Source organism: Streptomyces sp. NPDC054956, from assembly GCF_053609185.1.
In genome coordinates this window covers 1-55,863 of the sequence record NZ_JBSGXB010000006.1, presented here as the reverse complement: position 1 = coordinate 55,863, position 55,863 = coordinate 1, and the positions used below count along the sequence as shown (strand labels likewise).

Annotated in this window: 54 protein-coding genes (1 of these 54 only partly in view); 31 read left to right on the top strand and 23 right to left on the bottom strand. The window is 72.7% G+C overall.

Features of this window, described 5'->3' with window-relative positions:
* Positions 1–10, top strand: partial view of a J domain-containing protein gene (locus ACWGDE_RS02620; RefSeq protein WP_453387129.1) — the 3' end only. 836 nt of this gene lie to the left of the window's left edge; the window shows 10 of its 846 coding nt (coding positions 837–846); its start codon lies off the left edge, out of view; the stop codon is at positions 8–10.
* 57 nt (positions 11–67) lie between these two features.
* Positions 68–412, top strand: a complete 345-nt coding sequence (locus ACWGDE_RS02615) for a rhodanese-like domain-containing protein (protein WP_453387128.1) — start codon at positions 68–70, stop codon at positions 410–412.
* Positions 413–464: 52 nt separating this feature from the next.
* Here the strand turns inward: ACWGDE_RS02615 and ACWGDE_RS02610 are convergent, their stop codons facing one another.
* From ACWGDE_RS02610 to paaA, 6 genes are all read right to left on the bottom strand, one after another.
* Positions 465–1,607, bottom strand: a complete 1,143-nt coding sequence (locus ACWGDE_RS02610) for an acyl-CoA dehydrogenase family protein (RefSeq protein ID WP_453387127.1) — start codon at positions 1,605–1,607, stop codon at positions 465–467.
* Between the two features lie 132 nt (positions 1,608–1,739).
* The gene (locus tag ACWGDE_RS02605; RefSeq protein ID WP_453387152.1) at positions 1,740–2,852 is read right to left on the bottom strand and encodes a 2Fe-2S iron-sulfur cluster-binding protein; all 1,113 of its coding nucleotides are present in this window, start codon (positions 2,850–2,852) and stop codon (positions 1,740–1,742) included.
* An 81-nt stretch (positions 2,853–2,933) separates the two neighbouring features.
* Positions 2,934–3,485: a 1,2-phenylacetyl-CoA epoxidase subunit PaaD gene (gene paaD, locus ACWGDE_RS02600; protein ID WP_453387126.1), complete on the bottom strand. Its 552-nt coding sequence runs from the start codon at positions 3,483–3,485 to the stop codon at positions 2,934–2,936.
* Positions 3,479–4,225, bottom strand: coding sequence for a 1,2-phenylacetyl-CoA epoxidase subunit PaaC (paaC, locus tag ACWGDE_RS02595; RefSeq protein ID WP_453387125.1), 747 nt, complete (start codon positions 4,223–4,225; stop codon positions 3,479–3,481). Before paaC ends, paaD begins: the two co-directional genes overlap by 7 nt.
* Entirely contained in the window at positions 4,222–4,506 is a 285-nt protein-coding gene (gene paaB, locus ACWGDE_RS02590) for a 1,2-phenylacetyl-CoA epoxidase subunit PaaB (RefSeq protein ID WP_030292728.1), read from the bottom strand. The genes paaC and paaB overlap by 4 nt, the downstream gene beginning before the upstream one ends.
* Entirely contained in the window at positions 4,503–5,543 is a 1,041-nt protein-coding gene (paaA, locus tag ACWGDE_RS02585) for a 1,2-phenylacetyl-CoA epoxidase subunit PaaA (RefSeq protein ID WP_453387124.1), read from the bottom strand. Before paaA ends, paaB begins: the two co-directional genes overlap by 4 nt.
* Before the next feature lie 142 nt (positions 5,544–5,685).
* On the opposite strand from paaA, the gene ACWGDE_RS02580 reads away from it, so the two are divergent.
* The 3 genes from ACWGDE_RS02580 (at position 5,686) to ACWGDE_RS02570 (ending at position 8,510) form a co-directional block, all read left to right on the top strand.
* Positions 5,686–6,384, top strand: a complete 699-nt coding sequence (locus ACWGDE_RS02580) for a DUF5819 family protein (protein ID WP_453387123.1) — start codon at positions 5,686–5,688, stop codon at positions 6,382–6,384.
* The gene (locus ACWGDE_RS02575; protein WP_453387122.1) at positions 6,381–7,565 is read left to right on the top strand and encodes an HTTM domain-containing protein; all 1,185 of its coding nucleotides are present in this window, start codon (positions 6,381–6,383) and stop codon (positions 7,563–7,565) included. Before ACWGDE_RS02580 ends, ACWGDE_RS02575 begins: the two co-directional genes overlap by 4 nt.
* Before the next feature lie 177 nt (positions 7,566–7,742).
* The gene (locus ACWGDE_RS02570; RefSeq protein WP_453387121.1) at positions 7,743–8,510 is read left to right on the top strand and encodes a TrmH family RNA methyltransferase; all 768 of its coding nucleotides are present in this window, start codon (positions 7,743–7,745) and stop codon (positions 8,508–8,510) included.
* On the opposite strand, the gene paaN is transcribed toward ACWGDE_RS02570, so the two are convergent.
* Positions 8,507–10,189 carry a phenylacetic acid degradation protein PaaN gene (gene paaN, locus ACWGDE_RS02565; RefSeq protein ID WP_453387120.1) on the bottom strand — a complete coding sequence of 561 codons (1,683 nt, stop codon included), beginning with the start codon at positions 10,187–10,189 and terminating at the stop codon, positions 8,507–8,509. The two genes, ACWGDE_RS02570 and paaN, sit on opposite strands and share 4 nt — an antisense overlap.
* A 157-nt stretch (positions 10,190–10,346) precedes the next feature.
* Between paaN and ACWGDE_RS02560 the strand changes: the two genes are divergently transcribed.
* The 3 genes from ACWGDE_RS02560 to ACWGDE_RS02550 all read left to right on the top strand — a co-directional run bounded on the left by ACWGDE_RS02560 (position 10,347) and on the right by ACWGDE_RS02550 (position 13,135).
* Positions 10,347–11,906 (top strand): 3-hydroxyacyl-CoA dehydrogenase, encoded by a 1,560-nt coding sequence (locus ACWGDE_RS02560; protein ID WP_453387119.1) that lies wholly within the window; start codon positions 10,347–10,349, stop codon positions 11,904–11,906.
* Positions 11,903–12,490, top strand: coding sequence for a TetR/AcrR family transcriptional regulator (locus tag ACWGDE_RS02555; protein ID WP_453387118.1), 588 nt, complete (start codon positions 11,903–11,905; stop codon positions 12,488–12,490). Before ACWGDE_RS02560 ends, ACWGDE_RS02555 begins: the two co-directional genes overlap by 4 nt.
* A 114-nt stretch (positions 12,491–12,604) precedes the next feature.
* The gene (locus ACWGDE_RS02550) at positions 12,605–13,135 is read left to right on the top strand and encodes an SCO4225 family membrane protein (RefSeq protein ID WP_453387117.1); all 531 of its coding nucleotides are present in this window, start codon (positions 12,605–12,607) and stop codon (positions 13,133–13,135) included.
* Between the two features lie 8 nt (positions 13,136–13,143).
* On the opposite strand, the gene ACWGDE_RS02545 is transcribed toward ACWGDE_RS02550, so the two are convergent.
* Positions 13,144–13,728 carry an Lrp/AsnC family transcriptional regulator gene (locus ACWGDE_RS02545; protein WP_453387116.1) on the bottom strand — a complete coding sequence of 195 codons (585 nt, stop codon included), beginning with the start codon at positions 13,726–13,728 and terminating at the stop codon, positions 13,144–13,146.
* A gap of 178 nt (positions 13,729–13,906) precedes the next feature.
* Here ACWGDE_RS02545 and pdhA (ACWGDE_RS02540) point away from each other — a divergent pair, with 178 nt between their 5' ends.
* The 3 genes from pdhA (ACWGDE_RS02540) to ACWGDE_RS02530 are packed head-to-tail and all read left to right on the top strand — an operon-like array spanning position 13,907 to position 17,483.
* A complete protein-coding gene (pdhA, locus tag ACWGDE_RS02540; RefSeq protein WP_453387115.1) occupies positions 13,907–15,073 on the top strand; it encodes a pyruvate dehydrogenase (acetyl-transferring) E1 component subunit alpha in 1,167 nt (388 codons plus the stop codon).
* Entirely contained in the window at positions 15,070–16,083 is a 1,014-nt protein-coding gene (locus tag ACWGDE_RS02535) for an alpha-ketoacid dehydrogenase subunit beta (RefSeq protein ID WP_453387114.1), read from the top strand. The genes pdhA (ACWGDE_RS02540) and ACWGDE_RS02535 overlap by 4 nt, the downstream gene beginning before the upstream one ends.
* Positions 16,083–17,483, top strand: coding sequence for a dihydrolipoamide acetyltransferase family protein (locus tag ACWGDE_RS02530; RefSeq protein WP_453387113.1), 1,401 nt, complete (start codon positions 16,083–16,085; stop codon positions 17,481–17,483). Before ACWGDE_RS02535 ends, ACWGDE_RS02530 begins: the two co-directional genes overlap by 1 nt.
* Before the next feature lie 281 nt (positions 17,484–17,764).
* On the opposite strand, the gene ACWGDE_RS02525 is transcribed toward ACWGDE_RS02530, so the two are convergent.
* From ACWGDE_RS02525 to ACWGDE_RS02475, 11 genes are all read right to left on the bottom strand, one after another.
* Positions 17,765–18,742, bottom strand: a complete 978-nt coding sequence (locus ACWGDE_RS02525; RefSeq protein WP_453387112.1) for an NAD(P)H-quinone oxidoreductase — start codon at positions 18,740–18,742, stop codon at positions 17,765–17,767.
* Positions 18,743–18,782: 40 nt separating this feature from the next.
* Positions 18,783–19,883 carry a potassium channel family protein gene (locus ACWGDE_RS02520; protein ID WP_453387111.1) on the bottom strand — a complete coding sequence of 367 codons (1,101 nt, stop codon included), beginning with the start codon at positions 19,881–19,883 and terminating at the stop codon, positions 18,783–18,785.
* The gene (locus ACWGDE_RS02515) at positions 19,871–21,190 is read right to left on the bottom strand and encodes a molybdopterin molybdotransferase MoeA (RefSeq protein ID WP_453387110.1); all 1,320 of its coding nucleotides are present in this window, start codon (positions 21,188–21,190) and stop codon (positions 19,871–19,873) included. The genes ACWGDE_RS02520 and ACWGDE_RS02515 overlap by 13 nt, the downstream gene beginning before the upstream one ends.
* Positions 21,187–22,122 (bottom strand): NTP transferase domain-containing protein, encoded by a 936-nt coding sequence (locus ACWGDE_RS02510; protein ID WP_453387109.1) that lies wholly within the window; start codon positions 22,120–22,122, stop codon positions 21,187–21,189. The genes ACWGDE_RS02515 and ACWGDE_RS02510 overlap by 4 nt, the downstream gene beginning before the upstream one ends.
* 359 nt (positions 22,123–22,481) lie before the next feature.
* Entirely contained in the window at positions 22,482–23,021 is a 540-nt protein-coding gene (locus tag ACWGDE_RS02505) for a bacterial proteasome activator family protein (RefSeq protein ID WP_112446705.1), read from the bottom strand.
* A gap of 130 nt (positions 23,022–23,151) precedes the next feature.
* Complete coding sequence (locus ACWGDE_RS02500; protein ID WP_453387108.1) at positions 23,152–26,007, bottom strand: FtsX-like permease family protein; 2,856 nt, start codon at positions 26,005–26,007, stop codon at positions 23,152–23,154.
* Positions 26,004–26,735: an ABC transporter ATP-binding protein gene (locus tag ACWGDE_RS02495; protein WP_453387107.1), complete on the bottom strand. Its 732-nt coding sequence runs from the start codon at positions 26,733–26,735 to the stop codon at positions 26,004–26,006. The genes ACWGDE_RS02500 and ACWGDE_RS02495 overlap by 4 nt, the downstream gene beginning before the upstream one ends.
* Positions 26,736–26,767: 32 nt before the next feature.
* On the bottom strand, positions 26,768–27,451 hold the full coding sequence (locus ACWGDE_RS02490) for a PadR family transcriptional regulator (RefSeq protein WP_453387106.1): 684 nt from the start codon (positions 27,449–27,451) through the stop codon (positions 26,768–26,770).
* Positions 27,452–27,524: 73 nt separating this feature from the next.
* Entirely contained in the window at positions 27,525–27,941 is a 417-nt protein-coding gene (locus tag ACWGDE_RS02485) for a hypothetical protein (RefSeq protein ID WP_453387105.1), read from the bottom strand.
* A gap of 169 nt (positions 27,942–28,110) precedes the next feature.
* Entirely contained in the window at positions 28,111–28,533 is a 423-nt protein-coding gene (locus ACWGDE_RS02480; RefSeq protein WP_453387104.1) for a hypothetical protein, read from the bottom strand.
* Between the two features lie 168 nt (positions 28,534–28,701).
* Positions 28,702–30,348, bottom strand: coding sequence for a protein kinase domain-containing protein (locus tag ACWGDE_RS02475; RefSeq protein ID WP_453387103.1), 1,647 nt, complete (start codon positions 30,346–30,348; stop codon positions 28,702–28,704).
* Positions 30,349–30,575: 227 nt separating this feature from the next.
* On the opposite strand from ACWGDE_RS02475, the gene ACWGDE_RS02470 reads away from it, so the two are divergent.
* Positions 30,576–32,135 carry a protein kinase domain-containing protein gene (locus tag ACWGDE_RS02470; protein ID WP_453387102.1) on the top strand — a complete coding sequence of 520 codons (1,560 nt, stop codon included), beginning with the start codon at positions 30,576–30,578 and terminating at the stop codon, positions 32,133–32,135.
* Between the two features lie 97 nt (positions 32,136–32,232).
* On the opposite strand, the gene ACWGDE_RS02465 is transcribed toward ACWGDE_RS02470, so the two are convergent.
* Positions 32,233–32,649 (bottom strand): pyridoxamine 5'-phosphate oxidase family protein, encoded by a 417-nt coding sequence (locus ACWGDE_RS02465; RefSeq protein ID WP_453387101.1) that lies wholly within the window; start codon positions 32,647–32,649, stop codon positions 32,233–32,235.
* Positions 32,650–32,789: 140 nt separating this feature from the next.
* A complete protein-coding gene (locus ACWGDE_RS02460; protein ID WP_453387100.1) occupies positions 32,790–33,461 on the bottom strand; it encodes a response regulator in 672 nt (223 codons plus the stop codon).
* Between the two features lie 545 nt (positions 33,462–34,006).
* Here ACWGDE_RS02460 and pdhA (ACWGDE_RS02455) point away from each other — a divergent pair.
* The 5 genes from pdhA (ACWGDE_RS02455) (at position 34,007) to ACWGDE_RS02435 (ending at position 39,567) form a co-directional block, all read left to right on the top strand.
* Positions 34,007–35,215, top strand: coding sequence for a pyruvate dehydrogenase (acetyl-transferring) E1 component subunit alpha (gene pdhA, locus ACWGDE_RS02455; protein ID WP_453387099.1), 1,209 nt, complete (start codon positions 34,007–34,009; stop codon positions 35,213–35,215).
* A 5-nt stretch (positions 35,216–35,220) separates the two neighbouring features.
* Positions 35,221–36,201, top strand: coding sequence for an alpha-ketoacid dehydrogenase subunit beta (locus tag ACWGDE_RS02450; RefSeq protein WP_453387098.1), 981 nt, complete (start codon positions 35,221–35,223; stop codon positions 36,199–36,201).
* A 31-nt stretch (positions 36,202–36,232) separates the two neighbouring features.
* The gene (locus ACWGDE_RS02445; RefSeq protein WP_453387151.1) at positions 36,233–37,669 is read left to right on the top strand and encodes a dihydrolipoamide acetyltransferase family protein; all 1,437 of its coding nucleotides are present in this window, start codon (positions 36,233–36,235) and stop codon (positions 37,667–37,669) included.
* Between the two features lie 115 nt (positions 37,670–37,784).
* The gene (locus tag ACWGDE_RS02440; protein WP_453387097.1) at positions 37,785–38,726 is read left to right on the top strand and encodes a GNAT family N-acetyltransferase; all 942 of its coding nucleotides are present in this window, start codon (positions 37,785–37,787) and stop codon (positions 38,724–38,726) included.
* A gap of 91 nt (positions 38,727–38,817) precedes the next feature.
* A complete protein-coding gene (locus ACWGDE_RS02435; RefSeq protein WP_453387096.1) occupies positions 38,818–39,567 on the top strand; it encodes a hypothetical protein in 750 nt (249 codons plus the stop codon).
* Between the two features lie 42 nt (positions 39,568–39,609).
* On the opposite strand, the gene ACWGDE_RS02430 is transcribed toward ACWGDE_RS02435, so the two are convergent.
* Entirely contained in the window at positions 39,610–40,038 is a 429-nt protein-coding gene (locus tag ACWGDE_RS02430) for a PPOX class F420-dependent oxidoreductase (protein WP_453387095.1), read from the bottom strand.
* A 62-nt stretch (positions 40,039–40,100) separates the two neighbouring features.
* Positions 40,101–41,330 (bottom strand): DUF1266 domain-containing protein, encoded by a 1,230-nt coding sequence (locus ACWGDE_RS02425; RefSeq protein WP_453387094.1) that lies wholly within the window; start codon positions 41,328–41,330, stop codon positions 40,101–40,103.
* A 528-nt stretch (positions 41,331–41,858) separates the two neighbouring features.
* On the opposite strand from ACWGDE_RS02425, the gene ACWGDE_RS02420 reads away from it, so the two are divergent.
* The 14 genes from ACWGDE_RS02420 (at position 41,859) to ACWGDE_RS02355 (ending at position 55,537) form a co-directional block, all read left to right on the top strand.
* Positions 41,859–42,737 carry a helix-turn-helix transcriptional regulator gene (locus tag ACWGDE_RS02420; RefSeq protein ID WP_453387093.1) on the top strand — a complete coding sequence of 293 codons (879 nt, stop codon included), beginning with the start codon at positions 41,859–41,861 and terminating at the stop codon, positions 42,735–42,737.
* The gene (locus ACWGDE_RS02415; RefSeq protein WP_453387092.1) at positions 42,734–43,606 is read left to right on the top strand and encodes an MBL fold metallo-hydrolase; all 873 of its coding nucleotides are present in this window, start codon (positions 42,734–42,736) and stop codon (positions 43,604–43,606) included. Before ACWGDE_RS02420 ends, ACWGDE_RS02415 begins: the two co-directional genes overlap by 4 nt.
* Before the next feature lie 77 nt (positions 43,607–43,683).
* Positions 43,684–44,385 carry a flavin reductase family protein gene (locus ACWGDE_RS02410; protein ID WP_453387091.1) on the top strand — a complete coding sequence of 234 codons (702 nt, stop codon included), beginning with the start codon at positions 43,684–43,686 and terminating at the stop codon, positions 44,383–44,385.
* A 203-nt stretch (positions 44,386–44,588) separates the two neighbouring features.
* Complete coding sequence (locus tag ACWGDE_RS02405; RefSeq protein ID WP_453387090.1) at positions 44,589–45,704, top strand: Gfo/Idh/MocA family protein; 1,116 nt, start codon at positions 44,589–44,591, stop codon at positions 45,702–45,704.
* 67 nt (positions 45,705–45,771) lie between these two features.
* Complete coding sequence (locus ACWGDE_RS02400) at positions 45,772–46,902, top strand: LLM class flavin-dependent oxidoreductase (RefSeq protein WP_453387089.1); 1,131 nt, start codon at positions 45,772–45,774, stop codon at positions 46,900–46,902.
* Positions 46,902–47,564 (top strand): AAA family ATPase, encoded by a 663-nt coding sequence (locus ACWGDE_RS02395; RefSeq protein WP_453387088.1) that lies wholly within the window; start codon positions 46,902–46,904, stop codon positions 47,562–47,564. The genes ACWGDE_RS02400 and ACWGDE_RS02395 overlap by 1 nt, the downstream gene beginning before the upstream one ends.
* 16 nt (positions 47,565–47,580) lie before the next feature.
* The gene (locus ACWGDE_RS02390; RefSeq protein ID WP_453387087.1) at positions 47,581–48,378 is read left to right on the top strand and encodes an ATP/GTP-binding protein; all 798 of its coding nucleotides are present in this window, start codon (positions 47,581–47,583) and stop codon (positions 48,376–48,378) included.
* An 89-nt stretch (positions 48,379–48,467) separates the two neighbouring features.
* Positions 48,468–49,934 carry an MFS transporter gene (locus ACWGDE_RS02385; RefSeq protein WP_453387086.1) on the top strand — a complete coding sequence of 489 codons (1,467 nt, stop codon included), beginning with the start codon at positions 48,468–48,470 and terminating at the stop codon, positions 49,932–49,934.
* A 139-nt stretch (positions 49,935–50,073) separates the two neighbouring features.
* Positions 50,074–51,210, top strand: coding sequence for an AvrD family protein (locus ACWGDE_RS02380; protein ID WP_453387085.1), 1,137 nt, complete (start codon positions 50,074–50,076; stop codon positions 51,208–51,210).
* A gap of 26 nt (positions 51,211–51,236) precedes the next feature.
* The gene (locus ACWGDE_RS02375) at positions 51,237–52,250 is read left to right on the top strand and encodes a beta-ketoacyl-ACP synthase III (RefSeq protein WP_453387084.1); all 1,014 of its coding nucleotides are present in this window, start codon (positions 51,237–51,239) and stop codon (positions 52,248–52,250) included.
* A 98-nt stretch (positions 52,251–52,348) separates the two neighbouring features.
* A complete protein-coding gene (locus ACWGDE_RS02370; RefSeq protein WP_453387083.1) occupies positions 52,349–52,621 on the top strand; it encodes a phosphopantetheine-binding protein in 273 nt (90 codons plus the stop codon).
* A 79-nt stretch (positions 52,622–52,700) separates the two neighbouring features.
* Entirely contained in the window at positions 52,701–53,402 is a 702-nt protein-coding gene (locus tag ACWGDE_RS02365; protein ID WP_453387082.1) for an HAD family hydrolase, read from the top strand.
* A 118-nt stretch (positions 53,403–53,520) separates the two neighbouring features.
* Positions 53,521–54,486, top strand: coding sequence for an NADP-dependent oxidoreductase (locus ACWGDE_RS02360; RefSeq protein ID WP_453387081.1), 966 nt, complete (start codon positions 53,521–53,523; stop codon positions 54,484–54,486).
* Between the two features lie 232 nt (positions 54,487–54,718).
* Positions 54,719–55,537 carry a hypothetical protein gene (locus ACWGDE_RS02355; protein WP_453387080.1) on the top strand — a complete coding sequence of 273 codons (819 nt, stop codon included), beginning with the start codon at positions 54,719–54,721 and terminating at the stop codon, positions 55,535–55,537.
* Positions 55,538–55,863 lie beyond the last annotated feature (326 nt).

Here is a 55,863-nt window from a genome sequence, read left to right as displayed (position 1 = left end):
GGCCGAGTGAGGCGGGGCGGGTCGGATAGGTTGGCTCAGCTATCCGTGACGAGAGAAGGCGACAGACATGAACTCCGGACCGCTTCCCTCGGTGGCCGCTTCCGCACTGCCCTCCGAGGCCTTCGTCCTCGACGTTCGGGAGAACGACGAATGGGCGGCCGGCCATGCCGAGGGTGCGCTGCACATCCCGATGAGCGAGTTCGTCGCGCGCATCGGTGAGCTGACCGAGAAGATCGAGGACGACCGCCCGGTCTACGTGATGTGCCGGGTCGGCGGGCGCTCCGCCCAGGTCGCCCAGTACCTGCGCGGCCAGGACATCGACGCCGTGAACGTGGACGGCGGCATGCAGGACTGGGAGGCCGCGGGCCGCCCGGTCGTCACCGACGCGGGCACCCCGGGCTTCGTCGTCTAGGACGCGCCTTGCTCGGGCAGGGCGCGCCTGCCTCGGGTAGGGCGCGCCTGCCTCAGGCGAGGGGGTGGGCGGCCAGCAGGTCGCCCAGCGCCTCCTCGTGCACGGCGGCCGGGCCGAGCTGGAGCTCCAGCTGCTTGGCCCACGCGTGGTAGCGGTGGAGCGGGTAGTCGGTGTCGGCGCCGAAGCCGCCGTGCAGGTGCTGCGCGGTCTGCACGACGCGCCGTACGCCCTCGGAGGCCCAGATCTTGGCGACGGCGACATCGCCGGCGCTCGGCAGCGGGCCGCCCGCTCCGCCCGTGGAGGCGTCGAGCCGCCAGGCGGCCTGCCAGAGGGTGACCTCCATGGCGCGCAGGTCGATGTAGCGGTCCGCGGCCTGGACGGCGACCGCCTGGAAGGTGGCCACCGGGAAGCCGAACTGCTCGCGCTTGCTGGTGTACTGGCTGGTCATGGTGAGGACGCCCTCGCCGAGGCCGAGCGCGAGCGCGCAGGTCCCGGTGGCGAGCAGCTGGCGCAGGTGGTCCCAGGCGCCGGGGGCGTCGATCAGGTGCGCGGCCGGGACCCGTACGCCGTCCAGGGTGACCTCGGCGAGCCGCTCCCCGCTGGTGGAGTACTGCTCGGCGAGGGTCAGGCCCTCGGTGACGCGGGGGACGAGCGCGAGGACGGCCTCGCCCTCCCGGGTGTGGGCCGGGATCGCGATCCAGTCGGCGTTGTGCGCCCAGGCGACCGAGGTCTGCACCCCTTCCAGCACCCACTCCCCGCCGTCCCGCCGTGCGGTGACGGCCAGTTCGGCCGGGTCGTGGCCGGTGCGGCCGTGCGCGGCGACGGTGAGGACGAGGCTGCCGTGTCCGGCGTCGTGCAGCAGGGCGGAGGCCAGTTCGGGGCTGCCGTGGGCCTGGACGGCCATGGCGGTGGCGCAGTGCTCCAGCAGCGGGACCCGGGCCAGCACCCTGCCCGCCTCGCGCAGCACCAGGCACAGGGCGATGGCGTCGAGTCCGGGGCCGCCGTGCTCCTCGGAGAGGACCAGGCTCAGCAGGTCGGAGTCGGCGAGCTTGCCCCACAGGCCGCGGTCGAACTCCTCGGCCACGGCCCGCGGGGTGAGCGCGGGGCTGGGCACGCCGTCGGGGGCCACGTCCGCGAACACGGCCTTGGCCGCCTCGACGGCGGCCTGCTGCTCCTCGGTGAAGGTGAAGTCCACTGCCTGTCCTCCCGCGTGCCCCGGAACGTGCTCTCTCTGACGGTGCGTCAAGATAGAACACGTTCTCAAAAATGGACAGGGGGGCGGCGCGGGCGGGGCGGGCGGGGCAGCGCGGACGGTACGTGCCGTCCGTCAGCGGTCGAAGTCGATCTCCACTTCCTCCGACACCGGGTGCGACTGGCAGGCCAGCACGAACCCGGCCTCCGTCTCCTGCTCCTCCAGGGCGAAGTTGCGGTCCATCCGCACCTCGCCCGAGACCACGAACGCCCGGCAGGTGCCGCACACCCCGCCCTTGCAGGCGTACGGGGCGTCCGCGCGGGCCCGCAGCACCGCGTCGAGCAGGGACTCGCCGTCGCGCACCGGCCAGGTGCCCGAGCGGCCGTCGAGCCGGGCCGTGACCCGGCCGTGGGCGGCCGCCGTGGAGGGGGCCGGCGCCGGCGGGGCGGTGTCCTCGACGTGGAAGACCTCCTCGTGGACCCGGGTGCGCGGGACCCCGAGCGCGCTCAGCGCCCGCTCGGCGCCCGTCACCAGGCCGTACGGCCCGCACAGGAACCAGCCGGTCACCTCCGCGACCGGCAGCAGCGCGGGCAGCAGGGCCGTCAGCCGCTCCTCGCCGAGCCGGCCCGAGGGCAGCCCGGCCTCCTGCTCCTCCCGGGACAGGACGGTGACCAGCTGGAACCGGTCGGGATAGCGGTCCTTGAGGTCGGCGACCTCCTCCAGGAACATCGTCGAGGCCGCGCTGCGGTCACTGCGCACCAGGCAGAACCGGGCGTCGGACCGGGACGCCAGCAGCGTGGCGGCGATCGACAGGACCGGGGTGATCCCGCTGCCGCCGACGATCGCGGCGTAGTGCGCGGCGGGCGGGGCCGCCGCAGGGTCCAGTACGAACCGGCCGGCCGGGACCATCACGTCCAGGACGTCCCCGGCGGCGATCTCCTTGTGGGCGAACGAGGAGAACTCCCCGCCCTCCACCAGGCGCACCCCGACCCGCAGGACCGAGGGGCCCGGCCCGTCGGCGGCCGGGGCGGGGGAGCAGATCGAGTACGTACGGCGAACCTCCACCGGGCCCGCCGCGCCCGCCGGGCCGCCCTTGCCGGAGCCCTCGGGGGACTGCCGGCGCAGGGTGAGGTGCTGGCCGGGGTCGTGCCGGTACTCGGAGCGCAGCTCCGGCGGGACGGCCAGGGTCAGCGCCACGGAGTCCTCGGTGAGCCGGTCGACCGCCGCCACCGTCAAGGTGTGGAACACGCCGTGGCGCGCGGGGCGCGCCGGCGCGGCGGCCGCGGGGCCGGCGGGCGACGGCGTGGGAGACGGCGGTGACACGGCCATCTACAGCTCCTTGAAGTGGTCGAACGGTTCACGGCAGGCGATGCAGCGGCGCAGCGCCTTGCATGCGGTGGAGGAGAACCGGCTGAGCAGCTCGGTGTCGGTCGATCCGCAGTTCGGGCAGCGGACGGACAGGGTGAGCGGGACCGGTCCGCCGGCGGCGTGCGGCCGCGGCGGGGCGATACCGAACTCGGCCAGCTTGCGCCGGCCCTCGGCGCTGATGTCGTCGGTGGACCAGGCGGGGGCCAGGACGGTGCGCACCCGCACGTCCGGTATGCCGTGGCCGGTCAGGACCCGCTCGATGTCGGCGGACATGGCCTCGATGGCCGGGCAGCCGGTGTAGGTGGGGGTGAGGGTGACCTCGACGTGGCCGTCCTCGTGCATCCGCACCCCGCGCATCACGCCGAGCTCGGCGAGGGTGAGCACGGGCAGCTCGGGGTCGGGGACGGAGCCGGCCAGCGCGGCCAGCTCCACCTCGAGCCGGGTCTGCCCGGCCCCGGCCCCGGAGCCGGTCGCGGGACCGGCCTCGGACCTCGCTGCGCCCTTGGTCACCATGACGCCCCCGGGTGGCTGCGGTGCAGGTGCTGCATCTCCGCGAGGAGCCGCCCGAACGATTCGGTGTGCAGTCCCTGCCGGCCGGCTCCGGCGGCCCAGGCGCCGTGGCGCGGCCCCTGCGGCAGCTCCAGCCCGGCGCGTTCCAGTACGGCGCCCACCGCGGCCAGCCAGCGGCCCTCCAGGGCGGCCCAGTCGACGCCGTCGGCTCCGTCCAGCCCGTCCACCGGGCGGAACATCTCCCCGGTGTACTTCCACAGGGCGTCCAGCGCGGCCCGCATCCGGGCCCGGCTCTCCGCCGTGCCGTCACCGAGCCGCAGCGTCCACTGCTCGGCGTGGTCGCGGTGGTAGGCCGTCTCCTTGACCGCCTTGGCGGCGAGCGGCGCGAACGGGCCGTCCCCGAGCGCGAGTTCTCCGTAGAGCTCGTGCTGGTAGAACGAGAAGTAGAGCTGGCGCGCGATGGTGTGGGCGAAGTCCCCGTTGGGCTGTTCGACCAGCTGGAGGTTGCGGAAGGACCGCTCCTCGCGCAGGAACGCCAGCTCGTCCTCGTCGCCGGCCATCGACAGCAGGACGCGCGCCTGGCCGAGCAGGTCGAGGGCGATGTTGGCCAGGGCGACCTCTTCCTCCAGGACGGGCGCGTGGCCCGCCCACTCGCCGAGGCGGTGGGAGAGGATCAGCGCGTCGTCGGCGAGGGCGAGGACGGCGGCCGTGGCGGTCCCGGGGGTCCCGGAGGTGCTGGTCACAGGTGGTGCACCCCTTCGGGGATCTCGTAGAAGGTGGGGTGGCGGTACGGCTTGTCGGCGGACGGCGCGAAGAACGGGTCCCGCTCGTCCGGCGAGGAGGCGGTGATCTCCGTGGAGGGCACCACCCAGATCGAGATGCCCTCGCCGCGACGGGTGTAGAGATCGCGGGCGTTGCGCAGGGCCATCTCCGCGTCGGGGGCGTGCAGGCTTCCCGCGTGCGTGTGCGAGAGGCCGCGCCGCGAGCGGACGAACACCTCCCACAGGGGCCAGTTCTGCGTCATACCCGCGCCTCGCTTTCCGTTGCCGCCGCTGCGGCTGCCGCCTGCTTCTCCGCGTACGCCGCGGCCGCGTCGCGCACCCAGGCGCCTTCCTCGTGCGCCGCCCGGCGCTGTCCTATCCGCTCCTCGTTGCACGGGCCGTTGCCCTTGAGGACCTCCCAGAACTCCGTCCAGTCGATGGCGCCGAAGTCGTGGTGCCCGCGCTCCTCGTTCCACTTCAGGTCCGGGTCGGGCAGGGTCAGCCCCAGCGACTCGGCCTGCGGGACGGCGATGTCCACGAAGCGCTGGCGCAGCTCGTCGTTGGAGTGCCGCTTGATCCGCCAGGCCATCGACTGCGCCGAGTGGCCCGACTCCGCGTCCGGCGGGCCGAACATCATCAGGGAGGGCCACCACCACCGGTCCACGGCGTCCTGCGCCATCGCGTGCTGGGCCTCGGTGCCCCGCGAGAGCGCGAGGAGCAGCTCGTACCCCTGGCGCTGGTGGAAGGACTCCTCCTTGCAGATCCGGACCATGGCCCGCGCGTACGGCCCGTAGGAGCAGCGGCAGATCGGGACCTGGTTGGTGATCGCCGCGCCGTCCACGAGCCAGCCGATCGCGCCGACGTCGGCCCAGGTCAGCGTGGGGTAGTTGAAGATCGAGGAGTACTTCTGCTTGCCGGCGTGGAGCTTGTCGAGCAGCTCGTCGCGGCTGGTGCCGAGGGTCTCGGCGGCGCTGTACAGGTACAGGCCGTGCCCGGCCTCGTCCTGGACCTTCGCCATCAGGATCGCCTTGCGGCGCAGCGAGGGCGCGCGGGTGATCCAGTTCGCCTCGGGCTGCATGCCGATGATCTCGGAATGGGCGTGCTGGGCCATCTGGCGGACCAGGGTGGCGCGGTACTCGTCGGGCATCCAGTCGCGCGGTTCCACGCGCTCGTCGGCCGCCACGGCGGCATCGAAGGCCGCCGCGAGCTGCGCACCGAGGTCGGCGCTCACGCCGATCCCGGCACCCGGTCCCGCGTCATGCCCCGCCCCCGATGTCACTGCCGGGGTCACTGCCACCATCACGGCCCCCTGTCAGAGTCTTTTACGCCTCGTCCGCCCGACCGACCGATCGTTCGGTTCATACTCTTCAATGGTGGGACGACGGCCCGTAGGGTGTCAACCTCTGTGGTCAACCCTGTGGACGCCGGACGATCGGGGCGGGATGGATTCGAACGAGCACGAGCCCCCGGAAGGGGGCGCGCCGCCCTCGCCGAGGGCACCCGGAATCGCCGGTCTCTCCACCCCGTACCGGGTCGTGGCCGCCCTCGCCCTGGGTGCCGTGGCCGTGGCCGCCTGCTGGCACCTGGCGCTCGTCTTCCTGCACGTGGCCCCCAGCAACACGGTGAGCAAGCAGAACGCGGACATGGTCGACGGCTGGGTCTATCCCGAGTTCGAACAGAACTGGAAGCTCTTCGCGCCCAACCCGCTCCAGCAGAACATCGCCGTCCAGGTCCGGGTGGAAGTGCGGACCGACGAGGGCGTACTGGTCACCGGCAACTGGCGCGACCTGTCCGCCGAGGACGGCCTGGCGATCCACCACAACCCGCTGCCCAGCCACACCCAGCAGAACGAGCTCCGCCGGGCCTGGGACTTCTTCACCGGCTCCCACGACGAGGACAACAAGTCCAACGGCGCGCGCGGCGAACTCTCGGAGCAGTACCTGCGCCGCATCGCGCTGGACCGGCTGGACCCCCGTACGGACGCCGACATGGCCGTGGGCAAGGGCGGGCGGCTCGCCGTGGGCCGGCTCGTACGGATCCAGCTGCGCGCGGCCACGACGGAGGTCCCCGCGCCGAAGTGGTCCGACGAGAAGGCCGACACCCAGACGTACTACCGGGAGCTGCCGTGGTGGACGGTGTGAGCGCACGCGCCGCCGCGGGGCGGGCGCTGGCCAAGGTCAGCGGGCAGGCGCTGGGCCCGTACCAGAGCGCCGTGGTCCGCATCGGCTTCGCCGGAACCTGGCTGTTCTTCCTGCTCCGCGAGTTCCCGCACCGCCACGAGCTGTACGGGCCGGACGGCCCCTGGAGCTGGGAGCTGGCGCGCCGGCTGATCGACTCGAACCACGCCTTCACGGTGCTGATGTGGTCCGACTCCGCGCTCTGGTTCGAGATCGTCTACGCCGTGGCCGTGCTGTCGAGCGCGCTGATGCTGCTGGGCTGGCGCACGCGGGCGACGTCCGTGCTGTTCATGGCCGGGGTGCTGTCGCTGCAGAACCGCAGCGTGTTCATGGGCGACGGCGGGGACAACGTCATCCACCTGATGGCGATCTACCTCGTACTGACCCGCTGCGCCCGGGTGTGGTCGCTGGACGCCCGCCGCGCCCGCCGCCTGGGGACGGCCACGGCGGGGAGGGCGGGCCCGGTCCTGTGGACCGTGCTCGGCCTCGTGTTCGCGTACGGGGCGGTGACCGGGCTGCTCTCCACCGGCTGGATGGTGGCCCTCGCGGCGCTGTGGGTGATCGCGGCGCTGTGGTGGATGGTCGACCGCTACGAGCCGGAGGGGGAGGGACGGGCGGTCCTCGACGTCCTGGCGAACCTGGTGCACAACGCCGGAATGCTGGTGATCATGGCGGAGGTCTGCCTGATCTACGCGACGGCCGGGTGGTACAAGATCCAGGGCTCGCGCTGGCAGGACGGGACGGCCCTGTACTACCCGCTGGGCCTGGACTACTTCACCCCGTGGCCCGGGCTGTCGGCGCTGCTGGCGAGCAGCGGGACGGTGGTCATGCTGCTGTCGTACGGGACGGTCGCGGTGCAGGTCGCGTTTCCGTTCACGCTGTTCAACCGGCGGATCAAGAACGTGCTGCTGGCGTTGATGATGCTGGAGCATGTGGGGATCGCGGTGCTGCTGGGCCTGCCGTTCTTCTCTCTGGCGATGATCGCCTCCGACGCGGTCTTTCTGCCGACGGCGTTCCTCGTGTGGCTGGGCGGCCGGGCTGCGACACTGCGCCCGACCCCGGGCCGCCCCGCTCCGACCCCGGACCCGGCCCCGGCCCCGGACGAGGATCCGCAGCCGGCGCTCCCCAGCTCGGTCCCCGGCTGAGCTCTGGCCCTGCGGGGCTTGTCCCCTACCCACCCTTCGCCCGTTCCCCGGGGCTCCGCCCCGAACCCCGCTCCTCAAACGCCGGAGGGGCTGGAAAATCCAGCCCCCCGGCAGTGGTGCCGCAGACGACAACGGGTCCGGGCAGGTCCGGGGCGGCGGGACCGTAGGGTCGGGCGTATGAGTGAGTTGGGTTGGGCGTCCGAGGACATCGAGGGGCAGTGGCGGGAGGGTGTCGCCGGGGACGGGCTTGTGCTCCTCGACGGGTTTCACGCGCTGAAGCACGCCCTGCGGTTCGGGGCGGAGGTGCGGATCGTCGTCGCCGATGATCCGGAGGCCGTACGGGACCTCGCGCGCGAGCTGGCTCCGGACGTCGAGGCCGACGTGGCGCGGCTGGTGCGGCGGGCTGCGCTGAAGACGCTGCTGTCCCGGGTGCATCCCACCGGGGTCGCGGCCCTCGCGGTGCGGCCGAGCCGCGGCGAAGGGCGGGCGCGGCTCGACGCGATGCCCAGGACGGCCCCGGTCGTCGTCCTCGACAACCCCCGCAACCTCGGCAACGTCGGCGCCGTCGTCCGCCTCGCGGCCGGCTTCGGAGCCACCGGCGTCGTCACCCGCGGCGACCTCGACCCCTGGCACCCCAACGTGGTCCGCGCCGGCGCGGGGCTCCACTACGCCACCACCGTCGACCGGGTGGACCTCGACACCCTGCCCCCCGGCCCGCTGTACGCGCTCGACCCGGAGGGCGAGGACATCCGTGCCCTCACCCTCCCGGACGACGCCCTGCTCGCCTTCGGCTCGGAACGCCACGGCATCTCGCCCGAGCTGCGCGCCCGGGCCGACCACCTGGTGTCCCTGCCGATGCGTCCGCAGGTGTCCAGCTACAACCTGGCCACCAGCGTGGCCATGACCCTCTTCCACTGGGGCGGGCCCAGGGAGGAGACGGACTAGCTCTGGCGGCGGACCTCCACCACGCGGAAGCGGTTGGAGACGAACGCCCCGTCGCACAGCGCGGCGTTCGCCGCCGGGTTGCCGCCCGAGCCGTGGAAGTCGGAGAAGGCCGCGGTCTGGTTCACGTAGACCCCGCCCGTCAGGTTCAGCGAGAGCTGCGCCGACTCCTCCAGACAGACCTCCTCGATGGCCCGCTCGGTGTCCGCGGAGGTGGTGTACGCCCCGACCGTCATCGCGCCCTTGTCGCGGACCGTGCGCCGCAGCAGGTCGAGGGCGCTCTCCGTGGAGTCGACCGCGACCGCGAAGGAGACCGGGCCGAACTGCTCCGAGAGGTAGGGGGCGGAGTCGTCGGGCTTGGCGGAGTCGAGCTTCACCATCACCGGCGTGCGCACCACGGCGCCCGGGAACTCGGGGTTGGCCACCTCGCGCGAGGCCAGCGCGACCTCGCCGAGCCCGGCCGCGGCCTCCAGGCGGGCCTTGACGTCCGGGTTGACCAGCGCGCCGAGCAGGGCGTTGGCCCGGGCGTCGTCGCCGAGCAGGCCGCCGACCGCGCCCGCGAGGTCCGCGACGACCTCGTCGTACGTCTTGTGCCCGGCGTCCGTCTCGATGCCGTCGCGCGGGATCAGCAGGTTCTGCGGGGTGGTGCACATCTGGCCGCTGTAGAGGGAGAGGGAGAAGGCCAGGTTGGAGAGCATGCCCTTGTAGTTGTCCGTGGAGTCCAGGACGACCGTGTTGACGCCGGCCTTCTCCGTGTAGACCTGCGCCTGGCGGGCGTTGACCTCGAGCCAGTCGCCGAACTCGGTGGACCCGGTGTAGTCGATGACCTTGATCTCGGGGCGGACGGCGAGCTCCTTGGCGATGCCCTCGCCCGGCCGCTCCACCGCCAGCGCCACCAGGTTCGGGTCGAAGCCGGCGTCGCCGAGGACCTCGCGGGCGACCTGGACGGTCAGCGCCAGTGGGAGCACGGCGCGCGGGTGCGGCTTGACCAGCACCGGGTTGCCCGTGGCCAGCGAGGCGAAGATGCCCGGGTAGCCGTTCCAGGTGGGGAAGGTGTTGCAGCCGATCATCAGGGAGATCCCGCGCGGGACGGCCGTGAAGGTCTTGCCCAGCTCCAGCGGGTCCTTCTTGCCCTGCGGCTTCGACCAGTCGGCCTGTCCGGGGACCCGGGTCTGCTCCTCGTACGCGTAGGCCACCGCCTCCAGGCCGCGGTCCTGCGCGTGCGGGCCGCCCGCCTGGAACGCCATCATGAAGGCCTGGCCGCTGGTGTGCATGACCGCGTGCGCGAACTCGTGCGTCCGCGCCGAGATCCGGGCCAGGATCTCGATGCAGACCAGGGCGCGGGTCTCCGGCCCGGCGTCGCGCCAGGCTCCCATGCCGGCCCGCATCGCGGGCAGCAGTACGTCCGGGTCCACGTGCGGGTACTCGACGCCGAGCTCCACGCCGTACGGGGAGGTCTCGGCGCCCGTCCAGTCGTCGGTGCCGGGCTGCCCGAGGTCGAGCCGGGTTCCGCGCAGCGCCTCGAAGGCGGCGAGGCCGTCGGCCCCGGCGGTCTCCCCGTACGCCTTGGGGTGCTCGGGGTGCGGGGACCAGTAGGCGCGGCTTCGGATCGTGGCCAGGGCCTGGTCCAGGGTGGGCCGGTGCTTGGCGGACAGCTGGGGGACGGTGAGCTCGGCGGCCATCTGGGACCAACTCCTCGTTGAGCCGGGCGGGATCAGGCGATCGGGTCGGGCAAGAAGGGATGAAGAAGAGCAGACTGGAGTTAGAGTAACCGAACGATCGGTCGGGACAAGAGGGCCCGGCAGGCCTGTGGATAAGTCGGTGCGGGAGGATCGGGTCATGACAGCAATCGAGCGGTCCCGCACAGTTGCGGTAGTCGGCGCGGGGACGATGGGCCAGGGCATCGCCCAGGTCGCTCTTCTCGCAGGTCACCGCGTGCTGCTCTACGACATCGACGCCGGCCTCGCCGCCGACGCTGTCGGCTTCGTGCAGGACCGCGTCGAGCGGATGGCGGCCAAGGGCCGGCTGGATCGCGCCGAGGCCGAGGACGTGATCGGCCGAATCGATGCGGCGCCCGAACTGTCCGGGCTGGCCGGCGCCGCCCTGGTCGTCGAGGCGGTCGTCGAGAACGTCGGCGTCAAGCAGGCTCTGTTCGCCGCGCTCGAAGAGGTGGTGTCGCCCGACGCGCTGCTGGCGACCAACACCTCCTCCCTCTCCGTCACCGAGCTCGCCGCGGGCCTCGCGCACCCCGGCCGCTTCCTCGGCCTGCACTTCTTCAACCCGGCGCCGCTGCTCCCGCTGGTCGAGGTGGTCTCCGGGTTCGCGACCGACCCGGCCGCCGCCGAGCGCGCGTACCGCACCGTGCTGGGCTGGGGGAAGACGCCGGTGCGCTGCGCCGACACCCCGGGCTTCATCGTCAACCGGATCGCCCGTCCCTTCTACGCCGAGGCCTTCGCGGTGTACGAGGAGCAGGGCGCCGACCCGGCCACCATCGACGCCGTGCTCCGCGAGAGCGGCGGCTTCAAGATGGGCCCGTTCCAGCTGACCGACCTGATCGGCCAGGACGTCAACGAGGCCGTCACCCGCTCCGTGTGGGAGTCCTTCTTCCGCAGCCCGAAGTTCACCCCCTCGCTCGCGCAGCGCCGGCTGGTCCAGTCGGGCCGCCTCGGCCGCAAGTCCGGGCACGGCTGGTACCCGTACGGCCCGGACGCGAAGGCCCCGGCCCCGCACACGGCCGACCCCGTCAACGGGCAGGACGCCCCCGCGAAGGTGACCGTCGTCGGTGACCTCGGGCCCGCGGCGGAGCTCGTCGACCTCATGGAGGAGGCGGGGATCGAGGTCGCCGCCACCGAGCACGGGGGCCCGTACATCCAGCTCCCGGGCGAGGGGCAGCTCGTGCTCGCCGACGGCAAGACCTCGATCGAGTTCGCCGACGTCGTCTACTTCGACCTGGCCTTCGACTACCGGGACGCCACCCGGATCGCGCTCTCCGCCAGCGAGGACACCAGCGAGCGGACCCTCGCGGAGGCCGTGGGGCTGTTCCAGAAGCTCGGCAAGAAGGTCTCCGTCATCGGCGACGTCCCCGGCATGATCGTCGCCCGGACCGTCGCGATGCTGATCGACCTGACCGCCGACGCCGTCGCGCGCGGGGTCGCGGGCGCCGAGGACATCGACACGGCGATGCGGCTCGGGGTCAACTACCCGGCGGGGCCCGCAGAATGGCACGACCGGCTCGGCCGCGACTGGGCGTACGACCTGCTGCACCACCTCGACGAGCGCTGTCCCGGCGGCCGGTACGCGCCGTCGCTGGCGCTGTACAAGCTGGGCTACGCGGCCGGGGAGGACGAGGACGCGGCTGAGGCGGACGAGGGCACGGACGAGCCGGGGGAGACGGAATGACGACGGCCAAGCGGGACACCTACACGCCCGAGACGCTCCTGTCGGTAGCCGTCCAGGTCTTCAACGAGCGCGGCTACGACGGCACCTCGATGGAGCACCTGTCGAAGGCCGCGGGCATCTCCAAGTCCTCGATCTACCACCACGTGGCGGGCAAGGAGGAGCTGCTCCACCGGGCGGTCGCCCGGGCGCTGGACGAGCTCTTCGCGGTGCTGGGGGAACCGGGGGCGGTACGGGGACGCGCGGTCGAGCGCGTCGAGTACGTCACTCGGCGCACGGTCGAGGTCCTGGTCGCCGAACTGCCCTACGTGACCCTGCTGCTGCGGGTCCGGGGCAACACCCGCACCGAACGCTGGGCGCTGGAGCGCCGCCGCGAGTTCGACCACCAGGTCGCTGACCTGCTGAAGGCCGCCGCGGCCGAGGGGGACCTGCGGGCGGACGTGGACATCCGCCTCGCCACCCGGCTGCTCTTCGGCATGGTCAACTCCCTGGTCGAGTGGTACCGCCCGCACCCGGGCACCACCCCCGACCAGCTCGCGGACGCGGTGGTCAGCATGGCCCTGGACGGGCTGCGCACCCAGCGCTGAGCGGGCGTCCCCGCGCCGTTCCGTCCCCTCGTGCACGGCCGTGACCGGGTACGCGGCACGGATCATGATGAGTAGGCGTACTCAGGTGGCGGGCCCCGGCCGTTTCGATACTCGTTGCAGATCGAACGGAACAACAAGGGGAGCACGATGGAACGCCGCTGGTCGAAGCCCGAGATGTGGATCCCCGCCGGTTACCTGGCCGTGGTGCTCGGTCTGCTGGTCTGGGCCACGTTGGTCATCGTGACCGGGGGCAGTGGGTTGGCGCTCGTGGGGCCGACGCTGGCCACCGCCCCGGTCAGCCTCCTGCTGATGGTCCCCTTCGGGCCCGGAGTGCCGGAAGCCCCGGACCCGGCCCTGGACCCGACCTCGAACGACCCGGCCTACTACGGCGCGGAGCCGCCGCGTCCCGAGCTGCCCAGGGAGGCCTACCCCGCCCCGGGCGACCCGCTCCCGGCCGACTGGGTGCCGGACACCTCCGTGGCCGCGCAGCCCGACCTGTGGGCCGGGTTCGGCCTCTACGCCTCGATCGTGATCGGCGCCCTGGTCAACGCCGCGCTGCTCTGGATGGTCGTACGGGCCGTCGCCCGGCGCCGGCGCCCCTCCACCGGGACGCAGGGGACGTACGGCGGGCTGAGCCCCGCCTAGGACACGATCTAGTCCTCCGAGATCGTCGGGCCCGCGGACGGATCGCGGGCCAGGAGGTCGGTCTCCTCGAAGACCAGCAGGGTGCGCGTGGACAGCACCTCCGGGATGGACTGGAGGCGCGTGAGGACCAGCTCGCGCAGGGTGCGGTTGTCCGGGGTGTGGACCAGGAGCAGGACGTCGAAATCTCCGCTGACCAGCGCGATGTGCGCCGCGCCCGGGAGCTCGCGGAGCTGTTCGCGGACCGTGCGCCAGGAGTTCTGGACGATCTTGAGGGTGATGTAGGCGGAGGCGCCCTGGCCCGCGCGCTCGTGGTTGACGCGGGCCGTGAAGCCCCGGATCACCCCGTCGTCGATGAGCCGGTTGATGCGGGCGTAGGCGTTGGCACGGGAGACGTGGACCTGCTCGGCGACGGACCGTATCGAGGCGCGGCCGTCCGCCTGGAGCAGCCGGACGATCGACCGGTCGATCGGATCCAGGGGGCGGGGCGGTACCGGCGGCCCGGGGGATACCGGCGGTACGGGTGCGCCCCCGAGTGCGCCCCCCGCTCCGGGTGCCGCTCCCGAACCTGCTCCGGCCATTTGTTCATCCGCCATCGCCCGCTGCCTGCCTCTCCTGGACGTCCTGCACCCATACCAGGGCGTCGCCGCCACTTTGTCCACAGCCTGGAGCCGCCTGTAGCCAAATTGCCTGGACAACCGAACAATCGGTAGGTGAGGCGCCTCACACCCGGGGCCCTCCCTGCCCGCTTCCCACGAGGAGGTGTACGCCGCCATGACGGTCCAAGAGCTGCCCGGTGCCGGTGCGTCCCACCGTTCCACCCCGCCGCCCGCCTGGAGGCCCCGTACGGATGCCGCCCCGCTGCTCCCGGACCCCGAGCCGTACCGGGTGCTGGGCACCCCCGCGGCCGACCGGCTCGACCCCGAGCTGATGCGCCGGTGCTACGCCGAGCTGGTGCGCGGCCGCCGCTACAACGCCCAGGCCACCGCCCTCACCAAGCAGGGCCGTCTGGCCGTATATCCCTCCACCGTGGGCCAGGAGGCCTGCGAGGTCGCCGCCGCCATGGTCCTGGAGGAGCAGGACTGGCTCTTCCCGAGCTACCGCGACACCCTCGCGGCCGTGGCCCGCGGGCTGGACCCCGTAGAGGCGCTGACGCTCCTGCGCGGCGACTGGCACACCGGGTACGACCCGCGAGAGCGCCGGATAGCGCCCCTGTCGACCCCCCTCGCGACCCAGCTGCCGCACGCGGTCGGCCTCGCGCACGCCGCCCGGCTGCGCGGCGACGACGTGGTCGCGCTCGCCATGGTCGGCGACGGCGGCACCAGCGAGGGCGATTTCCACGAGGCCATGAACTTCGCCGCCGTCTGGCAGGCGCCGGTCGTCTTCCTCGTCCAGAACAACGGCTTCGCGATATCCGTCCCGCTCGCCAAGCAGACCGCCGCCCCGACCCTGGCCCACAAGGCCGTGGGGTACGGGATGCCGGGCCGTCTCGTCGACGGGAACGACATCGCCGCCATGCACGAGGTGCTCTCCGAGGCGGTCCGGCGGGCCCGGGCCGGCGGCGGCCCGACCATGATCGAGGCCGTGACGTACCGGATCGAGGCCCACACCAACGCCGACGACGCCACCCGCTACCGGGGCGACGCCGAGGTCGAGGCCTGGAAGGCGCACGACCCGATCGAGCTGCTGGAGCGCGAGCTGACCGCGCGCGGTCTGCTGGACGAGGCGGGCATCCGGGCCGCCAAGGACGCGGCCGAGGAAATGGCGGCGGCGCTCCGCGACGGGATGAACGCCGACCCGGTGCTCGACCCGATGGACCTCTTCGGACACGTCTTCGCGCAGCAGACCGGCCGGCTGCGGGAACAGGCGGCCATGCTCCGCGCCGAGCTGGACGCGGCCGAGCAGGACGCGGCAGAGCACGAAGAGGGAGACCCGTCATGACCACGGTGGCGGCGAAGCCGACGACCACGAAGCCGGCGACCATGGCGCAGGCCCTGAACCGGGCGATGCGCGACGCGATGGCCGAGGACCCGACCGTCCACGTCATGGGCGAGGACGTCGGCGCGCTCGGCGGCGTCTTCCGCATCACGGACGGGCTCGCGAAGGAGTTCGGCGAGGACCGCTGTACGGACACCCCGCTCGCCGAGGCCGGAATCCTCGGCGCCGCGGTGGGCATGGCCATGTACGGGCTGCGGCCGGTCGTGGAGATGCAGTTCGACGCGTTCGCCTACCCGGCCTTCGAGCAGCTGATCTCCCACGTGGCCAAGATGCGCAACCGCACGCGCGGCGCCATGCCGCTCCCGATCACCATCCGCGTGCCCTACGGCGGCGGGATCGGGGGCGTGGAGCACCACTGCGACTCCTCCGAGGCGTACTACGTGGCCACGCCCGGGCTCACCGTCGTGACCCCGGCGACCGTCGAGGACGCGTACGGACTGCTGCGCGCCTCGATAGCCAGCGACGACCCGGTGATCTTCCTGGAGCCGAAGCGGCTGTACTGGTCCAAGGCCGACTGGTCCCCGGAGGCGCCCGCGGTGGTGCCGGGCATCGGCGAGGCCCTGGTCCGGCGCACCGGCACGAGCGCGACGCTGATCACCTACGGGCCTTCGCTTCCGGTCTGCCTGGAGGCCGCCGAGGCGGCGCGCGAGGAGGGCTGGGAGCTGGAGGTCGTGGACCTGCGCTCGCTGGTCCCCTTCGACGAGGAGACCGTCGTGGCCTCCGTACGCCGGACCGGGCGCGCGGTCGTGGTCCACGAGTCCGGCGGCTTCGGCGGCCCGGGCGCGGAGATCGCCGCCCGCGTCACGGAGCGGTGCTTCCACCACTTGGAGGCGCCGGTGCTGCGCGTGACCGGTTTCGACATCCCGTATCCGCCGCCGATGCTGGAGAAGCACCACCTGCCCGGCGTGGACCGGATCCTGGACACCGTGGCCCGTCTGCAGTGGGAGAACTGATGCCGCAGGTCATGGAGTTCAAGCTGCCGGACCTCGGGGAAGGGCTGACCGAGGCCGAGATCGTCCGCTGGCTGGTGGCGGTCGGCGACGTCGTCGCCATCGACCAGCCCGTCGTCGAGGTCGAGACGGCCAAGGCGATGGTCGAGGTGCCCTGCCCGTACGGCGGCGTGGTCACCGCCCGCTTCGGCGAGGAGGGGACGGAACTGCCGGTCGGCGCACCGCTGATCACCGTGGCGGTGGGCGCGGTGAGCGTGCCGGCCGATGCCGTCGCCCCCGCGGGGACCCAGGACTCCGCGAACGCGCCCCGGCCCTTGATCGGTTACGGCTCGGACCATTCGCGTCCGGCGCGTCGGAGGCGGGTGCGACCCGGCTCCGCCGCGCCGGGAACGGCTTCCGAGGCTCCTGCTCCTGTGGCACCTGCTCCCGTGGCGTCCGTGGCGTCCGTGGCTCCCGTGGCTCCCGTGGCCGTCGTGGCCGCCCCCGTCGCCGCGCCCGCCGCCTTCGCCGGGCCCGTGCCGGTCATCTCGCCGCTCGTGCGCAAGCTGGCCCGGGACAACGGGGTGGACCTGCGCACGCTGCGCGGGTCCGGCCCCGAGGGCCTGATCCTGCGCGCGGACGTCGAGACGGCGCTGCGTGCCCCGCAGCCGGCGGCCCCGGCTCCGGCCGCCGTCGCGGCCGTCGTCGCGCCGGTCCCGTCCGGCACGGTGGACGGCGCCACGCGGATCCCGCTCAAGGGGGTACGGGGCGCGGTCGCGGACAAGCTGTCGCGCAGCCGGCGCGAGATCCCCGACGCCACGTGCTGGGTCGACGCGGACGCCACGGAACTCATGGCGACGCGGGCGGCGATGAACGCGGCCGGCGGACCCAAGATCTCGGTGCTGGCGCTGCTGGCCCGCATCTGCACGGCGGCGCTGGCGCGCTACCCGGAGCTCAACTCCACGGTGGACCTGGCGGCGAACGAGATCGTCCGGCTCCCCGCCGTGCACCTGGGCTTCGCCGCGCAGACGGAGCGCGGCCTGATGGTCCCGGTGGTCCGGGACGCGCAGGCGCGCAACGCGGAGTCGCTGTCGGCGGAGTTCGCCCGGCTCACGGAGCTGGCCAGGACGGGAAAGCTCGCCCCGGCGGACCTCACCGGTGGCACGTTCACGCTGAACAACTACGGGGTGTTCGGGGTGGACGGCTCCACGCCGATCATCAACCACCCCGAGGCGGCGATGCTCGGTGTGGGGCGGATCATGGCGAAGCCGTGGGTGCACGGGGGAGAGCTGGCGGTTCGGCAGGTCGTGCAGCTGTCGTTGACCTTCGACCACCGGGTCTGCGACGGCGGCACGGCGGGCGGCTTCCTGCGCTACGTCGCCGACTGCGTCGAGTCTCCCGGAGTCCTGCTGCGCACGCTGTAGGTGCCGGTGGCTGCGGGGTTGCCGCTGCGCGGTGCTTCTTCCCCACCCCGCCCCTTCCCGAAGCCGGGCTCCGCCCGGACCCGCGCCTCAAACGCCGGCGGGGCTGGGTTCGGCTCCGCCCCGGGCCCCGTACGTGCGCTCCGCGCCCGTGCCCTCAAACGCCGGGCGGGCTGGACGTATCCAGCCCCGCCGGCGTTTGAGGCGCGGGGTCCGGGGCGGAGCCCCAGGGGGCCGGGCGCAGCCCGGGCCCCGCGCAGCGGCAACCCCCGCCCAACCGCCGGTCAGGTGGTGAGCAGGAGCTTGCCCACGTGGGTGCTCGATTCCAGGACGCGGTGGGCCTCGGGCGCCTGGTCCATGGGGAAGGTCGCGTGGACCACCGGGTGGATCCGGCCCGCCTCGACCAGGGGCCACACGTGCTCCCGTACGGCCGCGACGATGGCGGCCTTCTCCTCCAGCGGCCGCGCCCGCAGCGTGGTCGCGGTGATCGCGGCCCGCTTCGACAGCAGCGTGGACAGGTTGAGCTCGGCCTTGATCCCGCCCTGGAGTCCGATGATCGCGAGGCGGCCGTTCACGGCCAGCGCGTCCACGTTCCGGGTCAGGTACTTGGCTCCCATGATGTCCACGATCACGTCGGCCCCCGCGCCGCCGGTGGCCGCCCGGATCTCCTCCACGAAGTCCTGCTCGCGGTAGTCGATCAGGACGTCCGCGCCCAGCTCCGCGCAGCGGGCCAGCTTCTCCTTGCCGCCCGCCGTCACCGCGACCCGCGCGCCGACCGCCTTGGCCAGCTGGATCGCCATGGTCCCGATGCCGCTCGATCCGCCGTGCACCAGCAGGGTCTCGCCGGGGCGCAGGCCCGCGACCATGAACACGTTGGACCAGACCGTCGAGACGACCTCCGGGAGCGCCGCCGCCGTCACCAGGTCCACGCCCGCCGGCACCGGCAGCAGCTGGCCCGCCGGGACGGCCACCTTCTGCGCGTACCCGCCGCCGGCGAGCAGCGCGCACACCTCGTCTCCGACCGACCAGCCGGAGACCCCGGGGCCGATCGCGGAGATCCGCCCGGAGCACTCCAGGCCGGGATGGGGCGAGGCCCCGGGCGGCGGGTTGTAGAAGCCCTGCCGCTGCAGGACGTCGGCACGGTTCACGGCACTGGCCGCGACCTCGACGAGGACTTCGCCGTCCCCGGCCACCGGATCGGGCGCTTCGCCCCACACCAGGGCGTCGGGACCGCCGGGCTGTTCGATGGTGATCGCATGCATGGCCGGAGGCTATCGCCCGGAGGGCCGGGGAGGGCCGGAGCTACTCCGCCGATCCGAGTATCACGGGCGGGGAACTCGGCGGCGCCGCGCGGACGATGGTGATGAGACGGTCCGTCAGCTGGAGCGGGCTCGCGTGCGGATCGTCGTACGGGAGCAGGCGGTGGCCGCGCAGGACGCTGACGACCAGGTCGTCGGTGTCCCGGACGGACTTGCCGACCTCCGACTTGTTGACCGGCCGCTCGATCAGGTCGAGTCCGCTGCCCTGCTGGATCAGGTCCTCCATCACGGTTCCCGCGCTGGGGCTCAGGACGGAGAGGCCGAGCAGCCGGCCCGCGGCGCTGGCGCTGGTGATGACGGCGTCCGCGCCCGACTGCCGCAGCAGCGGCGCGTTCTCCTCTTCCCGGACGGCCGCCACGATCTTCGCCCCGCGGTTGAGCTGGCGGGCCGTCAGGGTGACCAGTACCGCCGTGTCGTCCCGCTGCGTTGCGATCACGATCTGACGGGCCTTCTGCAGTTCGGCGCGCAGCAGTACTTCGGAGCGCGTGGCGTCGCCGACGACCCCCGTGAACCCTTCCGCGCTGGCGATGTCGATCACCTTGGCGCTGGGGTCGACGATGACGACCTGCTCCTTCTGGAGACCGGTGGCCAGCAGCGTCTGGAGGGCCGAGCGACCCTTCGTGCCGAAGCCGACGACGACCGTGTGGTCGCGCAAGTTCTTCCTCCAGCGGTTGAGCCGCCACTCCTCCCTGGTGCGCTCGGTGAGCACTTCCAGGGTGGTTCCGACCAGGATGATCAGGAACAGGACGCGGAGCGGCGTGATGAGCAGGACGTTGACCAGCCGCGCGCTGTCGCTGTACGGGACGATGTCGCCGTAGCCGGTCGTCGACAGGGTGACGGTCGCGTAGTAGACGCAGTCGAGGAAGTCGACCTTGTCGTTGGCGTTGTCGTGGTAGCCGTCGCGGTCGATCCACACGATCAGGACCGTCAGGCACATCACGAACAGCGCCATCAGCAGCCGCCGGGAGACCTGCCGGAGCGGTTTCTCCACGACGCGCTTGGGCAGTTTGATGCGGCGCGAGACGAGCTTCTCGTCGGCGCCGCGGGCCATCGCGTCGGACCCGTGAAGTTTCACGTGAAACATCCCCCCGAAGCCCAGGGCAGGTCGAGGATCTCCAGGTCCTGTCCGGACCGGGCCCCGTGCGGCGGTACGACGGCCAGCCCGTCGGCGGCGGCCACCCCGCGCAGCATCGCCGGGCCGTTGTAGCGCAGCGGCACGGCGTGCTCGTCGGTCAGCCGGACCGGCACGAGCCGGGTGTCGTGCGGGTGGCCCGGTACGTCGCCCTGCACGGGCACCGCGTAGCGCGGGCGGGCGCCGCGGCCGGCGAGGGCGCGCAGCAGCGGTTCGGCGAGGGTCAGCAGTCCGGACACGGCGGCGAGCGGGTTGCCGGGCAGGCCCACCAGATGGCGGAGCGGGCCCTGGCCGCGGGCACCGCCGCCGAGGCGGGCGAGGAGCATCGGGTGTCCGGGGCGTACGGCGACCCCGTCGACGAGCAGCTCGGCCCCGGCCTTCTCCAGTACGGGGTGGACGTGGTCGACGGGGCCGGAGGCGGTGCCGCCGGTGGTGAGGAGCAGATCGGCGGTGGAGGAGGTGACGGCCCGCAGCAGCTCCTCGGCACCCGCGGGGTCGTCGCCGAGCCGCCGTACGGAGACCACTTCGGCGCCCAGGCGGGTCAGCCAGGGGCCCAGCATGGGGCTCAGCGCGTCGCGGATGAGGCCGTCGCGCGGGCGGCCTTCGGTGAGCAGCTCGTCGCCGAGCACCAGGATCTCCACGCGCGGCCGGGGCCGGGTGGAGAGCTCGTCGTACCCGGCGGCCGCGGCCAGTCCGAGGACGGCGGGGGTGACCAGGGAGCCGGAGGGCAGCAGGAGGTCGCCGGAGCGGCACTCCTGGCCGCGCGGGCGGATGTCCTGGCCGGTGGCGACGGGCCGGTCGGCGTACAGCTGGCTGCCGGCCTCCCGGGAGTGCTCGCTGCGGATCACGGCCGTGGTGTCGGCGGGGACGCGGGCGCCGGTGGCGATCCGTACGGCCTCGCCGTCCGCGAGGGGCGCGGGGCGTTCGGAGCCGGCCAGGGCGCTGCCGCCGGGGCGGACCGTCCAGGGGCCGGGGCCGGCGACGGCCCAGCCGTCCATGGCGGAGGTGTCGAAGGGGGGCAGGTCGCCGAGGGCGGCCAGCGGTTCGTCGAGCACCTCGCCGAGCGCGGCGGCCAGGGGGACCCGGTGGCTGCGGACCGGCGCGGCGGTCCCGGCGCGGACGGCGGTCTGCCGGGCCCGGAGCCAGGGCGCGGCGCGGTGGCCGCCGCCGTCGGGGTTGCGGCTGACCAGGGCGAGGGCCTGGTCGAGGGCGCGGTCGGCGGCGGTGCTGTCCGCGTCGGCATCGGTGTCGGCGGTCATCCGGATCCGGTTTCTTCGGCGGTGGTGCCTGCGGTGCCTGTGGTTCCTGCGGTTCCTGCGGTGCCGTCGCCGTCGGTGGCGGTGGCGCCGGCGGTCTCGGCGGCTTCCGCGGCCCAGCGCAGGGCCAGGTCGGCGGCCTTGCGGGAGGCCTCGGCAACGGCTTCGGCGGGGTCGGCGCCGGCGGCTTCGGCGCGGGCCGCCGCGTAGCCGACCAGGAAGGTGGTCAGCGGGGCGGCGGGCCGGGCGACGCCGTGGGCGGCGTCACGGGCGAGGTCGAGCAGGGTCTTGGTGTCGACGTCGACGTCGATGCCCAGCTCGGTCTTGGCGGCGGTGATCCATGATTCCAGCACGGTTCCATGCTCTCTGATCCGGGCGCGGGCGGCGGCGAGATCGTCCCAGGTGTCGCAGTCGAAGGAGGCGAGTGGCGCAGCCGCCGTGACGCGGCCGAGGTCGAGTTCGGCGGTGACGGCGCGCAGCGGGAGGCCGGTCACGGAGCCGTGTTCGGCGGCCAGCAGGGCGATTTCCCTGCGCAGCGGTTCGGCGCGGTACGCGGCGACGAGGGGCTGGTCGCGGCCGTCCGCATCCCGGAGCAGGGCTCCGTCGCCGCCGGGCGCGTCGAGCAGGGCCCGGACCGTGTCGCGGTCCAGGAACGGAAGATCGGCGGAGAGTACGAGGACCCGCGCGGCCGTGGTGTGGCGCAGTCCGGCGTCCAGCGCGGCGAGCGGGCCGCCGCCGGGGGGTTCCTCGCGGGCCCAGCTCACGGGTCGGGCGGTCGGCCTTCGGCCGCCGACGACGACGGTGGTGGCCGCGTCGGCGCAGGCGTCCAGGACGCGGTCGAGGAGGGGGCGGCCGCCGACGAGGAGGCCGGGCTTGTCGGCCCCGCCGAGTCGCTGCGCGGCGCCGCCGGCCAGGACGATGGCGTCGTAGGTCATGCCCCGAGTATGCGGTGGCCTTGTTGCGGATGGGTTCCGGCATTTACCCGGCCTTTAGCCCCCCGCTGTGAGGCCGCCGCTGCGCGGGGCGAAGTCCCCTACCCGCCCTTCGCCCGTTCCCCGGGCTCCGCCCGGACCCGCGCCTCGAACGCCGGCGGGGCTGGATACATCCAGCCCGCCCGGCGGCTGAGGGCACGGGCGCACAGCGCACGTACGGGGTCCGGGGCTTGCCCCGGTTTCGGGAAGGGGGGGGGAGAGCCCCCGCAGGGCTTCGCCCCCGGGCGGATCGGAAACGGCTCCGGGGCCGCCCGGGACCCTGAGGGTGCGGGCGGCCCCGGAGGCCTGGCTGCGCGTGCGGCCTAGAGGTACGGGCCCGAGCGGACCGCGCCGTGGGGGCCGTCCTCGTCGTCCTCGTGGGAGGAGCCCGGAGGCAGGGCGCGGCGCATCTGTTCCAGTTGGGCCCGCGCCGCCATCTGCTGCGCGAACAGGGCCGTCTGGATGCCGTGGAACAGGCCCTCGAGCCAGCCCACCAACTGGGCCTGAGCGATCCGGAGTTCCGCCTCGGAGGGGATCGCCTCCTCGGTGAAGGGCAGGGAGAGCCGCTCCAGTTCCTCGACGAGCTCGGGAGCCAGGCCGTCCTCCAGCTCCTTGACCGACGCCGCGTGGATGTCCTTGAGACGGACCCGGCTGGCCTCGTCCAGAGGTGCGGCGCGTACCTCTTCCAGGAGTTGCTTGATCATGCTGCCGATCCGCATGACCTTGGCGGGCTGTTCGACCATCTCCGTCACCGGGACCTCGCGCGACTCGTCATCGGCGCCGCCGACCGGCATCCCGTCCTGCCCCACGATCAGGCCGTGCGGGGGGCTGTCCTGCGACCGTTCACTCCTCGGCATCTCCATAGCCGTCATTCTCTCGCACACCTTCGTATTCACACGGTGTGCCCCCGCACAGGCGTGATCCACCCTGTGCGGGGGCACCAATGCGCCGCCCGTGTACCACCCGTGCCGGAGCGCGGGCGGCCGTCGGCCGTCAGACCTCGCGCCGGGCCAGTGCCCCGCTCGAACGGGTGACCAGGGCCGCCAGCAGGGCCGCGCCCAGCGGGACCGCGATCAGCAGTCCGGCGAGCGTCGCCCACGGCACCGCGATCGGCATGTACGGCACGGTCTCCGAGGCCGCCGAGTAGCCGTTCTCGATGCCCCGCCGGATCATGTCGGCCATGGCGCGCCGTTCGGCGAGCCGCAGTCCGACCGCGGGCAGGATGCCGGCCGCCGAGCCGAGGACGACGCCCATCAGGGCGACCACCCCGCACTGGAAGCCGCTGAGCGTGCGCCGTACCCGGGGCGGAGCGCCGACCGCCGCCAGGGTCTTCAGGTCGCCCTCGGCGTCCGCCTGGGCCAGGCCCGTGGCGATGCCGGCCGCACCGATGGTGACCAGGCCCGCGAAGACGGTCAGGGCCAGCATGACCAGGCTGTCGTTGCCCTGGTAGCCCTTCTCGATCTTCACGCTCGCGTCCAGGCCCATCTTGTCGAGGGCGCCCTCCAGCCGCTGCCGCTGCTCGGAGCTCGCCTCGCCGTCCAGGGTGAAGTACGAGCCGATGGGGGCGGTGGCGATGCCCGCGTTCTTCACCGCCGAGGGCGGCAGCACCAGATCCAGGCCGTAGCCCTTCACGGACTCGGGCACCTGGTACGCGGCGAAGACCTTGTCCTGGCCGGGCTCCGGCTCACCGGGGAGGTACTCCTCGGGGGCGGGCTCCTCCCGGCCCATGATCAGCCGGACGGTGACCTTGTCGTCGAGCACGTTCTGCTTCTTGAAGGAGACGGCCTTGCCCGCCTTCAGCGCGGCCGCCGCGGCCGGCTCCTCGACGTCCAGGACGCCGAGCAGCTTCTCGTCGGCGACGACCAGGGGGGTCCGGATGCCGAAGCGCTGCTCCTTGCACCGCCAGTCGTTGCGCAGTTCCTTGCGCTGTTCCAGGGTGAAGGAACTGGGGCCGTTCTTGGCCGTGTAGAGGGGGCAGCGCTGGTCCTTCGGGATGATGATCTCGGCGCGCCCGCACTCCGCGCTGGCGGAGTACCCGGAGCAGCCCGGCTTGCCGACGACGAGGCGGTCCACGTCGGCCCGTACGGCCACCGGGAGTTCCTTCGACAGGGCCTCGCGCATGGCGCCGACGTCACGGAACGCGGAGTTCTCGTTGGTCTCGATCCGCCCGGCCCCGAAGGGCAGGTCGGCGATGTACTCGTGCCGTGCCTGGATCTCCTTGCTGTGCTGGTACGTGGCGACCGCGACGGTGCCGGCGACGGCGGCCAGGACGGCGGCCACGGCGGGCGCCGTACGCCCGCGGTTGCGGACGGCGTCGCGCAGCGCGAGCCGCGGCGACAGCGGCAGCCACCGGCCGGTCCGCCCGAACAGGCCGACCAGGGTGGGGGTGAGGGCGACGACGCCGAGCTCGGCGATGGCGCTGCCGCCGGCGACGACGGTGGAGCCCATCTCCGACACGGAGCCGAACAGGGCGATGGCGGCGCCGCCCGCGATGGCGAGCAGGCCGAGGACGGGCAGCACCCGGTTGGCCCGGCGCACGCCGCGGCGGCCGGTGAGGGAGGCGAGCACGGTCTGCCGCGAGGCGGTGACGGCCGGGACGATGGCGGCCAGCAGCCCGGTCAGCACGGCGAGCAGGCCGATGGCGAGGAGTTCCAGCGGGCGGACGTTGAACCCGCCGAAGCGCTGGCCGATCACGTCTTCCAGCACCGGCCGCAGACCCACGGTGAGGGCCACGCCGATGGCGGTGCCGGTGACGGCGGCCACGGCGCCGATGACGAGGCCGCCGGAGAGCACGATGGCCCGGATGTGCCGCCGGTCACCGCCGTTGGCGCCGACCAGGCCGAGCTGGCGGCGCGAGCGCCGGGCGCCGACCGCGAAGGCGGGTCCGGCCAGCAGGCAGATCTCCAGCATGGCGAGGCCGACGACGGTGGAGAGGATGGCGAGTTCGGTGGCTCCGATGAGGCCGCCGGACCGCCACTGGTCCTTCGGCTGCTCCTTGTAGTACGGCACGTCGGAGTCGGCCGGCGGGTGCAGCACGACGACGCGCGATTCGACGACGAGACCCTTGGTGTTGGCCTCCTTGACCATGTTCCACGTGAAACCTTCGCTGCCGGCCTTCACCAGGTACGCGTCCTGGGTGTGCACGCCCGGGTTGCCGACGGCCTTCAAGTCCCGGTCGAGCGGGGCGAGCAGGGTGCCGGGCGGGGCGATGAGCTGCAGCTGGTTCAGCGCGCCGGGCATCTCGTAGGTGCCGACGATCTTGTACGAGGTCGTGGACTCGCGCGGGGTCACGCTGGAGCCGAGGAAGTAACCGGACTCCTCCAGGAAGGCGTTGGTGGCCATGACCTCGCCCGCCGCCTGCGGCAGCCGGCCGCGGTCGAGCGTCAGCAGGCCCTTGACCAGCGGGCTGGCCGCGTCCACTTCCCGGAGCTCGGAGTCCAGGATCCCGAACCGGGTGCGGACCTTCGCGTAGGACTTGGTGTCCTTGACGACCTGGGCTCCGGCGGGGACTTCGGGCCCGGGCTTGAGGGCCCCTTCCTGCCGTCCCTTGCCGCTCGGCTGGTACTTGTCGAAGCCGCCGACCGGGGCGTAGTTCTTGGCGTCGGGGGTCTGGTAGAGGGCCGTGCCCATCTCGGGGTCGGTCACCTTGGCGTCGGCGGCGCCGAGTACGCGTTCGATGCTCTGCTCGGGGGAGAGCTGCGAGCTGCGGATGGTGAGGTCGACGGCGCTCACGCCGACGATCGGCAGGGCGATCATGGAGAGGACGAGGGCGCTGCGGCCCTTGGAGCGCCAGGCGTCGCGGCGGGCTATCCGGATGGCCGCGATCCAGGAATGGTACGAAGAGATCACTGAGCGGCCGCCTGCCCGGTGAGCAGCGAGTCGGCGTGGCTGCGCAGGGTCTCGTCGACGACGCTGCCGTCGCGCAGGAACACCACGCGGTCGGCCCAGGCCGCGAAGCGCGGCTCGTGCGTGACCAGGATTCCGGCCGCACCGGCCTCGCAGCGCGAGCGCAGCAGGGCGAGCACGGATTCACCCGTCTCGGAGTCGAGGGCGCCGGTCGGCTCGTCGGCGAGGACCAGGCGGCGGTCGCCCACGAGGGCGCGGGCGATGGCGACGCGCTGCTGCTGGCCGCCGGACATCTCGTCGGGGAAGCGGTCGGCGAGCTGCCCGAGGTTCATCTCCTCCAGGGCCGCGAGCGCGGAGCCGCGGGCCTTGCGGGCGGAGACGCCGTCGAGTTCGAGCGGCAGGGCGACGTTCTCGGCCGCGGTCAGGGCCGGGATCAGGTTGTAGTCCTGGAAGACGTACCCGATGCTGCGGCGGCGCAGGGCGGCGAGCTGCTTGCGGCTCGCGGTGGTGATGTCGGTGCCTTCGACGATCACCTTGCCGCTGCTCGGGATGTCGAGTCCGCCGGCGAGGGTCAGCAGCGTGGACTTGCCGGACCCGGAGGGGCCCATGACGGCGACGAGTTCGCCGGGGTACACGCTGAGGTTGATCCCGCGCAGGGCGTGCACCTCGGTGGCGCCGCTTCCGTGGGTGCGGACGAGCTGGTCCAGCTGCAATACGGGCTGGTCGGGCATGGAGGGTCCCCCCTGGGACGTGGAGCGGTTGTTCAGCCCCGCCGCGTGCGGGCGGTACGGGGCAGAGGCCGGTCGGTGGTCGTGGTCGGGATGGCGGTGGCGCCGGCGCCGGTGGGAAGGCCCGGGCCGTGGCCCTCGGGCGGCTCGGCCTCGGCCGGCGCGAGCTCCCGGTTGGCGGAGAGCCGTACGAGCCGGGACTCGCAGTGGTCGAGCCAGCGGGCCTCGGCCTCGGTCTGGAAGATCAGCTGTTCCAGGACGAGCAGCCAGGCGATGTCGTCGCGTTCGCTGCCGCGCCCCGTCTCGATGGCGGTGATCGCCTGCGCCTTGAGCCGGGTGTAGTCCTGCATGGCCTGGACGGTGGCGTGCCGTTGGGACTGGATGACGGCGCGGATGTTCACGCCGGGGGCGCCGACGGCCATGGCGAGCTTGATGGCGAGCTCGTCGCGGGGCGGGTTGGCCCGGTCGACGGGGCGCTCGAACCACTCGCGCAGTTCGGAGCGGCCGGTCTCGGTGATGGCGTAGAGGGTGTGCCCGGCCGTGTCCTCGCCGCCGGGGGCGACGAGGCCGTCGCGCTCCAGGCGCGCGAGGGTGGTGTACACCTGCCCGACGTTGAGCGGCCAGGTGGAACCGGTGCGGGACTCGAACTCGGTACGTAGCTGAGAGCCGTACCGAGGGCCCCGTTCCAGCAGGGCGAGAAGGCCGTGGCGGATCGACATACTCAGTATGTATACCGAGTATGCCCGTCGCCGCAACCACCCTGAGGCGTAGGTCATGAGGGGGAGGCGGGGTTCAGCGCCCTCGGCGCAGTCGCATTCCCATGAAGCCGAGACCCGTCCCCATCAGGGCGAATCCCGTTCCGAGGGGCACCATGTGCGCGGCCAGATCGGCGGCGCGCTCGTTCGGCTCGGTGCCGAGCGAGCCGGCCACCGCCGGCGCGGCCGGGATCAGGGGCTCGGCCTGGACGGGCTCGGTCCGCGGGCGCACCGGGACGGGGTGCGAGACGAGCACGGCCTCGGGATTGGCGGGCTCGGCCACCGGCAACCCGGGCCGTTCCCGGCCGGCGCCGGCGGGGCTCCCGGCGAGTTCCTCGAAGACCTGGCCCGCCGAGTCGGCCGCGGACGCGGCGTGTGCGGGCGCCGTGATCAGCAGCGTGGCGGTCACCATCGCTGCCCCGGCGGTCCAGCGCAGCGCGCGGGCGTATGTCACGCACTCAGATTTGCATAACAGGACATAACCGGCATCCCGTACGGGCCGTACGAGACGCCGGGTAGGGCCGGCCGGGTGGGACGGCCGGGTGGGACGGCCCCTTCGGGCGGGTCCGTGCGGGCCCGTGCGGGTCCGTGCGGGCCCGGCAGGACCCGGTCGGGCCCGACGCTCAGAGGTACGGGTTGCGCACGGAACCGGAACCGCACAGGGTCCGGTAGCCCGCGTCGTTGAACGCCGCGGCCTCCACTCCGACGCGCACGATGCCCCGCTCGTCCCGCAGGTCCGTCTTCCAGGTGCGGCTGGACCCGGCCCCGCCCTTGTTGAAGCGCCATGGCCATTCGTGCGAGTGGCCGGCCGCGTCCAGGGTGTAGAGCCGGACCCCCGCGACGCGGGCGTCGTCGGCCGTGTCCACGGACGTGAGGGTGACGTGGATGATCCAGGAGCCGTCCAGCCAGTCCCAGTCGGCGCTGCCGTAGGCGCCGGTGGTGTCGCAGCTGGAGGAGGGACCGGCCGCCGAGGCGGGCGAGACGGCGAGCAGACCGGCCGCCACCGCGGCGGCGGTGCCGGTCAGGACGCGGAGCAGGTTGCGCAAGGGGACTCCCGGGGGTGCGGCGGGTGTGTCCTGCGCGTATGTACCAGAACCGGAACCCGCCGGGCGAACCCCGCGTCACCACTCCGTGTCACCGGCCCGGGGTGACGGGCCGGCCGTCACCGGCGCCCCTCACCCCCGCTGTCACCTACCGGCCGTCACCGGCCCCCGTCACTCCGGGTCGCCCGTGGAGATGAACAGGGTGAAGGTCGTGTTCTTCGGGTCGATGTCGGTGCCGCCGGCCGGCTGCTGGTCGATGACGGTCCCCTCGCCGTAGACCGCCTCGTCCTTGGGCTTCTCGTCGTACTTCCAGCCGCCGGCCCGGATGCACGCCTTCACCGAGACCTGGTTCATGTACCGGAAGTCGGGCGCCCGCACCTTGGTGGCGTCGTTGTAGGCCTTCTGGGGCTCCTTGCACTTCTTGTCCTCGATGGTGCGCGAGAGGTCCGGCCCCTTGTGCCCCTTCGCCGAAGCGGAAGCCGAGGAGCTCGGGCTCGACGGCCCGGCCTCGTCCTTGTCCTTGTCGCCCATGTTCAGTACGGCGACCAGCCCGCCGATGGCCACCAGCGCGACCACGATGGCGCCCACGATGACCGGGGTGTTCTTCTTCCCGGCCGGCGCCGGGCTCTGCGCGGTCTGCGGCGCGATGGTGTACGGCGGCGGCGTCTGGGCCGCGTACGGCTGCGGAGCCGGCGTCTGCGCCTGCTGATGCGGGTACCCGTACGAGCCCTGTACCGGCGGCGGGGTCGGCGCGTACGGGGAGGGCGCCGGGGTCTGGTGGGCCTGGTACGGCTGCTGCACCGACTGCGGCGCCCCCTGGACCCCGGAGTCCACCGGCGGGAACACGGCCGAGCCGAGCCCGGCGCCGCTGTTGGTCGGGTGCGAGCCGGGGACGATGACCGGGGCCCCGGTCTGCCCGGCGCCCATCACCCGCGCGACCTCGTCGAGCATGGCCGCCGCCGTGGGGAAACGCTCGTTCGGGTTCTTCTTCAGGGCCCGCGCCACCAGCGCGTCCATCGCCGGGGTCACCGAGCGGTTGATGGAGGACGGGGCGACCGGCTCCTCCTGCACGTGGGCGTAGGCCATGCCCAGCGCCGAGTCCGCGACGAAGGGGACCCGGCCGGTCAGCAGCTCGAAGAGCATGATGCCGACCGAGTACAGGTCGGAGCGGGCGTCCACGGCCCGGCCGAGCGCCTGCTCGGGGGAGAGGTACTGCGGGGTGCCGACGACCATGCCGGTCTGCGTCATCGAGGTGACCCCCGACTGCATGGCCCGCGCGATGCCGAAGTCCATCACCTTGACCACGCCGCGGCGCGTCATCATGACGTTGCCCGGCTTGATGTCGCGGTGGACCAGCCCCATCTCGTGGCTGCTCTCCAGGGCGGCCAGCACGTCGGCCGTCACCTTCAGCGCCTTGTCGGCCGGCATGGCCCCGTACTGCCGGATGTCGCCGTCCAGGACGGAGCCGAGCGGCTGGCCCTCGACGAACTCCATGACGATGTACGGCATGACCGCGCCGTCGTCCTTGCCGGGATCGGCGAAGGTGACCACGCCCTCGCCGGTGTCGAAGACCGAGACGATGTTCGTGTGCGACAGTTTCGCTACAGCCTGCGCCTCGCGGCGGAAGCGCTCGCGGAAGGACTGCTCGCGTCCGAGCTCGCTGTGCAGCGTCTTGATCGCGACCTGCCGGTCGAGCGCGGAGTCGTAGGCGAGGTAAACGGAGGCCATTCCGCCCTCACCGAGCAGATCCCTTAGCTGGTAACGGCCACCGGCCAGAGAGCCGCCCGCGTATTGGCCCTGAGTGCCGTCCTGGCTCATGACTGTTGCTTCCCCTCGGGATGTGTCCCCACGCGTCCGGCTGAGCGCGTGGCGCTCAGTCTGCCGGAGGTCAAGCACACGTCAAGCCGGGTGCCCGTTCCGTGACCACACGTGCACCCGGGCTCCTTGTCCGAACGGCGACCGGTTGCGAGGCTGTAGCGTTCATCGGAGCACACGACGAGGACCTACCGCTGAGCGGCGGCCGAGACAGACGACGGCGAGGACTGATGGCACCCGAACCCGAGGGAAGCGGCGCCGGGATGGCCGAAGGTCCTGAGCACTGGGGCGCGGGTGGCCTGGTGGGAGACGGCCGTTACCGGCTGACCCACCGTCTGGGACGCGGCGGCATGGCCGAGGTGTTCGCCGCCGAGGACGTGCGCCTGGGCCGGACCGTGGCCGTCAAACTCCTGCGCCCCGACCTCGCCGAGGACCCGGTGTCCAAGGCCCGCTTCACGCGCGAGGCGCAGTCGGTCGCCGGCCTCAACCACCACGCCGTCGTCGCCGTGTACGACTCGGGCGAGGACCGGGTCGGCCCCAGCACCGTTCCGTACATCGTCATGGAGCTGGTCGAGGGCCGCACCATCCGCGACCTGCTGATCAGCGCGGAGGCCCCGGGCCCCGACCAGGCGCTGATCATCGTCTCCGGCGTGCTCGAGGCGCTCGCGTACTCGCACCAGCACGGCATCGTGCACCGGGACATCAAGCCCGCCAACGTGATCATCACGGACACGGGCGCGGTCAAGGTGATGGACTTCGGCATCGCGCGCGCCCTGCACGGCGCGCAGTCGACGATGACTCAGACCGGCATGGTCATGGGCACCCCGCAGTACCTGTCGCCGGAACAGGCCCTCGGCAAGGCCGTGGACCACCGCAGCGACCTCTACGCGACCGGCTGCCTGCTCTACGAACTCCTCGCGCTGCGGCCCCCGTTCACCGGGGAGACCCCGCTGTCGGTGGTCTACCAGCACGTCCAGGACGCGCCGGTACCGCCCTCGCAGCTGCCGGAGGGCCATTCCATCCCGCAGGAGCTCGACGGTCTCGTCATGCGCTCGCTGGCCAAGGACCCGGACGACCGGTTCCAGAGCGCCGAGGAGATGCGCGGGCTGGTCCAGTACGCCCTGCAGATGCTGCACGACCAGGGGCCGAACACCGGCACCTGGAACACCGGCCCGGTCACCATGGCGCTGCCGCACGGTCGCGGCCCCCAGCAGACCACGGCGATGCCGATGCCCGGCGGCGGCCACGGCCAGCCGCAGTACGGCGCGCACGCCTCGACCTCGCAGTTCCAGCAGGCGATGGTGCCGCCGCTGAATCCGGACGACGGCTCCGCGTTCCCCGGCGGCGGCGGGAACGGCCACGGCGGCAACGGCGGGTACGACGGCTACGACGGTTACGACGACCGCCCCGGCGGCGGCCGCTGGAAGCTGTGGCTGTTCGCCGTCCTCGCGGTCCTCGCGGTCGCGGGCGGCGTGGCGTACGCGATGCAGGGGATCGGCGGCAAGGGCGAGGACCCGAACAAGAACGCGCCGGTCACGTCCCCCTCGTCGAGCGGCGGCTCGAGCAGCCCGTCCCCGTCGAACACGCCCTCGCGGTCGGAGCAGTCGCACACGTACGACAACTCGCCGTCGCCGAGCCGCAGCAAGTACACGCCGAGCTGGTCGCCGTCGTACACCCCGTCGCAGACCCCGAGTCAGACCCCGTCGAAGTCGAAGTCGCCGAGCCCGACGCCGACGCCGACCCCGACGCCGACTCCCACTCCCACCCCCGAGCGCAACGACGGCAACTGACCGGCGGCCCCGGCGGGTAACCCTGAGTAATGCGAACGGCCCGGTGGTCACGTCAATGACGTGGCCACCGGGCCGTCCGCTTCGGGACCGAGGTCCCTCAGAGCGCGTGCTGGTACTGCCGGTCCAGATTCCCCGCGAGGGTGTGCACGGTGACGAGCTGGGGCTCGATCCGCATGTACACGGGGTCGAATACCGCGCCGTCCACGAAGTGCGGACCGGGACCGAAGAGTTCCAGTTCGGCATTGGTGGGTTCGACGATGTTGGCGGTGCCCGTGAACTGCACCGACCACAACTGGGGGTCCTGGGAATTGAAGTTGTCGGCGCCGTAGGAGACCACGCTGCCATTGCAGGCCTGGTGGTAGCCGAAACCGGCGTGCATTCTCAGGACGACCTTGCCGTTCACCACGATGTGGCGGGCGAGGGCGAGGAAGGGCAGCGCGCGCATGCTGGTGGCGACTCGGCCGTACGGCACCCGGCGCAGCAGTTCGATGGCGTGGAGTTCCTCTGGGGACATGTCACCCACTGTCCGGTACCGACACGGTGCCGGAAAAGAGGAGCCCGCCCCGCACATCGAGGACGTTGGTCCTGAATTAAACAGAACGCCCCGTGGAATTACACGGCCACGGGGCGTCACGCTGCGTTACTGCGGAGGGTTCAGTTCCGCTTCTCCGCCTGCAGGCGGGCCACGTACGCCGCGGCCTGCGAGCGGCGCTCCATGCCCAGCTTGGAGAGCAGGCTGGAGACGTAGTTCTTGATGGTCTTCTCGGCCAGGTGCAGCCGCTCGCCGATCACGCGGTTCGTCAGGCCCTCGCCGATCAGGTCGAGGATCTTGCGCTCCTGCTCGGTGAGGTTGGAGAGCCGGTCGTCGCCCTTGCCGTTCTTGCCGTCGCGCAGCCGCTCCAGCACCCGGGCGGTGGCGACGGGGTCCAGCAGGGACTTGCCGGCCGCGACGTCCCGTACGGCGTTGAGCAGCTCATTGCCGCGGATCGCCTTGAGCACGTAGCCCGAGGCCCCGGCCATGATCGCGTCGAAGAGGGCCTCGTCGTCGGCGAACGAGGTGAGCATCAGGCACTTGATGTCCTCGTTCTGCGAGCGGACCTCGCGGCAGACCTCCACGCCGCTGCCGTCGGGCAGCCGGACGTCGAGCACGGCCACGTCCGGGCGGGTGGCGGGGATGCGGACCAGTGCGTCGGCGGCCGTTCCGGCCTCGCCGACGACCTCGATGTCGGCTTCCATCGACAGCAGCTCGTGTACGCCCCGCCGGACCACCTCGTGGTCGTCCAGGAGGAAAACCTTGATCTTTGCCTGACCGTCTTGTGCGCTCATCGACTACCCGTCCGAGTGGTTGTGCGTCCCCGGATGACCACCGGCGGCGACTCAGCAGAAAAGAGCCACTCGTGTCAAGAAGATGGCCCCTTTCTGCGTCCATCCTAGCGTCGAACTGCCCTAAGGGGCGTTTTTGAGGGCGGAGCGGGCGCAATCGGAGCAAGGCGACATGTCGCCGCCGTCGGGGTGGACCACGTGGCGCGCACGCGTCGTACAAGGGGTCGAGGATTCAAACACTCAAACTCTTCCCTGCCGGTGAAGGCCGGGATAACGTGCCGTTGTTCCGGCCCCCTGCAAGGCTGTGACCAGTGGTTGTTCCCGCTTCAGTCGATTTACTTGGAAATCCAAGCAAAATCGCAGGTCAAGAGGGGTTTCGCAGTTATGCGACGCACTGGGTAACGTGCATTGCGCAGGGCACTCGCCGGGGCACCTGTCACGCCTGAATCCCACACCCGAAGCGCACCCACCCCGTGCGCGGGCGGAGATCCAGGTGAGCCGCACTGGACCCCGGAGAACCCGGGTGCCGGACCGACGGAGGAGCAATCGTGACCGTGGAGAGCACTGCCGCGCGCAAGCCGCGACGCAGCAGCGGCGCCAAGCGGCCGGCCGGCGCGGCAAGCGCCGCCAAGCCCGCCGCTGCCACCGCGAAGACGCATGACGCCGAGCCCCAGCTCGTACAGCTGCTGACGCCTGAAGGGGAGCGGGTCGAGGTCGCGGACCATCCCGACATCGCGGAATTCGCGCCCTTCGTCGCCGACATCACCACCGACGACCTGCGCGATCTGTACCGCGACATGGTCATGACCCGCCGTTTCGACGGCGAGGCGACCGCCCTGCAGCGCCAGGGCGAGCTGGGCCTGTGGGCCTCGCTCCTCGGGCAGGAAGCCGCGCAGATCGGCTCCGGCCGGGCGCTGCGCGACGACGACTACGTCTTCCCGACCTACCGCGAGCACGGCGTGGCCTGGTGCCGCGGGGTCGACCCGACCAACCTCCTCGGCATGTTCCGCGGCGTGAACCACGGTGGCTGGGACCCGACCACCAACAACTTCCACCTGTACACGATCGTCATCGGCTCCCAGACGCTGCACGCGACCGGGTACGCCATGGGCGTGGCCAAGGACGGCGCCGACTCGGCCGTCATCGCCTACTTCGGCGACGGCGCGTCCAGCCAGGGCGACGTCGCGGAGGCCTTCACCTTCTCGGCCGTCTACAACTCGCCCGTGGTGTTCTTCTGCCAGAACAACCAGTGGGCGATCTCCGAGCCGACCGAGCGCCAGATGCGCGTGCCGCTCTACCAGCGCGCGCAGGGCTTCGGCTTCCCGGGCGTCCGGGTGGACGGCAACGACGTACTGGCCTGCCTCGCGGTGACCCGCTGGGCGCTGGAGCGGGCCCGCCGGGGCGAGGGCCCCACGCTGGTCGAGGCGTTCACGTACCGCATGGGCGCGCACACCACCTCCGACGACCCGACGAAGTACCGGCGCGACGAGGAGACGGCGGCCTGGGAGGCCAAGGACCCGATCCTGCGCCTGAAGGCCCACCTGCTGGCCACCGGGGGCGCCGACGAGGCGTACTTCGAGCAGCTCGAGGTGGAGAGCGAGGCACTCGGCAAGCGGGTGCGCGAGGTCGTGCGCTCGATGCCCGACCCGGACACCATGGCGATCTTCGAGAACGTCTACGCGGACGGGCACGCGCTCGTCGACGAGGAGCGCGCGCAGTTCGCCGCCTACCTCGCGTCCTTCGAAGGCGGGGAGTGACCGTCATGGCCGTACAGAAGCTCACCATCGCGAAGGCGCTCAACGATTCGCTCCGCAAGGCCCTGGAGCAGGACCCGAAGGTTCTGATCATGGGTGAGGACGTCGGCAAGCTCGGCGGCGTCTTCCGCATCACCGACGGACTGCAGAAGGACTTCGGCGAGGAGCGGGTCATCGACACCCCGCTCGCCGAGTCGGGCATCGTCGGCACCGCGATCGGCCTGGCCCTGCGCGGGTACCGGCCGGTCGTGGAGATCCAGTTCGACGGGTTCGTCTTCCCCGCGTACGACCAGATCGTCACGCAGCTCGCCAAGATGCACGCGCGTTCGCTCGGCAAGATCAAGATGCCGGTCGTCATCCGCATCCCCTACGCCGGCGGCATCGGCGCGGTGGAGCACCACTCGGAGTCCCCGGAGACGCTGTTCGCGCACGTCCCGGGCCTGAAGGTGGTCTCCCCGTCCAACGCCAGCGACGCCTACTGGATGCTCCAGCAGGCGATCCTCAGCGACGACCCGGTGATCTTCTTCGAGCCGAAGCGCCGCTACTGGGACAAGGGCGAGGTCGACGTCGAGGCCATCCCGGACGCGCTGCACGGCTCGCGGGTGGCGCGCTCGGGCACCGACATCACCCTGGCGGCCTACGGCCCCATGGTGAAGGTGTGCCTGGAGGCGGCCGCGGCCGCCGCCGAGGAGGGCAAGTCGGTGGAGGTCGTGGACCTGCGCTCGATGTCCCCGATCGACTTCGACGGGCTGCAGGCCTCGGTGGAGCGCACCCGCCGGCTCGTGGTCGTCCACGAGGCACCGGTGTTCCTCGGCGTGGGTTCGGAGATCGCCGCTCGCATCACGGAGCGGTGCTTCTACCACCTGGAGGCCCCCGTGCTGCGGGTGGGCGGCTACCACGCCCCGTATCCGCCGGCCCGCCTGGAGGACGAGTACCTGCCGGGCCTGGACAGGGTGCTCGACGCAGTCGACCGCTCGCTGGCGTACTGAGGAGAGCCCTGTGACCATCCGCGAATTCAAGATGCCCGATGTGGGCGAGGGCCTCACCGAGGCCGAGATCCTCAAGTGGTACGTCCAGCCCGGTGACACCGTCACCGACGGCCAGGTCGTCTGCGAGGTCGAGACGGCGAAGGCGGCCGTCGAGCTGCCGATCCCCTTCGACGGCGTCGTGCACGCGCTCCTCTTCGAGGAGGGCGTGACCGTCGACGTCGGCCAGGTCATCATCTCCGTGCAGACCGGTCCGGCGGACGAGGCTCCGGCCGCGGCCGTCGCCGCAGCCCCCGCGGCCGCCGAGGCGGCGCCGGAGGCCCCGGCCGCCCCCGAGGCCCGCCAGCCCGTCCTGGTCGGCTACGGGGTCTCCACCGCCTCCACGAAGCGCCGCCCGCGCAAGGCCGCGCCGCAGCCGGCGGTCGCCGCGCAGAACGGCACCGGCGTCGCCCAGGCGGCCCCGGTGGCCCCCGCGGCCCCGGCCGCTCCCGTCGCGCCCGCCGTCGTGGTGCCGGCGCAGAACGGCACGGGCGCCGGCGGTGCCAGGGCGCTGGCGAAGCCGCCGGTGCGCAAGCTCGCCAAGGACCTCGGCATCGACCTGGCCACCGTGGTCCCGACAGGCGACGGCGGGATCGTGACCCGCGAGGACGTCCACGCGGCGGCCGCCGCGGCGATCGCCCCGCAGGCTCCGGCTCCGGTCGTGGTGGCGGCTCCGGCCGAGGCGGCCGCCCCGGCTCCGGTCCAGGCGGCCCCGGCGGCCGAGACGGCCGCACGGGAGACCCGTATCCCGGTCAAGGGCGTCCGCAAGGTCACCGCCCAGGCCATGGTCGGCTCCGCCTTCACCGCGCCGCACGTCACCGAGTTCATCACCTTCGACGTGACCCGCACGATGAAGCTGGTCCAGGAGCTCAAGGCGGACCCGGACCTCGCGGGGCTCCGGATCAACCCGCTGCTCCTGATCGCCAAGGCCGTCCTCGTGGCCGTCCGCCGCAATCCCGAGGTCAACGCCTCGTGGGACGAGGCGAACCAGGAGATCGTGCTCAAGCACTACGTCAACCTGGGCATCGCGGCGGCCACGCCCCGGGGTCTGATCGTCCCGAACATCAAGGACGCCCACGCCAAGACGCTCCCCGAGCTGTCCGAGGCACTGTCCGCGCTGGTCGGCACGGCCCGCGAGGGCAAGACCTCCCCGGCCGACATGCAGAACGGCACCCTCACCATCACCAACGTGGGCGTCTTCGGCGTCGACACCGGCACGCCCATCCTGAACCCCGGCGAGTCCGCGATCCTCGCGGTCGGCGCGATCAAGCTCCAGCCGTGGGTCCACAAGGGCAAGGTCAAGGCCCGTCAGGTCACCACCCTGGCGCTGTCCTTCGACCACCGCCTCATCGACGGCGAACTCGGCTCCCGCTTCCTCGCGGACATCGCCGCCGTCCTGGAGCACCCCCGCCGTCTGATCACCTGGTCCTGACGGCCCGGTTCCGGCCTCCGGGCATCTCGCCCGGAGGCCGGGATTTCGTATCGAACCGCCTCTGACGTGCGGAAATGCTGTGGGGAACGTCCCCATCCGGTGTGATCATCGGCCCATGCACTTCCGCGCTGCCACAGCAGACCCCACCGACCTGGACCGCGCCCTCGCCTACCCGGCCGACGGCCCCGTCCCCGCCCTCACCCCCGAGAAGATCCGCGAGGAGCTCGCGGCGAACCGGATGCGCCCCGAGTGGACCTGGATCGCCGAGGACGAGGACGGCGAGATCCTGGCCCGCGCCCTGTGGTGGGGCCGCGCGGACAGCGAACGTCCCGTCGCGCTCGACTGCCTCCAGGTACGCGAGAACGTCGCCGATCCGGCCGCCGTCGCCGCCGGCCTGCTCGCCGCCGGGCACGCCGCCTTCGGCAAGTTCCCGGACTACAACATCTCCCTGCCCCGCGACTGGCGCACCAGCCCGGACGGCCTGGCCGACGCCGTCGCCTGGCGGCAGAAGGCCGCCGCCGAGGCCGGCCTGAGCCGCGAGATCGAACGGCTGCGCTTCGAATGGACCCCGGCCGCCGGGACCGCGGAGCCCACCGGCCGGCTCGTCTTCCGCGAGGGCACCGACGAGGAGTTCCTCGACGTCTTCGTCCGCCTCTCGCAGGGCAGCCTGGACCTGCACACGCAGAACGAGCTGCGCACGATCGACGCCGAGGAACTGGCGCGCGACGACATCGAGTTCTACACCGACTGCCCCGGAGAGCGCTCCTGGTGGCGGCTGGCCGAGCTCCCGGACGGCACCCTCGCCGGCATGGCGATCCCCTCCGCGACCCCGTACCACCGCAACGTCGGCTACCTCGGCGTGGTCCCCGAGCAGCGCGGCAAGGGCCTGATCGACGAGATCCTCGCCGAGATCACCCGCTTCCACGCCGGAGAGGGCGCCGACCGCATCACCGCCACCACGGACACGGTGAACGCCCCGATGGCCGCCGCCTTCACCCGCGCCGGCTACGAGATCACCGAGATCCGCCTGGTCATGGAACCCTCCTCGGACTCCTGACCCCGGCCGGCCGGCGGTCCGTTCGCGGACACGGGGCGCCCGCCGGCCCCGGGAGGCGGTAGCCTCCCGGGCCGGGAGAGGGGTGGGGCAGGTGTCCATCGCCGAGTTGCAGGTGTATGCCGTCGAGGCGGCCGATGCCACGGGCGGCGTGTGCGTGGTGCGGTGCGTCGGCGGGGCCGCGCGGGCCGGGCAGGTCTACGCGGTCGGGGAGCTCAGGCTCGGGCTGCGGCGCATCGAGCGGTACGGGCGCGCGGTGGAGTTCCTCGACGCGGGGCACACGGGCCGGGCCCACCTCACGGGGGCGGTGGTCGCGCTGCTCGCCCGGGGGCAGGTGCTGACGTACGTACCGCCGGAGGGGCACGCGCTGGCGGAAGTGGAGGCGTGGCTGGCCACCGGGCCCTCGCTGCTGGAGGAGCCGCATCCGGGCCCGCTGCGGGCGCTGGCGACCGCCAGGATGCAGGACGAGGCCCTGCCCGACGGGGTGCGGCTGCGCTGGGGGCGGATCGCGCTGGCCGCGATCGACCGGGCGGGCCGGCCCGAGGAACAGCCGTACGTACGCTCCTACTTGATCCAGCGCTTCGGCCCGGGCGCGCAGGGCGACCCCGACCGCGACCCCGCCGCGCTCTGCCGCGACGTGCTGGCCCGCTTCGAGCTGACGCCGGCCCAGGCGGCCGCGCAGGCCCGCGCCTGGCGGGACCTGCCGCGCCCCGCCATCCTGTGCCTGCGCCGCATCAAGAACCTGATCCCGTGCATGGCCCCGGCCCGCCCCCACCTGGCCGCCACCGACCCCTTGGCGCGGACGGTCGACGCGTGGTCGCGGATCCGGGCGCAGCTGCCGTAGCCGGTGGGGGATTCCGGCAGCCTGAAGCCCGGTTCAGGATTATCAGTCCCGATCCACGCCGGCCTTCGCCGCGTTGCCCAGGACCTTCGTCGGGGTGACGCGGAGGACCACGCGGACCTGCTCGGCCGGGGCGTCCGCGTACTCGCGGGCCGCCTCCGGGCCGACGTACTCCGACGCGATCCGCACGGCGACGGCCCGGCCGGTGTCCTCGGTGACGGTGGCGGTGCCGCGGATCTCGGCGTAGAGGTAGGGGTTGGCCAGGTCGAAGACGGTCAGGCCGATCCGGGAATCCCGCGCTATGTTGCGCTCCTTGACGCGCCCGCGCTCCGTGGAGATCAGGACGTCGTCCCCGTCGCGGGTCACCCACACCACCGAACTCTGCGGGCTGCCGTCGGCGTTCAGCGTCGCCAGCACCGCCGGGTGCGGGGCGTCGAGCAACTTGCGTACCGTGTCGTTCAGTTCGAGAGTCATGCCCGTCACGGTAATCGCCGGGTACGAGCACCCGTACGGGATTTCCCGCCGCCCCGAGCCGATTACGGCAAGTCCGCCCGCTCCCGCCAGGGGATGTTGCGCCAGGGGCCCGCCGGGTCGGTGGTCAGGGTGAGGTGGGTGGCCAGGGCCCCCGCGTACCACTCCCCGAACTCCTCCTCGTCGAAGTGCAGGCACCGGCCCAGCGCGTACCCGGCGGAGAACTCCTCCCACGAGCGGTACGTCCCGCGGGCCGCCTCCCCGGCGCGCAGTACGCCGCGTTCGGCGTCGGCGAGCGTGCCGTAGCGGGTGCCCACGCCCCAGCGGGCCATCTGCGAGGCCCGGCCGTAGTCCCAGCCCTCGACGGAGCGGACCCAGCCCCCTTCGGGGAGCAGCCCGTCGGCGCGGAAGCGCTGCTCGTAGCGGGCGATCCGGCCGATCAGCCGCTGCACCCCGGCGACCTCGCCCTCCACCTCGGCGGTGGGACGGGGCTCGGCGACGGTGACCCCCTCGGGGGTGAGCTGCGGTTCGGCGGCCCGCTCGGCGCTGTGGCGCAGGCTGGAGGCCGCCGCGTGCCGCCAGTGCTCGACGTCGACCGGGCCGGCGAAGTCGGAGGCGAGGACGCGGCGCACCCGCAGCGCGAACTCCCAGACGGGGCTGACGATCTCGGCGGCGAGCATCCGGCGCAGGACGTCGTGCCAGCCCTCGGGGGTGGTGATGCCCCAGGCCTTGCGCAGGCGTTCGCGCTCCCGGGTGTAGCCGTTGCCGTGGTAGGCCAGTGCGTTCCAGAATTCCCCGTTGGAGACGGCGAGATGGGCCCCGACGGCCAGTCCGTGCGCGACGGGCCCGTGCAGCGGCCCGCCGGTGTGCAGGGTGTGCACGGCGCCGGAGGCGAGCCCCCAGGCCGGGGCGACGGCGTCCCAGTGCGCGCGCCAGCGGGCCCGGTCGGCGGGGGTGGTGGTCAGGTAGGCCTCGGCGGGGGAGCCGGGGTTCACGGCGAGGTGGGGCGGGTCCGCGGAGTCCCAGGCCTCGGCGAACCAGGCGAGGGACTGGCGCACGTACACGGTGTGCGGGTCGGGGACGGGCAGCATGCCGCGCGTGTAGACGGCCAGGCTGCGGCCGTCGGGAGCGGGGTGGAAGCGGGCCTGCGTGGGCTCGGCGTCGACGTGCGCGCGGAACTGCGGCATGAACAGCTCGCTGCGCGCCAGGGCGTCGAGGTATCCCGGCCAGTCGCCGCGCGTCTTGGCCCCGTAGAGCTCCCGCTCGATGGAGCTCGGCGCTATCCACCCATCCATGCGGGTCAGCCTAACGGGGCGCCGACGAGCCCTTCCCGGGGGGAATGGGGAGGAAGGTCCGGCTCGTTGGAGTCTCGTAGCGGGGTGTCGCGGAGTGCCGGGGCCCGCCGCTGCCCGCGGGCGCAGGGGCCGGGCCGGGGGCGTCCGGGGCCCACAGGACGATCGGCGACTTCCGGCCAATAGATGAAGACTGAATTGCCCTGGGGTCCAGCACCTGGGGGCCGGAATCAGGGCAGATCCGGCCAACGTTTTGAGCCGCGCGAGGACGAGAGAGATTACATTGGCAAACCGGTAGCCCTGCTAGTTACTTTCGCTGCTGTCGTTCCTCGGGGTGTGTCCGAAGGTAACGGCAGCCGACCGGTGAGGAGTCCGATGGCCGACGTAGTGGCCCAGTGTCGACTGAGCGTCCGTTCGGCGCCGTCGGATCCGGCCAGTCTCCCCGTTTTCGACCGATGTTGCTGAATCTTGCGGAAATGCGATCCATGACCCAAGAGCAAGGTATGCATCGACAGGAAGGCTTGTTCGTCCATGAGGAAAGTTTCTTCTTCACCTCGTGTCACTTCTCCCCATCTCGTCGAACTCGGTAAATTCCTCATGGCGCGCCGGGCCGAAGTCACTCCGTTCCAAGTGGGGCTCCCGGACGCCGGAAAGCGGCGGACCCCGGGATTGCGCCGGGAGGAAGTCGCGCTGCTCGCCGGGGTGGGCGTCTCCTGGTACACCTGGATCGAACAGGGCCGCGCCGAGAACGTGTCGGGCGAGGTCCTCGACTCCGTGGCCCGGGTCCTGCAGCTCAACGACAACCAGCGGGTGTACCTGCGCCACCTCGCCGGGATCCAGGCCAACTACCCGCTCCCGGAGTCGGCCCCGGCCTCCGTGGAGCTCCAGCCCTTCGTCGAGAACTGGCTGCCCAACCCGGCGTACATCTCGGACCACCGCTGGAACATCATCGTCGCGAACGACGCGGCGCAGGTCCTGCTGGGCATCGAGGACGGCCCGTACAACGTGCTGCGGGAGTTCTTCCTCAGCGGCCGGGTGCGCGAGTCCTATCCGCGCTGGGAGGAGGACGCCCCCTCCGTCGTGGCGCGCTTCCGCAGTCAGGCCGGCCAGCACGCCGACGACACCGGCATCCAGGACCTCGTCGACGAGCTGAGCGAGGCCAGCGGTTTCTTCGCGGAGCTGTGGGACCGGCACGAGGTGATCGAGGACTCGTGCGGGCCGGAGTTCCTGCACCATCCGGGGGTCGGCGAACTGCACTTCACCCGGGCGACGCTCGACTTCACGCCCCGGATAGCCGTGCGCATGACCGTCTTCCTGCCCGCTCCGGGCACCGGGACCGAGTCGGCCGTGCGCAGGATCTCCCACCTGGGCCTCGGCGCCCGCCTGCGCCTGCTGCGGGAGGCGCAGTGACCCCCGTACCGGACTCCGCCGCGCACCCCGCCGGGGAGCTGACGGCCCTGCCCTCCCTGCGGCTCGGCGAGCACCGGCTGACGTACCTGCCGGACGGACACGTGCAGCTCGACCCGCGGGCCTGGTTCCCGGAGGCGCCCGCCGCGTACTGGGAGGACAAGGGCTCCCACCTCGACGACGAGGGGTTCCTGACCGGCTCGATCGGCGCGCTGCTGGTCGAGCACGGGGACCGGGCGCTGCTCATCGACACCGGCTTCGGCCCGGCCCGGATCCCGGCCGACCGGACGATCCCCCCGCTCGGCAGGATCGAGGGCGGGCTGCTCCCGGACAGCCTGGCCGCGGTGGGCCGCGGCTTCGCCTCCATCGACGCGGTCGCCTTCACCCACCTCCACGACGACCACGTCGGCTGGGCCTTCGCAGAGGCTCCGGGCGGCCCGGGGCTGCTCCTGGAGAACGCCGACTTCATCGCCTCCGAGGGGGAGTGGCGCGGCCGGCCGGTGCCGGAGACGGCCGCGCGGGCGCTGCGCGGCCGGATCGTGACCGCGGCGGACGGGGACGAGGTCTTCCCCGGGGTACGGGTCCTGGCGACGCCGGGCCACACCCCCGGCCACACCTCGTACGAGATCGCCTCGGGCGGCTCCCGCCTGATCGTCTTCGGGGACGTGCTGCACTCTCCCCTCCAGGTGGCGCACCCCGAGTGGCGGGTGGCCTCGGACACCGACCCGGCGGGGGCGGTACGCAGCCGCCGGCGGGTCCTGGAGGAACTGGGCCGGCCCGGCACGTACGGGTTCGGCGGGCACTTCGCCGGCGCGGTCTTCGGCGAACTGGTCGCGGACGGCGCGGGTCCGCGCTGGCGGACGCTGCCCTGACGTCGCGCGACGGGCCGCGCGGGCCCGTTGTCGCGCTCAATATGTTGGCGTGACCAATATGTTGAGCACGCACTGGTATGCGGGGCGGGCCGGCCCGAGGCTGGATACATGTCCAGGCCGCTTGCGCACATGGCGCCCTTCACCAGTCCGTCAGCCTCTTTTCCTCCCTCCGCTCCCTCCGCTCCCTCTGCTCTCGCCGTTCTAACCGTTCTCCCCGAGTTTCCCCGTTGGGAAATCAGCCCGGGAACGGGGGCCGGAGCATGAATGCCGTCGCCGGAACGGCGACGCCCGCACCGTCCGTGGATTCCCGGCAGTTCCGGTCCGTACTGGGCCGGTTCACCACCGGAGTAGTGGCCGTCACCGCCTTGCGGGCGGGTGATTCTGCCCCGGTCGGACTGGCCGTGAATTCCTTTTCCGCGGTTTCTCTGGAACCGCCGCTCATTCTGTTCTGCGTGGCCCGTACGAGCACCAGCTGGCCGCAAGTCCGTTCCGCCGGGCGGTTCTGCGTCAATATCCTCGGCGAGGGCCAGCGCGAGCTCAGCACGCGCTTCGCCACCAGCGGTGCCGACAAATTCGACGGGGTCCGGTGGACGCCCGCCCCCAGTGGAATGCCCGTGCTCGACGGGGCCATCGGCTGGCTCGACTGCGTGGTCGAGGCCGAGTACCCGGCCGGGGACCACGACGTGGTCATAGCCCGCGTCCGGCACCTGGACGGCGACGAGGACGGCTCGCCACTGGTCTTCTTCCGCGGCCTGTACGGCAGGTACGCGGCCTCGTAGCCGCAACGCGTCCCCCGGCGCCGCGCATCCGTACCCCGGCGCCGCGCATCCGTACCCCCGGTACCGCATACCCGTGCTCCGGCCCGGCGCCTCGGCACCCCGCGCCTCGGCACCCGGCGCCCCGGCACCCGCGCCCCGGCACCCCTCACCCTGCCCCGTGCCCCCGTGAACCCCGCGCCGCGCGACCCCCGAAAGGAACCCGCATGCCCACGCCCACCCCTTCCACCCCCTCCGAGCGGCCCATCGGCGTCGGCATCGTCGGCCTCAGCGCCGACGGCGGCTGGGGTGCGCGCGGTCACCTGCCGGCGCTGCGCGCCGTGAAGGGCTTCGAACTGCGGGCCCTGTCCGCCTCCACCCCGCAGTCGGCCGAGAAGGCCGCCGCCGCCTTCGGCGTACCGCTGGCCTTCACCGACGCGGCCGAGCTGGCCGCCCACGAGGACGTGGACCTCGTCGTCGTCGCGGTCCGCGTGCCGCAGCACCGGGAGCTGATCGTCCCGGCCCTGGAGGCCGGGAAGGCGGTGCTCAGCGAGTGGCCGCTCGGCAACGGCCTCGCGGAGGCCGAGGAGCTCGCGGACCTGGCCCGCGAGCGGGGGGTCCGTACGGCCGTGGGCCTGCAGGCCCGGTCGGCGCCGGTCGTGCGCCACCTGCGCGACCTGGTCGCCGACGGCTACGTGGGGGAGGTGCTCTCCACCAGCCTGGTCGCTTCGGGCGGCGGCTGGGGCCCGGTCGTCGCCTCGCGTACGGCGTACGTCGTGGACCGCGCCAACGGGGCGACGATGCTGACGGTGCCCTTCGGCCACACCGTGGACGCGCTGACCATGGTCCTGTCGGACTTCGCCGAGGTCACCGCCACGACGGCGACCCGCCGCCCGCTGGTGCGCGTCGCCGAGACCGGCGAGGGCCTGCCGCAGAGCGCCGAGGACCAGATCGCGGTGACGGGCGTGCTGGAGAGCGGCGCGGTGGCCTCCGTGCACTACCGCGGCGGCTCCTCCCGCTCCACGAACCTGCTCTGGGAGATCAACGGCACCGAGGGCGACCTGGTCGTCTCCGGGGACTCGGGCCACCTGCAGTTCGGCCAGGTCACCCTCCGGGGCGCGCGCGGCAAGAGCACCGAGCTCGTGGAACTGCCCGTCCCCGACCGCTACCGCCTCGTACCCGGGCCGGCCGGGCCGGCCTCCGTGGTCGCCCACGCCTACGCACAGCTGTGGACGGACCTCACCGAAGGCACCTCCACCGCCCCCGACTTCGACCACGCCGTGCGCCACCACCGGCTGCTGGACCGGATCACGCGGGCGGCCGCCACCGGCATCCGCCAGTAGCCCCGGCGCACTCACCCCGCACCACACACCACCGCCCACCACCATCCGTACGTCCACAAGGAGAACCGTGCACACCGGCTTCGGAGCCTTCCTCTCGCCCCTCCACGAACCCGGTCAGGACCCCCACCTGACCATCCGCCGCGATCTCCAGCTCATCGAGCACCTGGACGAGCTGAACTTCGACGAGGCGTGGTTCGGCGAGCACCACTCGCTGGGCTGGCCGTCGATCGGCGCCCCGGAGACCCTGATCGCCGCCGCCGCCGAGCGCACCCGTCAGATCAAGCTCGCCAACGGCGTGGTGACGCTGCCCTTCCACCACCCGTTCCACGTCGCGACCCGCGCCCTCCTCCTGGACCACCTCACCCGGGGCCGCTACATCCTCGGCGTCGGCCCCGGGGCCACCCCCAACGACGCGCACATGCTGGGGCTGGACCTCGGCGAGCTCAAGCGGATGGCCCGCGAGGCCATCCCCGCCGTCATCGAGCTGGTCAACGGTGAGGAGCGGATCACCGAGAAGACCGACTGGTACACGCTGCAGGACGCCAAGATGCAGCTGCCCCGGTACAGCAAGCCCGGGATCGAGATGGCCGTCTCCAGCGTCGGCAGCCCGAACAGCCCCCAGCTCGCGGGCAAGTACGGGCTGGGCCTGCTCTCCTTCGGCGCCCCGCCGCCCGGCTACCCGGCCGTGGACCTCGCCCGGCAGTGGCAGTACGCCGAGGAGTCCGCCGAGGAGCACGGACAGCGCGTGGACCGCGCGAACTGGCGCATCGCGGTGCCGCTGTACATCGCGGAGACCCGCGAGGAGGCCTACCGCGACGCCCGCGCCGGCTTCGGCAAGTGGCTGCACGGCTACTGGGGCGAGGCCGTCGGGGTGGACGTCGTCACCCCCGGGGTCAAGGAGTCCCAGGAGCTGGAGGCCGCGGTCGAGCAGGGCCGCGCCATCGTCGGCTCCGTCGAGGACGCCGTCGAGGCGATCCAGCGGCTCCAGGAGACCACCGGCGGCTTCGGCACCTTCCTCAGCTACGCCGTGAACTGGGCCTCCTTCGAGAAGACCAAGCGCAGCTACGAACTGCTCGCCACCCACGTGGCACCGCACTTCTCCGGCACCACCCGCCGGGGCACCGAATCGGTCGAGTGGAGTGTGGAGCACCGCCACCTCTTCCCGCACACCGAGGCCCTGCGCAAGAGGATCGGCTGATGGCGACGCCCGCGACGAGGATCGCGGTCGTCGGTGCCTACGGCTCGGGGAAGACGCTCTTCTCCACCGCCCTGTCCCACCTGACCGGTCTGCCGCGCACGCACGGCTCCCCGATGCGGGAGCCGATCGGTGGCGAGGGCCGCAGCGTCCACAACTGGACCCCGGGCCAGCTCCTGCAGCTGACCGTCAACCGGTACGCGGAGCGGCTGCTGGGCGAGGCCCGCGAGCCCGCCGGGTTCATCTCGGACGGCTCGGTCGTCCACGAGTGGGTCTACGCCAAGGTGCGCCTGCTGGCCGGGTCCTACCCGGGTACGGACGTACCGCTGTCGGACCGCCACCGCTCGGCCGAGACCGCCGTACTGGAGGACGTCGCGGACGAGTTCGGGCTGCTGGCCCGGCGGCACGCCGAAGGGGCGTACGACGCCTTCGTGCACCTGCCGGTCGAGTTCGAACTCGCCGAGGACAACCGGCCGATCAACGAGAACTTCCGACGGCTCTCCGACGCCGTCCTGCTGCCCGCGCTGCACGCCTCGCCGCTGCCCGTGATCACGGTCACCGGAAGCCTGGAAGAGCGGCTGGAACAGGCCCGCGAGCAGCTGGGGTTCGAGCCCGTCACCACCATCGGCGAGGCCGTCCGGCTCGCCGCCGCACCGTCGAACTGAAGGAAGCGAACGCCCTATGCCCGCCATGGAAGTTCCCAGTTTCAAGGACAATCCGAAGCTCAAACTGGCCATATCCGGGACCTACTCCACGGGTAAGTCCACGACGACCGAGGCGCTGTCCATCGCCACCGGTATCCCCCGTACGCACGCGAAGACCTCGCGCGAGCTCCTGGTCGACCTCGTCCCGGGCAAGACCGTGATGGAGCTCAACGCCATGGAGCTGGTCAAGCTCGGGCTGCGCCGCTTCGAGGAGCGGGTGCACAACGAGTCCAGCGGCGAGGCCTTCATCTCCGACGGCGGCGTCTTCCACGAGTGGGTCTACTTCGAGGCCCGCATGCGCGTGGGGATCAACCCGGGCGCCGACTGGTGGCTGCGGGGCGTCAAGAAGGTCATGGGGGTGCCGGTCAAGCACTTCTACCAGCGCTACACCAACACCCTGGGCGACATCACCCGGGACCGTGCCAAGCGCATCTACGACGCGTACGTCCACCTCCCCGTCGAGTTCGACATGGAGCCCGACGGCCACCGCCCGGTGTCGGAGAAGTTCCGCCGGCTCTCGGACGACCTGCTCATCGAGGCGCTGGACAAGATGGAGATCCCGTACCGGGTCATCGGCGGTCCGATCCCCGACCGCATCGAGCAGATCGTCAAGATCTTCGACCTGCCCGTGGTGGTCCCGATCGAGGAGGCCATCGAGGAGGCCGAGCGCCGGGTCAAGGCGGACATCGAGGACCTCAAGGCCGACGCCCGCTTCCACGAGGCGCAGCGCCAGAAGTCCTTCGGCCGCAAGCTCGCCTACGCGATGCGCTACTGAGCCGCGCAGGGTCCCCCTCGCCTCCCGCTCCCTCCCCGCCCCCGCTCCACCGCTCCTCCCCACCGACCGTTCCAACGAAGGGAACCGGCGTGCCCACCAGCGTGCCAACCAAGCCGCGTCGTCTGGGAGCCGTCCTCGGACTGCTCGCGTTCGCCCAGATGATCATCGCGATCGACTACAACATCGTCTTCGTCTCGCTGCCGGAGATCGGTGAAAGCCTCGGCTTCAGCGCGCAGAACCTCCAGTGGATCGTGTCCGCGTACGCGGTCGCGTTCGGTGGTTTCCTGCTGCTGGGCGGCCGGGCCACGGACCTCTTCGGCCGCAAGCGGATGTTCATCCTCGGCCTGTTCCTCTACGCCGCCTCCTCGCTGGCCGGCGGCCTGGCCGAGGACCAGTGGCTGCTGATCGCGGCCCGTGCGGTCCAGGGTCTCGGCGGCGCCTTCCTGGCCCCCGCCACCCTGTCGCTGGTCACCACCCTCTTCGCGGAGGGGGCCGAGCGGAACAAGGCCCTCTCGGTGTGGGGCGGTGCGGGCGGCTCCGGCATGGTGCTGGGCTCGATCCTCGGCGGTCTGCTCACGGACGCGTTCGGCTGGCCGTCCGTGTTCTACGTCAACGTGATCCTGGCCGGCGGGGCGATGTTCATCGCCTTCACCCTGCTGCCGGCCGACCGCTCCACCGGAGCGGGCTCCTTCGACCTGCCCGGTGCGCTGACCGGCACCCTCGCCTCCACCCTGCTGGTGTTCGCGCTGGTCCAGGGCCCGGACGCGGGCTGGGGCTCGGCCCGCGTGCTGGTCTCGCTGGCGGTCGCGGTCGTCATGCTCGTGGCGTTCGTCGCCATCGAGAGCAAGTCGAAGGCGCCGATGGTCCCGCTGCGGCTGTTCTCCAACCGCAACCTGTCCACGGGCGCCGTCATCACCTTCCTGTTCATGGCGACCTTCGGCGCGCTGGCGTACTTCCTCACCCAGTTCTGGCAGGTCGCACAGGGGTACAGCGCCTGGGCCACCGGTTTCGCGTTCGTCGTACCGTCCGGCAGCGTGCTGATCGGCACCATCATCGGCGGCAAGTCCGCCACCAAGCTCGGCGTGCGCACCACCCTGTTCGTCTCGCTGGCCATGGGCCTCGTCGGCACCGTCGCGCTGGCGCTGTCGATCTCCGAGGACGTGTCCTACGCGGTGCTCGTGCCCTCCCTCGTCCTGCTCTCGGTGGGCCAGGGCATGGTGTTCACCACCATGTACGCCGCCGCCACCACCGGTGTGCGGGCCGAGGACCAGGGCATCGGCGGGGGCATCGCCACCACGGGGCAGCAGATCGGCGGGGCCGTCGGCCTCGCGGTCCTGATCGCCGTCGCGGGCGGCTCCGGCGGGGAGGGCGCGGTCGACACGGCTGCGCTGACCGACGGCGTGGTCACCGCAACGTGGGCCATCGCGGCCGGCATCGCGCTCACGGTGCTCGTGGTGCTGAACCTGAAGAAGCCCGCGGAACAGGCCGGCTCCGCCGACCCGGTCGCCGCCGGCGACGCGGCCGGTGCGCCGGCCGAGGTGTCCGGCCGCGCCTGACGGTCCGGTGCGGGCCGAAGCGCTGAAGTGCTGAACGCCGGCGATGCCCGGATGCCTTTCGCGGGGACTCCCGGGGCATCGCCGACGCCGTCAACACCCGGCTCCGTAAGGGGAGCCGGTGTCATACGAAGGACACTCTATGACTACGGCAACACCGCTCCCCCCGCTGTCCCTCGGTTCCGTGGACGAGTTCCTCGGAGCACGAGAGAAACGATTCTTCGGTGAGGGGTTCAAGCGGGTCACCCACTCCCTGACCGACATCCGCGTCGCACCCGACGAGGACGGCGGGCTGATCGAGGCCACCGCCGGACTCCACATCCCCGGCGGCTGGTCCACCAAGGGCGAGACCAGCCAGCGGCCCCACCTGTCCACCATCGACGTCATGCTGTTCGGCGCCCGGCTGACGGGCCTCTACCTGGCCCACGCCCACGGTGCCGCGGCGGACGGCCAGTTCACCGTCCGCGCCCTGACCATCAGGGCCGGCCGGCAGCCGCAGGAGGACGGCCTGGACACCTTCCCGGTGTCCGGCCGCCACCTGTCGACCGTCCGGGCCGACGGGATCGCGGTCACCACCCTGGAGTGCCGCATCGGACTCCTGACCGTCCGCGTCGAGGCCGGGCACCACGGATCGGCCACCGCCCTGCGCGGCGAGGGGCGTTACGCCCGCGCCGAGGAGCTGCCCGGCCCGTGGAACACCGCGCCCTTCGGCACTTCCCACCACGGCCGCCGCCAGCTGCTCACCGCGGTCGAGGCGGACGTCGCCGGGCTCACGGCCTCCGCCGAGCTGGCCCTCACCGGTGAGGCGGAGGTCACCGGTGGGGCGGGCGGCCCGGCCGATGGTTCCGGCGGCCCTTCCACCGGTCCCGGCGGCCCGCGGGCGACGGCGATCGACCTGTTCGTCTCCGCCCTGCAGCTGGGGCAGGTACTGCTCTACGGGCTCGACGGCGTCGACCGCGCCACCAGCAACACCCTGTGGATGCGGCGCACGTCGATCGAGCCCGTGACCGGGGCCGGGGTCGTGACGGGGCCCGGCTCCGACGCCGGCTCCGGCGGTTCCTCCAGCCGCTTCGAAGTACGCCTGGAGGAGCCGCGGTTGCTGCCCTCCAAGCAGGGCACCTGGCGCTCGGCCGACATCGTCGCCGACCTCGGCGGGCTCCGGCTGCGCTGCTCGGTGGCCCACCTGCTGCCCGCGCAGCCCGCACAGCCCGCGCCGACCGCGGTACCCGCACAGCCCGCGCCGAGCGCCGTACCCGCACAGCCGAAGTCCACCCGTTGATCCCACACCCCGGGAGGGGAGCCGTCATGTCCAAGGCCGCCGTACTCGCGGGCCTCGGTGCTTATCTGCCGCCCCGCCGAGTCACCAACGAGGAACTCGCCGACCGCTTCGACACCACCGACGAATGGATCACCACCCGTACCGGGATACGGACCCGCCGCTGGGCCGATCCGGGGACCTCCACCGGAGACCTCGCCGTCGAGGCGGGCCACCGCGCGCTGAAGTCCGCGGACATCTCCCCGGACGGCGACGCGATCGACCTGGTCGTCCTCGCCACCACCACCCCCGACTTCAACTGCCCGGCGACCGCCCCGGAGGTCGCCGCGCGCCTCGGGCTCGGCCACGCCGCCGCCTACGACATCAGCGCCGTCTGCTCCGGCTTCGTCTACGCGCTGGAGACCGCGGCCAACGCCATCGCCGCCGGCCGGGCCCGGGCCGTCCTGGTCATCGGCGCCGAGACCTACTCCACCATCCTCAACCCCGAGGACCGGGCCACGTCCGTCATCTTCGGAGACGGCGCGGGCGCCGTGGTCCTGCGCGCGGGCAGCCCCGACGAACCGGGGGCACTGGCCGGCTTCGACCTGGGCTCCGACGGCACGCAGCGGGAGCTGATCTCCATCCCCGCCGGCGGGTCGCGCCAGCGCTCCAGCGGGGTCGCACCGCGCGAGGGCGAGGAGTACTTCACCATGCAGGGCCGCAAGGTCTTCACCTCGGCCGTGCAGCACATGACCGGCTCCTCCCGGACCCTCCTGGAGCGCCTCGGCTGGACCACGGAGTCCGTGGGCCACTTGGTCGGCCACCAGGCCAACGTACGCATCCTGCGCGCGGTCGCCGAACAGCTCGACATCCCCGCCGAGCGGGCCGTGGTCAACCTGGACCAGGTCGGCAACACCTCCGCCGCCTCGATCCCGCTCGCCCTGGCCGACGCGGCGTCCGCCGGGACGCTCGTCCCGGGGGAGCGGCTGCTGCTCACCGCCTTCGGCGGCGGGGTCACCTGGGGCTCGGCCGCCCTGACCTGGCCCGACATCACCGCCGTCTGAGGGCCCCGGCCGCGCCGCCGCCCCGGCCCGCGCGAGGGCCCGTACCCGCGCGCGAACCCCGTACTTCCCCGAACCGCCACCACCGCAAGGACGTGAACATGTCCCAGTCCGCCCCCGCCCCCGCCCCCGCCCCCGCCCCCGCCCTCGCCGAAGCCGTGCTCGGCATCGTGCGCACCAAGTTCGAGGCCCCCGAGGGCACCACCGCGCAGACGGCCTACGAGGAGATGGAGTTCGACTCCCTCGTCCTGCTGGAGCTGGCCGTGCACCTGTCGAACGTGTTCCGGATCGACGTCACCGACGACGAGATCCTCAAGACCGGGAACGTCGAGGAGACCGCGGGTCTGCTCGCCGCCAAGGGAGCCCGAGTCTGACCCGAGACCGGCCGCGGCGGCCGTAGGTGTCCCCTTCACCGCCGGCCGCCGCGGCCACCCGCGTACCCGAGGAGCCCACTTGACCACCATCCGCCGTGCGGCGTTCTTCGACGTCGACGGGACCCTGACCACCGCCACGACGCTCTTCCGGTTCCTGGAGTACCGGCTGGCGGCCGACGGGCACCCCCCGCACGTCTACCGGCACGAGCGCCAGCGGCTGCGGGCCATGACCGCCGCGGGCGCGGCCCGCACCGAGACCAACCGGGCCCACTTCGCCTGCTACGCCGGCGAGGACGCCGCACGCGTCGCCGCGCTCGCCGAGGAATGGTTCGCCGCCGAACTGCGGGCCGGGGACTTCCTCCACGAGCCCGCCGTGACCGCGCTGCGCCGCCACCAGGACGCCGGGGACCGGATCGTGCTCGTCTCCGGCTCCTTCCCGGCCCCGCTCGCGCCCCTCGCCCGGCTGCTGGACGCCGACGCGGTCCTGTGCACCGAGCCCGAGATCCTCGCCGGCCGGTACACCGGGAAGGTGGCCCTGCCGATGATCGGCCGGGCCAAGGCGGACGCCGCGCGCGTCTGGGCGGCGCACCACGGCGTCTCCCTGGCCGACTCCACCGCGTACGGGGACCACTCCTCCGACCTGCCGATCCTCGAACTCACCGGCCGGGCCGGGGTGATCGGCGGCGACGAGGAGATGCGCCACCGCGCGCGGTGCCACGGCTGGCAGCAGCTGCCGGGCACCCTCCCGCCCGCCCCGCTCGCCCTGCCCTCCCTGCGCTGAACGGCTCCGCGCCGCCCCCTGGGGCGTGTCCTTCGGATCAGGCCGGGCCCGATCCGAAAGACACGCCCCCGGCGCCGCCGCAGCCTTGTCCTGAAGAGAAACGGAAGTACCCCTCACCATGCGCGCAGTCGCCATCCTGGACTTCGGTGAACCGTCCGTACTGGAAGTCATCGACCGGAACATCCCGGACCCGGGACCGGGCGAACTCCGCATCCGGGTCACGGCCGCCGCGGTGAACCCCGCCGACCTGATGCTGCGCTCCGGCGAGCTCGCCGCGTTCCTGGAGGACCTGGAGCCCCCGTACGTCCCCGGCATGGACGTCTCCGGGGTGGTCGACGCCACCGGGGCGGGCACCCTCTTCGCGCTGGGCGACCGGGTGATGGCCTTCGTCAACCCGTACCGTCCGCAGGGCGGGGCGCAGGCCGAGTACGTCGTCGTCCCGGTCGAGGACGCGGTCCTGCTGCCGGAGCGCCTCGACCTGGTCAGCGCGGCCGGGCTGCCGCTGAACGGGCTCACCGCCCACCAGGCCCTGCACCTGCTCCGGCTGCCCCGCAGGTCCTCGCTGGCCGTCACCGGCGCGGGCGGCGCGCTGGGCGGCTTCGCCGTGCAGCTGGCCGTCCACCGCGGGCTGCGGGTGTTCGCCGAGGCCGCCGCCGAGGACGAACCCCTGCTGCGGCGGCTCGGCGTCGACGTGATCGTGCCGCGCGGCCGGGACCTCGCCGCCCACTACCGCAAGGTCGTCCCGGAGGGCGTCGACGCCCTGATCGACGCGGCCGTCATCGGGGCCCCCGCGCTCGGCGCGGTCAGGGACGGCGGACAGTTCGTCACCTGCCGTCCCGTGGAGCTCGCCATGGAGCGGGGCATCCGGCGGCTCTCGGCCGACGTACTGGCCTACCCGCTCCGCAGCTCCGCGCTGTCCGAGCTGGCGGCGCTGGCGGGCGAGGGCGTACTGACCCCCCGGACGGCCGCCGTCCTGCGGCCGCAGGAGGCGGCGTGGGCGCACTGGCGGCTGGCGGCGGGCGGGATCCGCGGGCGCCAGCTCATCACCTTCCACCGCCCGGGCGGGGACTGTGACGTGAGGTGACGGGGGCCACCCCTTCACGAGGGTGCAGCACACCCCGAGGGTGACGGCATCTCGGCAGGTCAGGGGCGTACGTACGCCAGTTGCGCGGCGTGTCACAGCGCCGGCAACCAGGCTTCCGGTTGCGGTCGGTGACGGGGTGTCGGTGAGTGGGCGGGGACACGTCCCATGTCAGCGCTGTCCCCGTTGTGTCCCCGCCGTGGCCCCTCCGGGCCCCCTCGACAGGAGAGTTCCGTTGCACCGCATCACGCGCTACACCGTCCCCGCCGCCCTCTGCCTCAGCCTGCTGGCCGTGTCCCCCGGCCTGGCATCGGCCTCCGCCGAGTCCGCGAAGCCACAGGCCGCGGTGGCGGGGAAGGCCATCCCGGGCACCGAGGCGCTGCTCGCCCAGGTCCAGTCGCTGGGCGCCGTCGGCGGGTTGCTCAAACCCGTCACCGATCTGCTGGCGGCCGTACTGAAGTCCCCCGACGGCAAGCTGCCGGAAGCGGACCTGGCCGCCTTCAAGGAGAAGATCGACGCGGCGGTCGCGGAGCTGAAGAAGAGCCTGCCGGCCGCCCCGGCCCTGCCCGTGCCGCTCCCGCCGGTGGACGCGCCGAAGCTTCCGGTGGACCCGCCGAAGCTGCCGGTGGAAGCGCCGCCGCTGCCCGTGCCGCTTCCCCCGGTGGAGGCGCCGAAGCTGCCCGTCGACGCGCCGCCGCTGCCGGTGGACGCGCCGAAGCTGCCCGTCGAGGCGCCCAAGCTGCCGCTCGACGCGCCCAAGCTCCCCGTGGACGCCCCGAAGCTGCCGGTCGCGCTGCCCGTGGCCGCGCGGAAGGCCGCGGGTCCGCTCGACCTGGTCACCGGTGCCATCGACAAGCTCAAGGCCTCCGTGGACGGCCTGACCAAGGCCGCCGGCCCCTGCGGCTGCTCCACGGACGCCAAGGCCAAGGCCACCGACGTGGTGACCGACCTCGTCGCCGCCCTCGTCGCGCTGCTGACCGGCGCCGGCCTGCCCGGACTGCCCCAGCTGCCGGTCCCGGCACCGGCGCTCCCGGTGCCGCTCCCCGTCGAATAACCGAGGCTCGGCAACGGCGGTCGCGGCGGCACACCACGGCGCACCGCGGCGCCCGCCCGTGCGCGAACGGCGTGCGACCGCCGTGCCGCCGCGCGACCGTACGGACCCCCTTGACGTGCCCTTCGGCGGGGTGGACGCTCCCCGGGCTCGGATCCGTACGGTTGCATTGGGGGGCCGGAATGCCGGAGCAGTCGGAGCAGTCCCAGGAGCCCGTCCAGTCGGCCGGGGAGCTGCGGGCCCAACTCGCGGCCCACGGGGCGAGATGGTCCGTGAGCGAGCACCTCGCCGACGACGACCCCGTCCCCAGGCCCTCGTTGGGCCTGGGG

Excerpts from the sequence above, each read along its gene's own strand:
- ACWGDE_RS02615 (WP_453387128.1), top strand. The coding sequence starts at position 68 with ATGAACTCCGGACCGCTTCCCTCGGTGGCCGCTTCCGCACTGCCCTCC.
- paaD (WP_453387126.1), bottom strand. The coding sequence starts at position 3,485 with ATGGTGACCAAGGGCGCAGCGAGGTCCGAGGCCGGTCCCGCGACCGGC.
- paaB (WP_030292728.1), bottom strand. The coding sequence starts at position 4,506 with ATGACGCAGAACTGGCCCCTGTGGGAGGTGTTCGTCCGCTCGCGGCGC.
- paaA (WP_453387124.1), bottom strand. The coding sequence starts at position 5,543 with ATGGTGGCAGTGACCCCGGCAGTGACATCGGGGGCGGGGCATGACGCG.
- ACWGDE_RS02580 (WP_453387123.1), top strand. The coding sequence starts at position 5,686 with ATGGATTCGAACGAGCACGAGCCCCCGGAAGGGGGCGCGCCGCCCTCG.
- ACWGDE_RS02570 (WP_453387121.1), top strand. The coding sequence starts at position 7,743 with ATGAGTGAGTTGGGTTGGGCGTCCGAGGACATCGAGGGGCAGTGGCGG.
- paaN (WP_453387120.1), bottom strand. The coding sequence starts at position 10,189 with ATGGCCGCCGAGCTCACCGTCCCCCAGCTGTCCGCCAAGCACCGGCCC.
- ACWGDE_RS02560 (WP_453387119.1), top strand. The coding sequence starts at position 10,347 with ATGACAGCAATCGAGCGGTCCCGCACAGTTGCGGTAGTCGGCGCGGGG.
- ACWGDE_RS02555 (WP_453387118.1), top strand. The coding sequence starts at position 11,903 with ATGACGACGGCCAAGCGGGACACCTACACGCCCGAGACGCTCCTGTCG.
- ACWGDE_RS02545 (WP_453387116.1), bottom strand. The coding sequence starts at position 13,728 with ATGGCGGATGAACAAATGGCCGGAGCAGGTTCGGGAGCGGCACCCGGA.
- pdhA (WP_453387115.1), top strand. The coding sequence starts at position 13,907 with ATGACGGTCCAAGAGCTGCCCGGTGCCGGTGCGTCCCACCGTTCCACC.
- ACWGDE_RS02535 (WP_453387114.1), top strand. The coding sequence starts at position 15,070 with ATGACCACGGTGGCGGCGAAGCCGACGACCACGAAGCCGGCGACCATG.
- ACWGDE_RS02530 (WP_453387113.1), top strand. The coding sequence starts at position 16,083 with ATGCCGCAGGTCATGGAGTTCAAGCTGCCGGACCTCGGGGAAGGGCTG.
- ACWGDE_RS02525 (WP_453387112.1), bottom strand. The coding sequence starts at position 18,742 with ATGCATGCGATCACCATCGAACAGCCCGGCGGTCCCGACGCCCTGGTG.
- ACWGDE_RS02520 (WP_453387111.1), bottom strand. The coding sequence starts at position 19,883 with ATGTTTCACGTGAAACTTCACGGGTCCGACGCGATGGCCCGCGGCGCC.
- ACWGDE_RS02515 (WP_453387110.1), bottom strand. The coding sequence starts at position 21,190 with ATGACCGCCGACACCGATGCCGACGCGGACAGCACCGCCGCCGACCGC.
- ACWGDE_RS02510 (WP_453387109.1), bottom strand. The coding sequence starts at position 22,122 with ATGACCTACGACGCCATCGTCCTGGCCGGCGGCGCCGCGCAGCGACTC.
- ACWGDE_RS02505 (WP_112446705.1), bottom strand. The coding sequence starts at position 23,021 with ATGGAGATGCCGAGGAGTGAACGGTCGCAGGACAGCCCCCCGCACGGC.
- ACWGDE_RS02495 (WP_453387107.1), bottom strand. The coding sequence starts at position 26,735 with ATGCCCGACCAGCCCGTATTGCAGCTGGACCAGCTCGTCCGCACCCAC.
- ACWGDE_RS02490 (WP_453387106.1), bottom strand. The coding sequence starts at position 27,451 with ATGTCGATCCGCCACGGCCTTCTCGCCCTGCTGGAACGGGGCCCTCGG.
- ACWGDE_RS02475 (WP_453387103.1), bottom strand. The coding sequence starts at position 30,348 with ATGAGCCAGGACGGCACTCAGGGCCAATACGCGGGCGGCTCTCTGGCC.
- ACWGDE_RS02470 (WP_453387102.1), top strand. The coding sequence starts at position 30,576 with ATGGCACCCGAACCCGAGGGAAGCGGCGCCGGGATGGCCGAAGGTCCT.
- ACWGDE_RS02465 (WP_453387101.1), bottom strand. The coding sequence starts at position 32,649 with ATGTCCCCAGAGGAACTCCACGCCATCGAACTGCTGCGCCGGGTGCCG.
- ACWGDE_RS02460 (WP_453387100.1), bottom strand. The coding sequence starts at position 33,461 with ATGAGCGCACAAGACGGTCAGGCAAAGATCAAGGTTTTCCTCCTGGAC.
- ACWGDE_RS02450 (WP_453387098.1), top strand. The coding sequence starts at position 35,221 with ATGGCCGTACAGAAGCTCACCATCGCGAAGGCGCTCAACGATTCGCTC.
- ACWGDE_RS02445 (WP_453387151.1), top strand. The coding sequence starts at position 36,233 with ATGCCCGATGTGGGCGAGGGCCTCACCGAGGCCGAGATCCTCAAGTGG.
- ACWGDE_RS02440 (WP_453387097.1), top strand. The coding sequence starts at position 37,785 with ATGCACTTCCGCGCTGCCACAGCAGACCCCACCGACCTGGACCGCGCC.
- ACWGDE_RS02430 (WP_453387095.1), bottom strand. The coding sequence starts at position 40,038 with ATGACTCTCGAACTGAACGACACGGTACGCAAGTTGCTCGACGCCCCG.
- ACWGDE_RS02425 (WP_453387094.1), bottom strand. The coding sequence starts at position 41,330 with ATGGATGGGTGGATAGCGCCGAGCTCCATCGAGCGGGAGCTCTACGGG.
- ACWGDE_RS02420 (WP_453387093.1), top strand. The coding sequence starts at position 41,859 with ATGAGGAAAGTTTCTTCTTCACCTCGTGTCACTTCTCCCCATCTCGTC.
- ACWGDE_RS02410 (WP_453387091.1), top strand. The coding sequence starts at position 43,684 with ATGCGGGGCGGGCCGGCCCGAGGCTGGATACATGTCCAGGCCGCTTGC.
- ACWGDE_RS02405 (WP_453387090.1), top strand. The coding sequence starts at position 44,589 with ATGCCCACGCCCACCCCTTCCACCCCCTCCGAGCGGCCCATCGGCGTC.
- ACWGDE_RS02395 (WP_453387088.1), top strand. The coding sequence starts at position 46,902 with ATGGCGACGCCCGCGACGAGGATCGCGGTCGTCGGTGCCTACGGCTCG.
- ACWGDE_RS02390 (WP_453387087.1), top strand. The coding sequence starts at position 47,581 with ATGCCCGCCATGGAAGTTCCCAGTTTCAAGGACAATCCGAAGCTCAAA.
- ACWGDE_RS02380 (WP_453387085.1), top strand. The coding sequence starts at position 50,074 with ATGACTACGGCAACACCGCTCCCCCCGCTGTCCCTCGGTTCCGTGGAC.
- ACWGDE_RS02375 (WP_453387084.1), top strand. The coding sequence starts at position 51,237 with ATGTCCAAGGCCGCCGTACTCGCGGGCCTCGGTGCTTATCTGCCGCCC.
- ACWGDE_RS02370 (WP_453387083.1), top strand. The coding sequence starts at position 52,349 with ATGTCCCAGTCCGCCCCCGCCCCCGCCCCCGCCCCCGCCCCCGCCCTC.
- ACWGDE_RS02360 (WP_453387081.1), top strand. The coding sequence starts at position 53,521 with ATGCGCGCAGTCGCCATCCTGGACTTCGGTGAACCGTCCGTACTGGAA.